This is a genomic window from Streptomyces sp. CNH189 (genome assembly GCF_000527195.1).
In genome coordinates this window covers 112,652-170,147 of the sequence record NZ_AZUS01000013.1, presented here as the reverse complement: position 1 = coordinate 170,147, position 57,496 = coordinate 112,652, and the positions used below count along the sequence as shown (strand labels likewise).

The window sequence follows — 57,496 nt, the reverse complement described above, 5'->3', positions numbered from 1 at the left end:
AGTTCATCGCCCGGCACACCAACCGGCGCACCGACCGCTGGGGCGGTTCCTACGAGAACCGCATGCGCTTCCCGGTCGAGATCGTCCGCCGGGTCCGCGAGGCGGTCGGCGACGACTTCATCCTCATCTACCGGCTCTCCATGCTGGACCTGGTGCCCGGCGGCTCCACCCTGGACGAGGTGATCACCCTCGCCCGGGCCGTCGAGTCGGCCGGCGCCACCATCATCAACACCGGCATCGGCTGGCACGAGGCCCGCATCCCCACCATCGCCACCTCCGTCCCGCGCGGCGCCTACACCTGGGTCACCAAGCGGCTGATGGGCGAGGTGAACGTCCCTCTGGTCACCACCAATCGCATCAACACCCCCGAACTCGCCGAGCGGCTGCTCGCCGAGGGCACCGCCGACATGGTGTCGATGGCCCGCCCGATGCTCGCCGACCCCGACTTCGTCGCCAAGGCCGCCGACGGCCGCGCCGACGCGATCAACACCTGCATCGGCTGCAACCAGGCCTGCCTCGACCACACCTTCAGCGGCCGGATCACCTCCTGCCTCGTCAACCCGCGCGCCTGCCACGAGACCGAGCTGGTGCTCTCCCCGACCCGCCGCCGCAAGCGCGTCGCCGTCGTCGGCGCCGGACCGGCCGGCCTCGCCTGCGCGGTCTCCGCCGCCGAACGCGGCCACGACGTCACCCTCTTCGACGCCGCCGGCGAAATAGGCGGGCAGCTCAACGTCGCCCGCAAGGTCCCCGGCAAGCAGGAGTTCGACGAGACCCTGCGCTACTTCCGCACCCGCCTCGGCGAGCTGGCCGTCGACGTGCGCCTGGACACGCGCGTCACCGCCGACGACGTCACCGGGTACGACGAGGTCGTCGTCGCCACCGGCGTCAGCCCCCGCCTCCCCGACATCCCCGGCGTCGACCACCCGAGCGTCCTCGGCTACCTCGACGTGCTGCGCGACGGCGCGCCCGTCGGCGACCGCGTCGCGATCCTCGGGGCGGGCGGCATCGGCTTCGACGTCGCCGAGTTCCTGACCGACGGCGGCGACAAGGCGCACGAGGACCCCGAGACGTACTTCCGCCAGTGGGGCGTCGACCTCGACTACCGCGCGCCCGGCGGCCTCGCCGCCCCCGAGCGGCCCGCCCCGCCCCGCACCGTCCATCTGCTCCAGCGCAAGACGTCCAAGGTCGGCGCCGGGCTCGGCAAGACCACCGGCTGGATCCACCGCACCGAACTGCGCCACCGCGGCGTCACCATGGTCCCCGGGGTGCGCTACGACCGGATCGACGACGCCGGACTGCACGTCACCGTCGGCGACGAGAGCACCGTCCTCGAGGTCGACACCATCGTGCTGTGCACCGGCCAGGAGCCGCGCCGGGACCTCTACGAGGAACTGGTCGCGGCGGGCAGCCCCGTCCACCTCATCGGCGGCGCCGACGTGGCCGCCGAGCTGGACGCCAAGCGGGCCATCAAGCAGGGCACCGAGCTGGCGGCGGCGCTCTAGGACCGATCACAGCCGTCCCTAGGATGAGCGCATGTCACTCCCGCACGCGATCCTCACCGCCCTGCTCGAGAAGCCGTCGTCGGGGCTGGAGCTGACCCGCCGCTTCGACCGGTCGATCGGCTACTTCTGGTCCGCGACGCATCAGCAGATCTACCGCGAGCTGGGGAAGCTGGAGGGCGAGGGCCTGATCAGGGCCCTGCCCTCCGAACAGCCCGCGCGCGGGCAGAAGAAGGCGTACGAGGTGCTGCCGGCGGGGCGGGAGGAACTGGCCCGCTGGACCGCCGTGTCCCAGGAACCCAAACCGCAGCGCGACGCCCTGCTGCTGCGGCTGAGGGCCGCGGCCGTGGTCGGGACGGAGGGACTTGAGGCGGACCTGCGCCGCCACCGGGAGCTGCACGCCGGGCAGTTGGAGACCTACCGGGAGATCGAGCGGCGGGATTTCCCTCCGGGCCGTGACGAGCCGGAGGACCGGCTGCGCCACCTGGTGCTGCGCGCCGGCATCGACCTGGAGACCTTCTGGACGCAGTGGCTCGATCACGCGCTGGCGGAGTTCGCCGAGCTTCCGGACATGCCGGAGCGGCAGGAATGACACCTGCGTGCGGGTGCGGGTGCGGGTGCGGGCGCGTGGGGCTGGGCGCGCGGTTGCCCGGCGTTCAGAGGTGGCGGACGCCACCCCTGCGACGTCGGCCTCGAGCCGGGAGGGCGCCGCAAGGTCACCGGGCTGCGGCGCGAGGAACTCGCCCTGCTGGCCGGTCTGAGCACCGACTACTACCAGCGGATGGAGCAGGGCAGGGACGTCCGGCCCTCCGACGACGTGCTGGACGCGCTCGCGACCGCGCTCGGCCTCGACCACGAGGAGCGCCGCCACCTGTTCACGCTCGCGCACGCCGTGCGGCGGCCCTCGCGCGCCCCGGTGGACCGTGGGCCGGAGGTGGTGCCGGACAGCACGCGGCGGCTGCTGCGGGTGATGAACACCCCGGCGGTCGTGCTCGGCAGGCACCTCGACCTGCTCGCCTGGAACGCGGCGGCCGAGGCGCTGCTCGGCGCTCCGGACGAGCTGCCGCCCGACCGCCTGAACATGCTTCTGCTGCTGTGCGACGACGAGTTGACCGGCGGGCGCGCCTGCCCCGACTGGGAGCGGCAGGCGCTGGACTACATCGGGATGATGCGCGCGGCGGTCGCGGCCGATCCGACGCATCCGCGCGCCACCGCGATTGTGGGTGAACTGAGCATTCGCAGCGCCGAGTTCCGGCGGCTCTGGGCCCGGCACGACGTCCGGGCCTCGGTGAGCGGCACCAAGACCTTCCGCAGCCCCGCGGTCGGTGACCTCACCCTGGAGTGGAACACCTATCCGCTGCCCGGCAGGCCCGGCCCGTTCCTGCTGGTGTTCACCGCGGAGCCGGACTCGGCCGACGCGGACCGGCTGCACCTGCTGGGATCGCTGCACGCGACCCGCGCCGCCCGCTCCGACCGGTCCTAGGGTCCCTCGGACGAGGCCCTGGGCGCAGGGACGACTCCCCGGACGGCGGCGCGTGGCTCCGCGACCCCGACGGTGTGCGGAGGCGGGGGAGGGGTCGACGCCGGCCGCCCGACCGGAGCGCGTCGGACGTGGTGGCGGCCGGCGCCGGGTCTACAGGTGGCGCGGGCGGCCGGCGCGCCGGCGCAGATACAGGACGGTGCCGACGATGCCCGTACCGACCAGCGCGCCGCCCGCCACCGCGGTGACCGTGCCGTAGTCCTTGGAGCCGCCGCCGAGGCCGCCCATCACACCGCGGGACGGTGAGGCCGTGGGGGAGGCCGACGGGCTGGGCGCGGGGGACACGACCACGGACTGGGTGCCCGCCGTGCTGCCGTTGGAGCACACGACGATCACCGTGTACGTGCCCGCGCTGACGTTGGACCAGGCCGCGGACTGCCCCGCGGACGTCCCCGACAGCGCCACCTGGCGGCCCTGCGAGAAGTTCGCCTGACCGCTGCTGAGCAGCGAGGCGGTGCCCCAGTGGCCGTTGATCTGGCTGCACGCGCCGGTGGTGACCGAGACCGTGTTCCCCGTGGTGCTCACGGAGATCCCGTCCGCGGCGGCCGGCCCGGCCGGCAGCAGGGCGAGCGCGGCGGCGGCTGCCACGGTCGGTCCGAGGCGGAGCAGAGACGTCGAGATGCTCATGTGGACTGCCTTCCGGCGGCACGGCCGGCGGTACATCCCTTGCGCCGCCGAGGTCGGGGAGCGCCCGTGCCACCACGACGCCAGCCAACGGGCAGCCCGGCCGGCGCGCACTCCGGCCGCATCCGGGCAGGTGACGGCGTCCTCCGGGCGGCGCAGCGCGGACGTTCCGCCGTGTCAGCCGACGGTGCCCGTCGTGACGGTCCGTTCGGCCGAGAAGGCGCCCCAGGTGCCGTCCGGCAGCATCGCCCTGATCCGCACCCGGTGGGTGACGCCCGCCCGGTCGCCCGCGTAGAAGCGGTACGTCGCCCGGTCGCGCGGTGCCTCACCGCCGTACACCAGCGAGGTGACGGCCCGTCCGTCCAGCCGCACCTCGTACTCGGTGACCGTCCCGTCGACGCGCGGCGGTACCCATGTGAGGACGATGTAGTGGGCCCCGCCGGAGCCGCGGACGGCGGCGCGGAAGCCGGTGGGCGCCGTGGCGGTCGCGTCGCCCGAGCCGTCGGCGGTGGTGAGGCGGACGGGAGCACCGGGCGGCGAGAGGTTGTCCGCCGCGTCCCGGGCGCGGACGGTGAACGCGTACCGGATGCCCGGCCGCAGCCCCGTCACCACGGCGGCCGTCTGGTTCCCGCCCACACTGTGGATCTTCGTGCCGCCCTGGTAGATGTCGTACGACACCACAGCGCGGTCGTCGGTCGCGGCGGTCCAGGACAGCTGGGCCGCCCGGCTGCCGGCCGCACGGCCCGTCAGTCCCGTCGCAGGGGTGGGCGGTGTGCGGTCGGTCCGGGCCGCCACCGGGGTGGTGGCCCGGACCTCGCGGCTGGGCGGGCCGAGCCGGCCGTCCGCGTCCCGGGCGCGGACCGTGAAGACGTAGGGGGTGGCGGGCCGGAGACGGGTGACGTCCACCATGTGTGTGGAACCGGTTACCTCCGCGACCTTGGTGGTGCCCCGATACACCTCGTAGCGGGTCACCGCGCTCGCGGCCTGGGCGACCCGGTTCCACATGACGTGGACGCTGGTGGCGCTGCCGGCCTGCGCGGTGACGCCCGTCGGCGCCCCCGGTGGCCGCTCGCCGCCCGTGTCGTCCGGGGCGCCCCAGCGGCAGGAGGCGGCTATCAGGACGACCGCGCAGAGCGCGAACAGGCGGCGCGATGACGCGGTTGGGGGAACGCCACGCACGACTCTGCCTCCAGGGGTGCGGTCGCGACCGGACCGGTCAATGGTCCGTACCAATATGGGCCTGCTGGCGCGCTCACTTCAAGAGGGCGGTGTGGGCCGGCCGCGTCCGGGTGTTTCGTATGCTGAAGGTGTGATGGGCCGAACCGCCCCCGTAGGCAGGGGTGTTGAGGCCCCGGGCGCGGACCGCTGTCGTCGCTGATCCCGCGCCGGTACGGGTGGCTGGACGGCCCGGGCCACATCGCGCCCGGGCCTCCGGCGCCCGCCGTGTCCGGCAGTGCGCGGGTGCTCCGTCCGGCCCCTTTCGGGGCAGTCACCCTCCTCGCAACGGGATGAAATGGGGCAAAGTGCCCTGGGTGTGCGTCCTTGTCCCCGACGAGAGGCTCTCCTGACCGTGTCCCGTGTCCAGACGCTCACCGTCGCCGTGGCGGGCGTGGCGCTGCTGGCTCCCTCGGCGTCCTCCGCCGCCGAGCCGGCACAGATCCGTCCCTCCCGCGCCGAAGCGCGACGCGTCGCCCCCGGCCCCGCGGCGGACCCGGCCCTGCCGACCGGCCGGCCGCACGTCGCCGTACCGCACCGGGGCCGCCCCGAGCCGGCCGGCCGGGACGCGAGCCGCGTGGGGCTGACCCAGGGGGCTGCGCACCCGGGCCCTGTGACCCCCGGCCCCGCGACGCCGGGCCCCGCGACGCCGGGCCCCGCGACGCCGGGCCCCGCGACGCCGGGCCCCGCGACTCCGGGCTCCGTGACGCCGGAGGGAGCTACGCCCGAGCCCGTGACTCCCGCACCCGCCCCGCCGGCACCCGCGACCCCGGACGGCGTGGTCCAGGGGCCTGTCACACCGGGCCCCGTGACCCCGGCGCCGGCCACGCCGGGTGTCGCCACCCAGAACCCCTCCGCCCCGGCCGCCCCGAGCCCCGCCAACCCCGAGCCCGTGACCCCCGGCCCCGTCACCGCCGCCGATCTGCTGGCCAAGGTGCGTGGTTGCAGCACCGTCTCCCAAGGCCGTTACCGCACGGACCGGGGGACCCCGGCGACCGTGCCGGTGTGCGGCACCCGCGAGGCGGTGTACTGGAAGGCCGACATGGACATCGACTGCGACGGCCGCCCGGGCCGCCGCTGCAACGCCCGCACCGACCCGAGTTTCTCCTCCTCCACCGCGTTCGCCCAGTCCGACGGCCGCGCGCTGAGCTCCGAGAAGCTGCCCTACGTCGTGGTCCCCGCACCCAGCGACCTGTGGGACTACCGCGACGACGGTGTACGCGGCGGCTCGGTGGCCGCCGTGGTCTACCGGGACAAGGTCAGCTACGCGGTCGTCGGGGACACCGGCCCCACCGACATCATCGGCGAGGCGTCCTACGCCGCGGCCAAGTCCCTCGGCATCGACCCCGACCCGCGTTCCGGCGGCACCCCCTCGGGGGTGACGTACATCGTGTTCAAGGACAGCCGGGTCACCCCGATCGAGGACCGCGAGGCCGCGGTCTCCCAAGGGGAGCGGCTCGCCCGGGAGTTCGTCGACGCCGCCGACTGACCCGCCGGGCGGGCGCCCTCACACCTTCCGGTAGTCGTACGCCTCCGAGGCCGCCGCAGCCACCGCGGCGAGGTCCGCGCCCGTGGAGGCGGTGACCACCGCGGCCACCGCGCCCTCCACGAACGGCGCGTCCACCAGCCGCGTGTTCTCGGGGAGTTCGTCGCCCTCGGCCAGCAGCGCCTTCACGGTGAGCACGGCACTGCCCAGGTCGGTCAGGACCGCGACGCCGGCACCCCGGTCCACGGACGCGGCCGCCGCGGCGATCAGGTCCGCGCTCGTACCGAGGTCACCGCTCTCGGTGCCGCCCGCCGGAGCGACCGGAACCGTCGCCCCGGCGCCCGCCAGGCCCTGCGCCAGCTCCGCCACCGAGGAGGCGACGGTCGCGCTGTGCGACACCAGGACGATGCCGACCCGCTGCTCGTCACTCACCGCCGCCCGCCTCCCCGTCCGGCCCGGCGTCGAGCAGCGCAGCGATCAGCAGCGCCGCCGACGTGGCACCGGGGTCCTGGTGCCCGATGCTGCGCTCGCCCAGATAACTCGCCCTGCCCTTGCGGGCCAGCAGCGGTGTCGTGGCCACGGCGCCCTCCCGCGCGGCGTCCCGCGCCGCGGCGAACGAGTCACCGAGCGCGTCCACCGCCGGCACCAGCGCGTCGATCATCGTCTTGTCACCCGGTGCGGCGCCACCCAGCTTCATCACGGCGTCCACCCCGGCCCGCAGCGCCTCGGCCAGCTGCCGCCGGTCCACCTCGGCGGCCTCGCCGAGCGTCTTCCCGGTACGACGCAGCAGCGTCCCGTACAGCGGACCGGACGCGCCGCCCACCGTCGACACCAGCAGACGCCCCGCCTGTGTCAGCACCGCGCCGGGCGTGGCGGGCGGTTCCTTGTCCAGCGCGTCGCGCACCGCCCGGAACCCGCGCTGAAGATTGCTGCCGTGATCGGCGTCCCCGATCGGCGAGTCGAGCGCGGTGAGCCGCTCCGCCTCGCGGTCCACGGATGCGGCGGTGGCCGTCATCCAACGTCGGAAGAAGTCGGCGTCCAGCACGGGACCTCCTTGCGTGTAGGTGACCCGGAGCCCTCACCCCGGAGTGGATCACATTCCCCAGCGCAGCCCGGGTGTACTCACCGGCGCGTCCCACAGGCGCAGCAGCTCCTCGTCCACCTGGCACAGGGTGACGGAGGCGCCCGCCATGTCGAGGGACGTGACGTAGTTGCCGACGAGGACCCGGGCGACCGGGACGCCGCGCTCGCCGAGCACCCGCTGCACCTCGGCGTTGAAGCCGTACAGCTCCAGCAGCGGTGTCGCACCCATGCCGTTGACCAGCACCAGGACCGGGTTGCGCGGGGTGAGGTCGTCCAGGATCGCGCCGACGGCGAACTCGGCGATCTCGCCGGACGTCATCATCGGACGCCGCTCCCGGCCCGGCTCGCCGTGGATGCCGATGCCCAGCTCCAGCTCGCCGGCCGGCAGGTCGAAGGTCGGTGAGCCCTTGGCCGGCGTGGTGACCGCGCTCAGTGCCACGCCGAAGCTGCGGGAGTTCTCGTTCACCTGCTTCGCGAGCGCCTCCACCCGCTCCAGCGGCTGCCCCTCCTCGGCCGCCGCGCCCGCGATCTTCTCCACGAACAGCGTCGCCCCGGTGCCCCGGCGGCCCGCCGTGAACAAGCTGTCGGTGACCGCCACGTCATCGTTGACCAGCACCTTCGCGACCTGGACGCCCTCGTCCTCGGCCAGTTCCGCCGCCATGTCGAAGTTCAGCACGTCGCCGGTGTAGTTCTTCACGATGAACAGCACCCCGGCCCCGCTGTCCACGGCCGCCGCCGCCCGCACCATCTGGTCGGGCACCGGGGAGGTGAACACCTCGCCGGGACAGGCCGCCGACAGCATGCCGGGTCCGACGAACCCGCCGTGCAGCGGCTCGTGCCCGGAGCCGCCGCCGGACACCAGGCCGACCTTCCCCGCCACCGGCGCGTCCTTGCGGGCCACCACACGGTTCTCCACGTCCACCGTCAGCTCGGGATGGGCAGCCGCCATACCGCGCAGCGCGTCCGCCACGACGGTCTCCGGAACGTTGATCAGCATCTTCATGGGTGCCTCCTGGGGAGCTTAGCAGGCGGCTTGTCGGCCTGCGTTCGTGCTGGTCAGAGTGATTATGGGTAGTTCTTGATCTTGGCGGTCCGTGGCGGTCGTGAGCAGGTTCTGGCGGTACTGATGCTGACTTAACGCTGACTTTGATGACGAGGCGTCAGCTTTCTGCGGCGGGTCGACTGCGTACCGGCAGGAGCCCTATAGGGGCAGTATCGACCTTGCGGCCGCGAAGGTCACGTGGAGAGGCCGGGAGTATCGGTCTGGCAGATGCGACCGACCAGTCACGCTGTTGTCCCGCCGGAATTCGTTCCCCACGCCGACGACGGCGATCCGCGCACGCGCGCCCATGCCTCCATGCTGCGCCTGCTCCGGACACGGTTCTCAAGGCCGAACGGCTCACTCGGAGGGATGGACCGCCCTGGTGCAGTGGGCGCCGCGCCGTCCGAGACGTGGCGGATGGATCCGTTGATCCTCCGCGAACACCTGGAGACCTTCGCACGATGAAGCACCGGCAGGCGGGGCTCGGGCGGATTGGGAAGCCACGCGGGCAGGTCCGTACCGTAGGAGCCGGTGCGGGTGATGGGACTTTCCCTGGTGCCCGGCGCAAACGGGTGGGTTCCCCCGCCTGGCTGAGCTTGAGCGAGCGCAGCGTCCTGCTGCAGTCCTGCACCTCTGCTGGCAGGTGCCGGTGTATCGCTGACGATGATCGACTATGCCTGGGCTGTGGTCCGTATAGGAGGACCTCGGCTTGACGGTCAAACGGGGTAAAGGGCACGGCGTCGCGTGTCAGCAGGCGCAAAACCCGCTGCGTTTGCGCTTTTGGGGTGAGGAATGACCAACGGGAGACGGTGTGGGGCCAGTGGCGCCCAATGGTCTGCGACCCGGCACGCGGCATCCGTGTAGCCGTGCTCGCTGATGTCCGTTGGGCTGTCCGACGGCTCGGCCTGACAGACACCACCTGCCGTCGGCTCTCCTTCTCATGAGGGTTCCCCTGCGCAGTTGGGAGAATGGTCGTCAGGCAGCGTGGTGGCCCCAACGGACGTGTCGGTCAGGGCCGCGAGGTACCGCTCGGCGTCGAGTGCGGCGGCACAGCCCGAGCCGGCCGCGGTGATGGCCTGGCGGTAGGTGTGGTCGACGACGTCGCCGGCGCCGAAGACGCCCGGGACGCTCGTGCGGGTCGAGGGTGGCTCGACCGTCAGGTAGCCCTCGGAGTCGAGGTTCAGCTGGCCCTTGAAGAGCTCGGTGCGCGGGTCGTGACCGATCGCGATGAACAGGCCGGTTGCGGTCAGCTCGCGTGTCTCTCCGGTCAGGGTGTCGCGCAGCGTTATGCCGGACAGCATGCCGTTCTCCTCGTGGAGCCCGGCGACTTCGCTGTCGAAGGCGAAGGAGATCTTGTCGTCGGAGAAGGCGCGGTTCTGCATGACCTGGGAGGCGCGCAGTGTGGAGCGACGATGTACGACGGTCACGGACCTGGCGAAGCGGGTGAGGAAGGTGGCCTCCTCCGTGGCGGTGTCGCCGCCGCCGACGACCACGATGTCGCGGTCGCGGAAGAAGAAGCCGTCGCAGGTGGCACACCAGGACACGCCCCGCCCGGACAGCTCGTCCTCCTTGGGCAGGCCGAGCTTGCGGTAGCCGGAGCCCGTGGCGACGATCACCGTCTTCGCGCGGTGAACGGTTCCGGCGGTGTCGGTGACGGTCTTGACGTCGCCGGTCAGGTCGACGGCGACGATGTTGTCGTCCACCATCTCGGCACCGAACTTCTCAGCCTGGGCCCGCATGTTCTCCATGAGTTCGGGGCCCTGGACGCCGCCCGGGAATCCGGGGAAGTTCTCGACCTCGGTCGTGGTCGTCAGCGAGCCACCGACGAAAATCGCGCCCCCGAAGACGAGAGGGCTGAGGCTGGCGCGTGCGGTGTAGAGCGCTGCGGTGTAGCCCGCAGGGCCCGAGCCGATGATGATGACGTCGCGGACGTCCGTGGTGGCATTCATGCCTGCGACTCCGGAGCGATCTCCTCGATCAGGCCCTCGACCAGTACCTTGATCTCGTCGCGGATCGGACGGACGGCCTCGACGCCCTGGCCGGCCGGGTCCTCCAACTGCCAGTCCAGGTACCGCTTGCCGGGAAAGACCGGGCACGTGTCGCCGCAGCCCATGGTGATGCAGACGTCCGACTCCCTGACCGCGTCCACGGTCAGCATCTTCGGCACCTCCGCGGAGATGTCGATGCCCACCTCGCGCATCGCCTCGACGGCGGCGGGGTTGACGTCGTCCCCCGGGGCGGAGCCGGCGGAACGGACCTCGACACGGTCCCCGGCCAGGCGGGTCAGCCATGCGGCGGCCATCTGGGACCTGCCGGCGTTGTGCACGCAGACGAACAGCACGGAGGGCTTGTCTGGCATCAGGGGGTCTCACTTGTCTCACGGCGACATCAGGCGCGAATGACTTCAGCGTCCGGTGGTGTCAGTCACCACTGATGTGAGAGTATCAGCGCATGATGACGTCAGTCGACACTGACCTGATCCGGGTTCTGGCGGACCCCCTCAGGCTGCAGATCGTGACCCTGCTCGCCCAAGAGACGCTGTGCACCACCCACCTCGTGGAGGAGACCGGCGCCCGGCAGACCAACCTCTCCAACCACCTGAGAGTGCTGCGCGAGGCCGGCGTGGTCGAGACGGAGCCCTGCGGCCGCTACATCTACTACAAGCTCCGCCCGGACGTCATCGCATCCCTCGCCGGTCAGTTCGCCGACCTGGCCGAGTCCGCCCGCAACGCCGCTGGCAACAAGAGGGCCTGCCCGTGACCCGCACCGAAGCCCTCGCGATCACCCAGAAGCCGTCGGTCGTCGCGAAGTTGTCCACGCTCGACCGGTTCCTCGCCGTGTGGATCCTCCTCGCCATGGCCGTCGGGCTCGGCCTGGGCCGAGCCGTTCCGGGCCTGAACGACACCCTCGCCAAGGTCGAGATCGGCGGCATCTCCCTCCCGATCGCCATCGGCCTCCTGATCATGATGTACCCGGTCCTGGCCAAGGTCCGCTACGACAAGCTCGACGCCGTCACGGGCGACCGCAGGCTCATGGCCTCGTCACTGGTGATCAACTGGATCGTCGGCCCGGCAGTGATGTTCGCCCTGGCGTGGATCTTCCTGCCGGACCTGCCCGAGTACCGCACCGGCCTGATCATCGTCGGCCTGGCCCGCTGCATCGCCATGGTCATCATCTGGAACGACCTCGCGTGCGGCGACCGCGAAGCGGCGGCGGTGCTCGTTGCGTTGAACTCGGTCTTCCAGGTGCTGGCGTTCGGCCTGCTGGGCTGGTTCTACCTTGACCTGCTGCCCGGCTGGCTCGGTCTGGGCGACGGTGAGCACCTGGACATCTCCATGTGGAAGATCGCCCTGAACGTCGTCGTCTTCCTCGGTGTCCCGCTGTTGGCCGGCTTCCTCACCCGCCGTTTCGGAGAGAAGAAGCTCGGTCGTGAGACGTATGAGTCCAGCTTCCTGCCGAAGATCGGCCCGTGGGCGCTGTACGGCCTGCTCTTTACGATCGTCGTCCTCTTCGCCCTGCAGGGCAGGACGATCACCTCGCAGCCGCTGGACGTGGCCCGCATCGCGCTGCCGCTGCTGGTGTACTTCGCCGTGATGTGGGCCGGCACCTTCCTCCTGGGCAAGGCGATCGGCCTCGCCTACGACCGCACGGCCACCCTCGCCTTCACGGCCGCCGGCAACAACTTCGAGCTGGCCATCGCGGTCGCCATCGCCACCTTCGGCGTGACCTCCGGCCAGGCACTCTCCGGCGTCGTGGGACCGCTCATCGAGGTCCCCGTCCTGATCGGCCTGGTCTACGTGTCCTTGGCCTGGCGCAACAGGTTCGCCCCGTCCGCCGTGACCACCGGGGGAAGGGACTTCTGATGCGCTGCCTCGTCTGCCGCGACAGGGGAACGACCAGCACGGCCATCGGCCTCCGCCGTAGCCGCAGGGGCGCCGTCCGCCGTGAGCACCCGCGCGTCGCGAACCGTCACACGTATGAGCGTCTTCTTCCCGGACGCCCCGACGAAGCCACAGCTCGCACCCTTCACGCGACAGGGCGGACGGCATGACGGAGCGCACCGACGTGGTGGTGATCGGTGGCGGCCAGGCAGGGCTCGCCGCCGGCTACCACCTGCGCCGCCAGGGCCTGGACTTCGTCGTCCTCGACGCCCAGGCCACCCCTGGCGGGGCCTGGCAGCACACCTGGAACTCGCTGCGCCTGTTCTCCCCGGCGGCCGTCTCCTCCCTCCCCGGCCGCCTCATGCCGACGCAGCCGGGGGAGGAGTACCCGGACGCCGGGCACGTGGTGGCGTACCTGAGCGACTACGAGAAGCGGTACGGCCTTCCCGTGCTGCGGCCGGTCCGGGTGCATGGCGTGCATGACGACGGAAGGCTCCTGAGGGTGGAGACCGACTCCGGCCCCTGGCAGGCACGCGCGGTGATCAGTGCGACCGGTACCTGGTGGCGCCCCTTCCTTCCCGCCGTCCCGGGCCGCGGGGACTTCGAAGGACGGCAACTGCACGCGGTTTCCTACCGCAAGCCACAGGACTTTGCGGGCCGCCGGGTGATCGTCGTCGGGGGCGGCAACTCGGGCGCGCAGATCGCCGCCGACCTCGCCCACGACACCGAGCTGACCTGGGTGACCCGGCGTCCGCCCCGCTTCCTTGCCGACGACATCGACGGCCGTGCCCTGTTCGACGCGGCCACCGCCCGCCGCCGCGCCCTCGACGAGGGCCGCACCGACACCGGAGGCGTCGCCTCACTGGGGGACATCGTCGCCGTACCGCCGGTGCGCGGGGCCAGGGACGCCGGGCGGCTCAAGGCGTCGCCCATCTTCGTACGCCTCGACCGCGACGGCGTCGTCTGGGCCGACGGTACGAAGGCGTTCACCGACGCGGTGATCTGGTGCACGGGCTTCCGGCCGGTCCTCTCGCACCTGTCGCCCCTCGGCCTGCGCGGCCCACGCGGCCACATCCCCACCCAGGGCACCCGCTCTGTGCAGGAGCCTCGGCTGCACCTCATCGGCTACGGAGACTGGACGGGCCCCGCCTCCGCCACGCTCATCGGCGTCGGACGACCGGCCCGCGACGCTGCCCGTGAGATCGCCGAGCTCCTTGCCGCCGGGGGGTGATCCGGGCGGGACGTCGGTCCCCTGTGCTGATTACCGGGCAGGTCATCGACACGGACAGTCCTGATGCGCGGCGGTCAGCCGCATGAAGTCCGGGGCGCCGGGTCCAGGATGGACCGAATCCGCTGCAGTCCCTCGTGGTTCACGGAGAACCAGGCCCAAGTGCCGCGCCGTTCGCGGTCCAGGAGCCCGGCTTCGGTCATGATCTTGAGGTGATGGCTGACAGTGGATTGCCGCAGCTCCAGGCTGTCGGCGAGGTCGCACACGCAGGCCTCGCCCTCAGGCGCCTGCTCCAGCAGCCGGAACAACTGCAACCGGGTGGGTTCGGCGATCGCCCTCAGCATCGCGGACAGCTGTTCGGCTTCGGAGCGCTCCAGAGGCTTGCAGCTCAGCCCCGGCCCGCACGAGCCACCTTCGAGGAAACCATCTTCCGACACTTGCAGATCTATGACAGCCACCCGTTGACCATATGCGCCGTGTGATCACTTTGACACGATCGAAAGTGGCCGCACCGTGCGTTCGACCTCCGCGCACCAGAGGTTGGGCGGCGGTTGGGGCCGGCATCGACGCAGTGGCGGACGGACTGAGCAGCCTGCAAGGGCATGTCGCGGACGGGAAGAAGCGGCCTCGAGGGTGACCTGCTCTTCTGGTCGGGGCTGTCAGATGGTGCCGTCGGTCGGTGTGGTGCGCCAGGCGATGAGTGCGGCAGCAGCGGAAGCCAGTGCGAGGACGGCGAACAGGTGGGGGTATCCGCCGAGGGGAACGGCCAGGGCGGTGCCGGCGAACGGGGCGAGTGCGGAGGCGGTCGTCGTGGGAGCGGCAAGGATGCCGGAGAGGCGGCCGTAGCGGTTGGCGCCCCACCGGTCGGTGATGGCGGTGGCCTGCAGCAGAGTCAGGTTGCCGCGGACGGTACCGGCGATGACGGCCAGGACTGCCAGCAGAAGGTAGGGGCCGGTGATGAATGCGAAGGCGGCGGTGGTCGCTCCTCCCAGGCCGATAAGGGCGGTGGCGCGCAAGGCGGGTGAGCTTCGGCGGGCCAAGGCGGCATACAGAGTACGACCGAGCGTCTGGCCCGCTCCGCCCAGCCCCAGAGCCCAGGCGGCCTGGGCAGGGGTATAGCCGCGGTTGAGCAGCAGGGGGACGAGGGTGATGACCACGGCGTACATCGCGAACGCCGAAAGCATCAGGGCGGTGGCCAGGAGCAGGAAGGGACGGCTGCGGGTGATGGCGCCCGTAGTGGCGGTGGCGCCGGCTGCGGCCGGGGGCGGGGCGGGAGGCCAGGGGCCGCGTAGGGCGAAGGCGTGCGCGGGTACGGTGACGGCGGCCAGGACGGCGGCGAGGATCAGATAGGTGTGCCGCCAGCTGAAGTGGCCGGCCAGTTGGGCGGTCAGGGGTGCGAAGACGGTGGAGGCGAGGCCGCCGGCGAGAGTGACGATGGTCAGGGCGCGTACGTGGTCGGGGGCCCACCAGCGCGTGAGTGCGGCGAAGGCAGGCTGGTAGAACGTGGAGGCCATGGCGAGACCGGCCAGTAGCCATCCGGCTGTGAACTGGGCCAGGTTGGGTGCGGTCGCGATGATGATCAGACTGGCTGTGCCGATGATGGAGCCGGTGGTCATGACCGTGCGCGGGCCGTGGGTGTCCAGGATGCGGCCGACGCGGATGCCGGCCAGGGCGGAGACGAGCAGAGCGGCGGAGAACGCGGCCGTGGTCATGGCCGCGCTCCAGCCGGTGGCGCTGGTTATCTGCGGGTTGAGGACGGGAAACGCGTAGTAGACGATGCCCCAGCTGGTGATTTGGGTCAGGCACAGGGCGGGCAGGGCTTTCCGCGGCCGCGTCGGTCTGTTGAACGCCGCGGTCGCGGAAGAGGCCGTGGAGAGGTCGCTCATGTGCCGTCAGCAGCAACCAGCCGCGTCGGACCACTGTTCGGGCCGGGTGGCGGCTGCAGGGCCGCAACAAGTGCTGCCGGCCTGCTTGGCGAGGGTGTCGGCGTCGGCCTTGACCGCGTACACCTCCCACGGCTCCTGGCCGGGGCCGCGCACCCAGACTTTGTCCTGCAGGGCGTAGCAGCAGGTGGTGTCCTTCTCCTCCGCGGTGGCCAGCCCCGCCTGGGCCAGCCGGGCGGCGGCCGTCTGGACGTCTTCGGTGGAGGCCACCTCGACGCCGAGGTGGTCCAGGCGTGTGTCCTCGCTGTCCGTTCCTTCGATGAGGACAAGCTTGAGTGAAGGCTCGGTGATCGCGAAGTTGGCATAGCCGTCACGAAGCTTGGCCGGTGCGGTGTCGAACAGCTTGCTGTAGAAGGCGATCGCGGCTTGCAGATCAGGTACTCGCAGGGCGAGCTGTACCCGGGACATGAGAGCTCCTTCTGCTGGTTGGTTGGTGCACGCGGCCGTGACGGCGTTGGGCAGGGGCGTTCAGGCGTTGCAACAACCGCCGGACGCGGTGACCGGGCTGGGGGAGAGGCGCAGCACCCACACCGTCTTCGTCGCCGTGCCGTCCTGGGACCGTGCCAACTCGGCCAGTGCGGCGAGGGCGGTGAACGCGGAGGCGCCCGAGCCGGTGACGGCGGTGCGCTTGCCCGCGTAACGGTCACGAACGGCCGGGTCCGTGAGGTCGGGGATGCGGTAGCTGATGCGGTCGGCTGCCGTCCGCTCGCCGAGGGCCGGCAGACCGCTGCCCCCGGCCGGAGAGGGCAGGTCCCAGGTGCCCGAGGCGTCGATCACACCGGCGGCGAGGATCCGTTCCTCGCGGCCGTCGGTGTGCTGGACGTGCACGATGAAGGGCTGGGTGTCGCGGTCGGCGTCCACGATGCGGTCGCGGCCGGCCTTCGAGACGCCGGTGACCCGGGCGCCGTAACGGACCCGGTCACCGAGAACGGCGGCGAGCGGCCGCAGGTAGTGCTCGATCCAGTCGCCGCCGCTCGGGTAGGTGTCGGCGTCGGGCTTGCTCCAGCCCGTCGGGGCGAGGAGCTTCTCGGCGGCCGGGTCGACGACTTCGCCCCAGGTGGAGAACAGGCGTACGTGCGCCCAGTCGTGCACGGCGGTGCCGGCGGTGTGGCCCGCTTCGAGAACGAGGGGGTTCAGGCCGCGGTCGGAGAGGTGGGCCGTGGCGGCCAGACCGATGGGGCCGGCACCGATGACGACCACGGGCGGAACAGAGGCGGTGGACATGATTGCGACGACTCCTCGGCTTCGACGTTTGTCGATACTGATCAGCATGCACCTGAGATCGATGTCCGTCAACATAGAAGTTCATCGAATCTGCGCCCGTTCGGGCGTAGGGGGTTCCGTTCACTGCTTGGCAAATGATTAGATGCCTGTCAACATAGAGGTATGTCTAATCTGGCTATGGGCTCCACCGACCTGCACGCCACCGCGTCATGGTGCTGCCAGCCGCTGGGCAAGGAAGAACTGTCCGCTGCGGACTCGGAGAAGATCGCCATGATCTTCAAGGCGCTGTCCGATCCCGTCCGGCTGCGGCTGTTCTCGAAGATCGCGGCTCAGCCGGCCGGTGAGGCCTGCGTCTGTGACATCCAGGACGTCGGAGTTTCCCAGCCCACGGTCAGCCACCACCTGCGCAAGCTGCGAGAAGCCGGGCTTCTTGAGTCCGAGCGCCGTGCCAGCTGGGTGTACTACCGCGTCGCGCCTGGAGTGTTGTCAGCCATGGCGGGCCTGCTGTCGCAGAGCACCTGAACAGTCGACGGCGGCCGTCCGCAGGCGGATGCTCCGGCCAGATACAGCGGCTCCCGGGCACGTGGACATGCCCACCGGTGACGGATCCCGGAAGGGACGCTGGGAGGGGAGACGCCATGTGTCAGAAAGAGGCCGACGCCTTCTGTGACGGCACGTGCTTGAAGCTGAGCGCAGCCGACATGCTCTGGTGGTCCAACGTGTTCAAAACCCTCGGGGACCCCGTTCGCCTGCAGCTGCTGATGCAGCTCGCGGAACGGGCCGGAGCCGAGGCCGCGGTGCATGAACTGGCGGACGTCGGGGTGTCCCCGGCGACCGTCAGCCACCACCTGAAACGGCTGCGCTGCATCGGTCTGATCGAGAGCAGACGTGAGGGCCGCCTCGTCTACTACAGACTGAGTGAGGGGGTGCGCGCTGCGCTGATGCAGATCCTGCATCAGCGCAGCCAAGTCGGCGCGTGACCAGCACTCCGGCTCCACCGATTTCGGACACCACGGTCCAGGGCCGGAGGCCGAGCGGGGGAGCCCGGTGGTGCGATGCTTTCCGAACGCCAGTGATCAGCCCACGGCGGCAGCCGCGGATGCCACCGCGGGCTGGTCCAGGTGAACCGTCGTATCGCACAGACGCTCCACCTGGGCCGGATCGTGGGAGACGAGCAGAACCGCTCGACGACCATGCAGGGCGGCGATGGACTGTTCGACCTTGTCCCTGCTGCGTTCGTCGAGTGCGCTGGTGGGCTCGTCGAGCAGCAGTGCTGCCGGCTCCAGAGCAAGGGCCCGGGCAAGGCAGAGCCGCTGGCGCTGCCCTGCGGACAGGTTCTGCGCGGGCGAATCGAGCCGGTCGGCAACCTCCTTCCACAACCCGGCCTCCTCCAGCGCCTGCTCCGCCCGCTCCCGCAGGACTTCCTGGGAGGCCTTCAGGACATGTCGGAGACCGAACAGGGCGTTGTCGAGGATGCTGCCGCCGAAGACGACCGGCGTCTGAGGCACGAGTACGATCTTGGCCCTCAGATCGGCCTCTCCCTTACCGGGCGTGATCGTCCGGTCGAGCACCCGCAGTTCCCCGTCACGACTCAGCCCGTTGGGCAGCAGCTCCACCAAGGCGCGCAAGACGGTGGACTTGCCCACCCCCGACGGTCCGCATAACCCGGTGGTGGACCCGTGTTCGAGGCTGAACGAGACGGGTCCGACCAGAGTTTTCTCGCGGCTGCGTACGCGGAGCTCGCGCACGCTGATTATGTTGTCCATCGCTCTCCCTCGAAGCGGTTGCGCAGCGCGACCGCCGCGCTGAGAAGTACTGCCGTGATCAAGACCAGCACCATCGCGCTTCCCCATGCCTGGGTGACGGCTTGGGGGTCACCCGAGTCCTGGGAAAGAGTGAAGATGTGGGTCGGCAAGGCCTGCACCGGCGCTTCGACGATGCCGCTCGGCACGGCGGGCGCGCCGAAGAAGACAGTCGCCGTGAACAGCAGCGGAGCGGTTTCGCCCGCAGCTCGGGCCAGGCCGAGGAGCAGGCCGGTGATCGTCGCCGGCCAGGTGTATGGAACGACGACGGAGCGGACGAACTGAGCGCGCGTCAGCCCCAGGGACAGGGCGCTCTCGGTGAGTTCCGGAGGGATGCTCCTGACGCGGGCGGAGGTGGTCAGAGCGATCACCGGCACCACGACGGGAACGAGCACGATCGCGCCTGCCAGCCAGGACCGGCCCCATCCCATCGTGGTGGACAGGATCACGAAACCAGCCAGACCCAGCAGGATGGTCGGAGCCCCTCCGAGAACGACAGTGAGCGTCTGCAGCACGCGTGCCGTGCGCTCAGAGGCGTGAATCCCGATCAGGACGCCCGCGCCGAAGCCCAGAGGCAGAGCCAGGATGGCCGTGGTGGCGATGAGCAGCAGGGTGCCGACGATCTGGTCACGCACCCCTCCTCCGGCCGCGCCCGTCGCCGACGTGAACCAGAAGGACGGATTGAATGCCGAGCTTCCCCGCGTCACCAGCAGAGCGAGCATGCCGACGAGGAGGATGCTGGGCAGCAGCAGGGCACCCATCCGCAACGCCATCACCAGCCGGTCCCGCTGCAGCCGCATCCGCGGCGTCCCCCGGTGCCGGAAGGGAGAGACACGCTCGGCCGCCGAGCCGCGGGCGCGACCTCGTGTGCCCCAAACAGTGGCGGCAGCCACCAGCGCCAGGAGGATGAGGCCGAGTCCGCACAGAGCGGCGAAGTAGGGACCGGATGTTCCGGCCAACACAGGTTCCGGGCCGGCCAGCTTCGTCGTCAGCGTCTGACCGGGATGGACCAGCGAGTCGAAGACCCCTCCGAAACTGGTGGGCAGCCTGCCGTCCGCCCGGCCCACGACCAAGAACACGGCGATGGCTTCGCCCAGTGCCCGGGCCAGACCGAGCAGAACAGCCGCTCGCATGGCCGGCCGTGCCAGCGGCAGTACCGCAGAACGGATCACTTCCCGCCGGGTGAGCCCGAGTGAGTAGGCGGCCTCGCGGACGCGGTCGGGCACTGCGGCGAGTGCGTCGACACTGACGGCCACGATAGTCGGAGTGATCATGACCGCGAGAACGATGCCGGCGGCCGCGAGACTGTCCCCGCCGGGCACGTCGGCGAACTGCGCGATGACGGGACGGACGACCATGATGCCGATGAGGCCGTAGACGATGGACGGTACGGCGGCGAGCAGTTCCACGCACATACGCAGTGGCCGGGCCAAACGGGGAGGCAGGTACTCCGACAGTGCCACGGCTGCTGCCCAGCTGATGGGCACGGCGATGACGAGGGCGAGAACCGACACCACCGCCGTGCCGTAGATCATTGCCAGGCCGCCGTACACGGAGTTGGCTGGGCTCCACGAGGCTTCGGACAGCAGCTCCAGCCAGTCCACGTGCCCGCTGGCGACGCCTGCGGTGAGATACCCGACGACAGTCAGGAGCAGAGCCGCCACGGCGAACGCCCCGGCATACACCCAGCCCCAGATCCACTTCGAGGGGCGTGGGCGGCTGCCGGTGCCGGGTGCGACGGGCGGCCGAGTCAGGGTCTTGGTGGCCATCGGCTACTTCCCGATGTGCTTGAGCGTCAGATAGCCGTGCTTGGTCATCAGCTTCTGGCCCTTGGCGGACAGGATGTAGTCGATGAACTTTTTGGCGGATCCCTCCGGTGCGCCGTCGGTGATCAAGTACAGAGGCCGGGCCATGGGGTACCTGCCGGACGCGATGTTCTCCGGGGAAGGCTCGATGCCGTCGAGTGTCACTGCGGCCAGCCCCTTGCGCCCTTCGATGAAGCTGGTGGACAGCGGTGCCACGGCGCCCGGGGTGGATTCCAGCTTGTTGCGGGTTTCGAGGTTGCCGCCGACGATGGCGTAATTGCCCGACTCCGGCGGCGGCGGGGCCTTCTCGTCCCCGTAGATGTACTTGTCCAGGACCTCTCGGGTTCCGCGTCCCGGCTCCTTGTCGTAGACGAAGACCGCCAGGTCCGGGCCGCCGACTTCCGACCAGTTGTTGATCTTTCCCTCGAACAGGTCACGAACCTGGTCGACGGTGAGGTTCTTCACCCCGGCGTCGGCGACTTCTTTGGTGACGATGACACCTACGGCGTCCGCACCGATCTGTGTGGTGACGAAATCGGTGTCCGGGTTCGCGGCCTTGTCCTCTTCGGCCAAGGGCTTCGAGCTCAATGCGATGTTGATCTGGCCCGCTGCAAGCTGAGATATGCCGCCGGCTGAACCTCCCTGAGTGGCCACGGTGATGTCGAGCCCGTCAACCTTGAGGGCCTCGGCCGCGTCGGCGGCCACCGGCGCTACGGTGGTCGACCCGCTGACCCGCAGGGCGCCGTCCTTTCCTGCTCCGCCGTCGGCGCAGCCTGCCAGGGACGTCACGGCCAGAGCCGAGATGACGAGGCATGCGCGGCGGCGATTCTTGCTGAACATTGTTGAAGCCCTTCCGACGTGCGTGACCGAATTTGGTGAAGCGAGGTGGAACGCGGCGTGCTGCGATGCCCCCTGGGCGGTCACCGGTGTAACGGAAGGGGAAGGGACGGCCGGGGAAGAGACACATCCCGGTCGGTCGTGCCTGCGGTCCTGAGAAGCGGATTGGCCAGGCAGGCTGAGGCAACGGCGACAGCCGGTGCCGAGGGAAGTGAAGATATGGACATGTCAGGTCCTTCGGGGTTGGCGGTGCCCTGAAAGAGACACGGGACGACACCCTCGTGGAAGGGCTGCCCGTGCAGGCTGCGGTAAATCTGGCGAGCGGTGCCGGCGGTTCACACCCGTCGGCACACGAACGCAGATGACCGGACGATGTGGCCCGGCATGCGGCGGTCTTTACGAGGCCGCGGTGAGCCAGACAGTGCCGGCCGCGTCCAGGTGGACGTACATGCCGTCGGCTGCGTGGCTGGTGTGCATGGAGCCGCTGAGGAAGTGCCAGGTGCAGTCGGCGCTTTCGGGCAGCAGGGCGTTGAGGTTGACCCGAGCCTTTGCCGGGGACGAGTTGTGCAGGCCCAGCACCACGCGCGAGCGGTCGGCGGGCTCGTGCAGCACCCCCTCGATGCTGCCGGCATCCAGCCTGCGGACGAGAGCGTCCTCGGTGAACGCGGCCGCGATGTGAGGCTCGTCCAGACAGTCGGACAGAGCGGGAGCTTGATGCCACAGTGCCTGGTCGGGTGCGAGGGAACTCACAGCAGGGGCCTTCCTGTCATTGCGGATCCGGGTTTGTACCCCAGCAGGTGCAGGACGGTGGGGGCCACATCGGCCAACGTGGCCCTCTTTGGCAGTACGGGTGCCGCTGTGTCGCTCCTGTTGGAGACGACCACCAGCGGGACCGGGTTGGTGGTGTGTCCGCCGTAGGGCCGCACGGTGCCGTCCGGTGCCTGCTTGGTCATGCGTTCGGCATTGCCGTGGTCGCCGACGGCGAGGACCCATCGGTGACTGTCCCGGGCCGCTCGCAGGATCTGCTCCACCGCGGCGTCGGTGGCCTCGCAGGCGGTGACGGTGGCGGCGAGGTTGCCGGTGTGTCCGACCACGTCGATGTTGGCCAGGTTGGCGATGACCAGAGCGACATCCGTACGGGCGGAGGCTTCGACCACGGCCGCGGTGACACGGTCAAGGTTCATCCGGGGACGCGCGACGTAGTCGGCCTTTGCGTCGCCGGTGATGCGCACGTGTTCCTCTTTGCCGTGTACCGTCGCGTCACGGCTGTTGATGTAGTACGTGACGTGCTCGAACTTCTCGGCCTCGGCGATGCGGACACTGCGCAGCCCCGCCGCGGCGAGCTCGTCGGCGAGACCGCCGGAGGCGTCCGCGCGCTCCACGAGAGCGGGTATGGCGGTGCTGGTGTCGTACTGGGCCAGGCTGACCATGTCCACCGAGCGGCCGGTGGCCGTCAGGTGCTCGCCGAGACGGTCGGCGAACTGCTGGATGCGGTCGCTGCGGAAGTTGAACCACACAACCGTGTCCCCGTCGGCGATCCTGGCGTCTCCCGCAGGCGTGAGCACGGTCGCGGGAACCCACTCGTCGCCCCGTTCACTCGAGCCGACCGCTGTGCGGGCACTGTCGGTGGGCGAGCCGTGCCCGTCGGCGACCAGGGCGACCGCCTGCTCGGTCAGATCGAGGTTGCCGGCCTTGTCCATCGCGTAGCCGCGGCCGATGACCGTGGCGATCCGTCCCGCCCCGGCCTGGGCGGTCAACTCGGCCACCCGCGCCAGGTAGGTCTCGCCGGTGTGGTCGGCGACGTCCCGACCGTCGGTGATCGCATGGATGAACACGCGCTGCACCTGCTGTGCGGCTGCGGCGGCCAGCAGCTCGCTCAAGTGCTCGACGTGTGCGTGAATCTGGCCGTCCGAGCACAGACCGATCAGGTGCAGCGCGCCCGCTGTCGCGGCAGTCTTCTCCAGCAGGGCGCCCAGCCGCGGATGCGCGCGCAGGACACCACTGTCGATGGCCTGCTGGACCAGGAGGCTGTCGTAGGGAAGGGGCCGTCCGGCTCCGATGACCATGTGGCCAATCTCGGAGTTACCGACCGTGCCGGGGAGCAGGCCGACCGCATCGCCGGAGGCCTCGGCCAGGGTGTTCGGGTGGTGGGCGACCAGGTCGTCCAGGACAGGAGTCCGGGCCAGCGTCAGGGCGTTGTCGTCGGCCGCGTCGGCGTGGCCCCAGCCGTCGAGGACCAGGAGGATGCCCGGGCCGGCGAGCACCGGTTCGGGTGTGCTCACTTGGTGCTCTCCAGCGTGGGGTGCAGGGTGTCGAGGGTTTGCCAGAAGGTGGGGAAGGACTTGGCGACGCAGCCGGGGTCCTTGATGACCACGCCGTCGGTGCGCAGGCCGCCGATGGCGAAGGTCATGGCGATGCGGTGGTCGTCGTAGGTGTCGATGACCGCGCCGTGCGGGGTGCCGCCGGTGATGTACATCGCGTCCGCGTGTTCCTCGACGCTGATGCCCATCTTGCGCAGCTCGGTGGTGACGGCGGCGATGCGGTCGCATTCCTTGACGCGCAGGGACGCGATGTTGGTGATGCGGGTGGTGCCCTCGGCGTAGGCGGCTGCGATCGCCAGGGAGGGCACGACGTCAGGCATGGCCTCCATGTCGATGTCGATGCCGCGCAGCGGTCCGCCGGTCAGGGTGATCGAGTCGTCGGTGACCTCGGTGCGGCAGCCCATCCGTTCCAGGGCCTGGACGAGGTGGACGTCTCCCTGGTGGGAGCCGGCGCCGATGCCCGGGATGACGACCCGTGACTGCAGGATGGCGGCGGCGGCCAGGAAGTAGGACATGCCGGAGGCGTCCGGCTCGACGGTCACCTGTCCGCCGCGGGCCTGCTGCCCGGCTGGGACGGTGAAGCGGCGGTATTCGTCCCGGTCGACGCTGACGCCCATCTCCTTGAGCGCGGCGAGCGTCATCTCCACGTACGGCTTGGAGATCAGCTCGTCGCTGATGGTGATCTCGGTGTCGGTCTGGGCGCGCAGCGCGTTGATGATGAGGCTGGAGGTGAACTGGCTGGACACGGCACCGCTGATGGACGTGGCGCCGCCCTTGAAGGAGCCGCCAATCACACGGATGGGCGGGCTGCCGTTGCCGCGTACGGCGGTGGCGTCCACGCCGAGTGCGGGCAGGGCCTTGAGCAGGTCTCCCATGGGGCGTTCCTGCATGCGGGCGTTGCCGGTGATGACCGTGGTGCCTTCGGCGTGCCCGGCCATGGAGATCAGGAACCGCAGTGGGGTGCCCGCACCGCCGACGAAGATCTCCTCGCTCGGGGCGTGCATCGCCTTGCCCGTGGGGGTGACGCGTATGCGGGCAGTGGCGTGGTCGACGTCGCAGGTGACGTGGCCGAACGATTCGATGGCGCGGGCGAGGTAGACCGTGTCGTCCGACAGCAGCGCGTTGTCGATGACGGTTTCCTGCCCGGACAGGGAGGCGATGGCCAGGTAGCGGTTGGTGTAGCTCTTGGAGCCCAGGACGCGGACGGTCTCGTCGAAACCGTCCAGTGTCCGGACGGTGAGGGACTCGGCCTTGAGGCGCGGGTCGGGCGTGGGGGACATGTGGTGCCTCCAGCGAAGGGCGACGGGTGGTGGATGCTTGCGGCAGGTGCGTGGTTCAGGCTTTGACGACCCGGCAGGCGAAGCACTTGAAGGCCTGCTGGCCGGAGAGGTTGTCGTAGAAGCGGTCGTCGGGGAGGGTGTTGGCCGCCTCGTAGCGTGGGTCGTCGAAGAGGTCGCCCAGTTTCTGGGCAGGGCCGAACGTGTTGGGGACGAACACGGTGTCCGTTCTGATCCCCTCCCACAGCAAAGCCGTGCCCGTCACCGATCCGCGGGGGCTTTCGACGCGGACGTCGTCGCGGTCGGCGATGCCCAGGCGGCGAGCGGTGTCGGGATGGATCTGGATGAAGCGGATGCCATTGAGCTGCTTGCCCGTCGGTGTCCAGTGGGTGACTTCGGCGAAGTGGACGACGCTGGGCCGGCCGGTCATGCCCATCAGCGGGAAGTCGCGGTGCACCGCGTCGCTGCCGGGCACCCCCAGTCGTACCGGATGGGTGACGGCTTGAGGGTTGATGGGGTTGGGGACGAACTTCCTGCTGTAGGCGAGGGTCGGGTTCTTCCCGGTGACCTCGGGGTGCGTGTAGAAGATCGGCAGGGCGCTGTGGCCGGTGACGGCCAGCTTCTTCTCCAGCTCCGAGGTGGTGATCTCCACCTTGCCGCTGGAGGTGAGGAAGCGTTTGCCCCGGTGGGCGGGGTTCAGCGACTCGGCGGCCTGGTACCAGCTGGGGTGGTCCAGGTAGAGGGTGCTCACGCCGGGGTGGTCGGTGGTGGGGCACGGCCAGCGCAGCGGCTCGGTCCGCTTGCGCATCCGCGTGCGGGTCATGCCGCCCATGCCGGGGGTGTGGGTGACGAAGTCGTCCCACAGGTTCTTGTAGTCCATCCACCGCTCGGGGAACGCCTCACGCCATTCGGTGCCGGGTCGGCGGGTGTCCAGCTCCGCCAGGGCGTGTGCCAGGCCGATCCAGATCTCCCAGTCCGGCCGGGACTCGGCGACCCGGTCGACGACCTGGTCCTGCCAGCGGATGGCCCGGTCGTCGCGGCGCATGTAGACGCCTTCCATCTCCAGCCCGCTGCAGACCGGCAGGATGATGTCGGCGTAGTACGCGGCCTCTTCCATGAAAAGGCCGGTGTAGACGTAGAAGTCGAGCTGCTCGAAGGCCTTCTTGACCTTGGTCGTGTTCGCGGAGGACACCAGCGGGTTGCCCTGGGTCATCACCGCGCGCAGCCGGTAGGGGTTGTTCGTCAGGATGGACTCGGCGAAGTAGTCCGGACCGACCGGCAGGGCTTCGCGCCGCTCGGGCACCTCGGCCTTCAGCGGCGGCAGGTGGAGGTCGCCGGGCCAGGTGTTGTGCATGAAGTTGCAGCCGCCGCCCGGCTGCCCGATGTTGCCGGTGACCGCGGACAGGAAGGTGGCGACCCGGTAGGTGTCGAACGCGCCGAGCTGGTGGGAGATCCCGGCGTTGCAGAAGATCGCCGCCGGCTTCGCCGTCGCGTACTCCACGGCCATCTCGGTGATGACGTCTGCCTTGAGACCAGTGACCTTCGCCGCCCATGCGGGGGTGTACTGGTGCTTGGCCAGATGGGCACGCAGCTCGTCGAAGCCGACCACCCAGCGCTTGACGAAGGCCTTGTCGTACAGCCCCTCCTCCACGATGTGGTGGAGCATGGCCAGGAGCAGCGCGAGGTCGGTGTGCGGCTTGGGCGCCACCCACCGGTCGGCGACGGCTCCGGTGGGAGTCAGACGCGGGTCGACGACGGTCAGGGTGGCCTTGGTCTTCTCCCGGCCGCGCAGCAGGTAGTCGAAGGTCACCGGGTGGGTCTCGGCCTGGTTGGTGCCCAGGAACAGGTAGTGGCGGGCTGAGCCGAGGTCGTCCTTGCCCGTCGACCCGTCGGTGCCGTACCCGTTGGTGAAGTTGCCCAGACCGAAGGTCGTCGCCAGGGCGTTGCCGCCGGCGTCGTTGCAGACCGGGCCGACGTCGGTGTTGTTGGGGCTGCCCAGCATCGTGAACAGGCGGGCCACGAGCGATCCGGTGCCACGGGGCAGGCGGCCGGTGGTGCGGTTGGCGATGGTGTGCGCCTGTCCGGCATCGCGCAGTGCCAGGAACTTCGTCGCGATGGTGCGCAGGGCCTCTTCCCAGCTCACGGCCTCGAACTTGGAGTGGGGCGAGCCCTTGGCGCCGGAGACGCGACGCAGCGGGCGGGTCAGACGCTCGGCGTTGTAGACGAGCTGAGGCATCAGCTCGGCCTTGACGCACAGCTGTCCCTGCTGGACGGGGTCGCGGTCCTCGCCGCGCACGGCCAGTACCCGGCCCGCTTTGAGATCGACGTTGAGTCGGCAGTTGGAGTTGCAGAACTGGCAGGCTGTGGCGACGGTCTTGTCAGGGGTCAGGGCAGCGGACCGGTCGGTGAAGTCCGTGCCTGTCCGACCGCCGGGTCCGGGTGTCCCGCTCGTTGCGCCGGGTTCCGCGGCGGCGTGTGCGGAGACCAGCGGAAGCAGGACCGGCGTTCCGAGGCCGGCGCCGCCGATGACGCTGCCGCGGACGAAGCCGCGTCGGGACAGGCCGTGCTGATCGTGCTTCATGGAGACGTGGGGATCCTTCCGCCTGGTGTGGGGAACGAGGCGGGCATGGCGGTGCCCGGGCCGTGCGGGTCGCCGCACGGCCTTGTGACAAGCAGATGCGTTGTGGTGGTCAGTGCGTGGGTGTCGGCAGAGCGCCGGCGGCGGCCTTGGTGCGTACGGCGGCCAGGAACGCCTTGAGGATCTTGTGTTCGGCTCCCGGCGCGGACGACAGTTCGGGCTGGAAGAGACTGCCCATGAAGAACGGATGGCCGGTGATCTCCAGTGCGCGCGGTGCGCCGTCGCTGTCCCAGGCGCTGAGCTGCAGCGAGCCCTGATTGGCGGCGTTCATGAAGGTGTCGGTCAGCCCGTAGTCGCAGTGGAAGATCTCCTCGACCTCGGTCGTGCCGTAGATGGTGGCGAGCCGGGAGTCCTCCTTGACCTTCAAAGGAGCCTTCTCTCCGCGGAAGGAGCACTTCAGCGGTGTCACGAGAGGCATCAGCTTCTCGGGGTCCTCATCGACGCCGTCTGCCTCCGGCAGGTGCAGCACGTTCTGGGCGTGCTCGATCAGGGCGCTGAAGAAGCCGCCGCAGGTGCCCAGGAACGGCAGCTGGTTCTCCCTGGCGTGACGTACGGCGATGTGCACGCCCTTCTGGTTGAAGTACGGCGCTCCCGGCACCACCCATATGCCGTCGAAGCCGTCCAGGCGAGAGGCGTCGTGTATCTCGGTGGTCGGTATCCACTCGGTGGTCAGGTCCCACTGCTCACGCATCGCGTCGATCTTCGGGTGGGACGGCTCGTCGTGATTGCCGCGGTCTCCCACCAGGGCAAGGCGTGGCTGAGCGAAGACTGACATCGTTTTCCCCTTCAACTGTTTCAGGAAGGTGTGGAACTGTCATCGCCAGTGACGGTCCCAGCCTTGTGGGCGCGGCAGAGCGCGTGCCGAGCGCTCCGCCTGCGCGGAAGTGGTGCTGCCTGAGGTGATGTCAGGACCGTGCCGCCACGCACGGATCCCGGGACAGAGAAAGTGAGGGGTGCTATCGCCGCTTCGGCGGAGGTGTGGCTGCGAGTCGCTGCCTACCGGATGTACGCATGTCTTCCAGCCCCCCGATGCACCCCGTGCGGGAGCCCTTCTGCAGGACCCCCGTGCTGCTTCTCGCTCAATCTATCGATGGCGGTCTAAGTATTCGAGGGTTTCTTCAGCGGACTGGAAATGATCGCGCCATCTCTGCACCGAGGTACCCGGCCACCTCGGGAGGGCGTGAGCAACGCATCCGACCTCAGCCTCACCAGCCACGTTGCCGCGAGCGGCGCCCCATCCGGCAAGGCTGCCCACGGGGTTCCGCTTGGCGGGTCATCGGGTTGCCGTGTGCGCCTTTGCGCACGCCAGCGCAGCAACTGGGCTGGACGGGGGGCGAGTTGTGAGGGTATCGGGGAGATGGCCGGAACCAGCGCACAAAGTCGGCCGTTATCAACAGTGATGACTGTTGATAACGGCCAATGCTGTTTAGTTTGGCCTGGCTGTGGTCGGCCTGCCCTTTCATTCCCCCGCAGGCAGGCCGACCCCGGCCGCCCTACGGGGCGCCGACCTGTTGCGTTCGAGGAGAAGCAAGTGAACCCCTCTGCCGGCCATCCCCGCCGATGGCAGATCCTGAACATCCTGTGCCTGAGCCTGGTGCTGATCGGCCTGGACACCCTCATCCTGAACCTGGCTCTGCCCAGCATCCAGAAGGACCTGGATGCCACCAGCAGCCAACTGCAGTGGATGGTCGACTCCTACGCCCTGGCCTTCGGCGGACTGCTGCTCATGGCCGGCGGCCTGTCGGACCGGTTCGGCCGCAAGAGGCTGCTCTCCGTCGGACTGGGCGCCTTCGCGCTGACCAGCCTCGGCGCCGCGTTCGCCTCCAACGCCGAAATGCTGATCACCTTCCGCGCCCTCATGGGTATCTCGGCCGCGCTGATGATGCCCGCCACCCTCGCCATCATCAAGGACGTCTTCCCCCGTGAGGAACAGGGCAAGGCGATCGGCATCTGGTCGGGCGCGGCCGCCGTCGGCGTGCCGCTCGGCCCGCTCGTCAGCGGCCTGCTGCTGGAGCACTTCTGGTGGGGCTCGATGTTCCTCATCAACGTGCCCCTGGCGGCCATCGCCCTGATCGGCGGAGCCAAGCTGATCCCCGAATCGAAGGCGGAAGGCCACCCCGGACTGGATCTCGTCGGCGCCCTTCTGTCGGTGGCCGGACTGGTCGCCATCGTCTACGGCCTGGTCGAGGCTCCGCACAACGGCTGGGGTGACGTCATCACCCTCGGCTCCCTCTTCCTCGGCGTAGTCCTGATGGTCGCCTTCGTCGTGTGGGAGCGGAAGACGGCCCATCCGATGCTCGACGTCGGCCTGTTCCTCAACGCCCGCTACGGCGGCGGTGCCCTGGCCATCGCCTGCACCTCCTTCGGTCTTTACAGCGGCCTGTACCTGCTCACCCAGTACCTGCAGTCGGTGCTCGAACTGGACCCGCTGGGCGCGGGCCTGCGCATGCTCGCCATCGGCACGATGATGGTGGGCGCCCCCTTGTCGGCGAAGCTGGTGGAACGCACGGGGCTGAAGGCCACCGTGGTGCTCGGTCTGCTGCTGTGCGCAGCGGGACTGGGCATCCTGGCCGGGCTCACCGTCGACGACGAGACACAGGCGCTCATCGGACTGGCCGTGTTCGGCCTCGGCATGGGCATCGCCCTGCCGGCCGCCGTCGACGCCATCCTGGTCGTCTCCGCCGCTCGCCAGGCGGGAGCCGGCTCCGCGGTGGCGGACGTGGGCATGCAGGTCGGCGGCGCGCTCGGTATCGCCATCAGCGGCAGCGTGATCGCCACGCTGTACCGCGACGACCTGCCCCAGGCCGCTCAGCTGCCCGGCGAGGCCGGGCAAGCGGTACACGAGTCCCTGGCAGGCGCGTCCGCGGTCGCCCAGCAGCTCGGTGGCGCCGCCGGCCAGCGTGTCCTGGAGGCCGCGCAGCAGTCGTTCGTCGGTGGATTCGCCACCACGCTGCTGATCGCCGTCGGCGTTGCCGCAGTCGGTGCCGTGGCGGCCGCGTTCATCCTGCCCCGCTCCCGTGTCACCGGAGACGACGGCACAGGACAGTCCGAAGTCGCCGCTCACAGCGACAGTGCCGACGCTCCTGCCACCACCTGAAGACCCGGGAGCGGACAGTGCATAGGATCGACTCCGCAACCCGGTCCGGCCCGCAGGACAGGACCAGGGTGCCCGGGCCGGACGGCCGGCCCGCGGGTGAGAGGGAGGTGGCGATGGCCCGGCCATCGAAGCTCAGGGTGGCGGTCAGCGATCCTGCCCAGTGGCTGAGTGAACGCGAACGGGCACAGATGCTGGCACCCAAGCTGCGGGCCCTGGCGGACGAGACCCGGCTGACACTGATCCTGCTGATCGCCCAGCGTCCCCGCACCGTCAAGGAACTGCAGCAGGCCACTGGCCTGAGCCAGACCCTGGTCAGCCATCACCTGGCCCCGCTGCGGGAGCAGAACCTCGTCGAGGCGATCCCCAAGGGCCGCAGCAATCAGTACGTGATGTGCTGCCAGACCTTGGCCGAGCCGCTGCGCATGTTCGCCAGTCTGGCCGCCATGGACCCCGAGACGGTGGCGGCCTGCCTCCAAACGGAGGCCGACCAGCCCTCTGCTGCCCAAGGGGCCTGACCGCTCACCCCGAAGGGGCTGGTGTTCCATGCTGAAGCGTGGAACACCAGCCCCTTCGGCATGAGGCGCGTTACTGCCGCAGGTTGCTCTGGAAGCGGTCCCGGATGTCCGGAGTGCTGAGTGCGTTGGTCGCACGCGGCGGGATCGCGCCCGTGCGGGGCAGCGTCTTGATGCAGATCAGGTGCGGGCCGGAAGCGGCCTGGGCCCGCACCATCGCGGCCCGCACCGCGTCTTCACGGTCACAGACGACCGCGCCGGCGTAGCCGGCGGCCATCGCCATGTCGGGGAACGAGGTGGTCGCCGACGTCGTCGCCTGCCCGCCCGTCGACTCGTGTACCCGGTTGTCGAGCACCACGTGGATCAGGTTGGCGGGTGCCTCACTGCCGATCATGGACAACGCGCCCAGATGCATCAGCAGCGCGCCGTCCCCGTCCAGGACCACCACGGTCCGCTCCGGATGCGTCAGCGCGACCCCGAGGCCGATCGAGGAGGCATGACCCATGGACCCCTGCATGTAGAAGGTTCCGGGTGCATCCGCCACGGCGAACGTGTCACGACCGGTGAAACCGGTGGTGGCGACGACAGCCGCCTGCGGTGCGGCCGCGGTGACGAGCCGGATGGCCTCCGCGGCCGGCAAGCCGTCGGTGTGAGGGTCGTTGGCCGCGGTGGCCTTGCCGATGGCGCCGCGCTCGACCAGCACGAACGGCGCCCGCTGCGCGGCCAGGTCCTTCTCCGCCCTCTCCAGGACCGTGGAGAACTCCTCCACTCCGTCCTGCGCGTACAAGGTGTGGTGCGGGGTGTCGACGCTGTCGAGGAGCCCGGGCGTCGCCGGCCCCATCACCGCGTGCTGGGGCTCGTCCGTGGCCGGGTCGGGCCAGCCGCGCAGACTGGTGAAGGTCAGGATCGGCAACTGGTAGGTCATCACCAGCGAGGTGAGCGGGTTGATGAGGTTGCCCAGCCCGGAGTTCTGCAGCATGACGTAGGCGCGCTGCCCACCCAGAGCGGCGCCGGCGGCCACCGCGAGTGCACTGCCCTCGTTCGGGGCGGGCACGTACCGGCCCGGCCGGGTGCTCAGGTGCGCGATCGGGCCGCCGAAGTGGGAGCAGGGAACGCCGCTGGCGAGGGTGAAGCCGCGGTCGGCCAGCAGGTCACAGAAGTCTTGTGCGGAGATCATGGACGGGGCAGCTCCGTTTCAGGGGTGGTGGACCGTACGGTGGCCGTCTCATGGGCTGCGGCCGGGGCGCTGCGGGCGCGGCGCCGCATCTTGATGCCCTCGACGATGATGGGGATGCCGGAGACGAGGACGATGCCGATGACGATGGCTTCGATGTTGTTGCGGACGAAGGCGATCTGGCCCAGGTAATAGCCGACCAGCGTCAGGCTGACCGACCACAGGACCGCGCCGATCACGTTGAACAGGAAGAACGTGCGGTACGCCATGCGTCCGACGCCGGCGGTGATGGGGATGAAGGTGCGGAAGACGGGGATGAAGCGGGCCATCACCAGGGCCTTAGGGCCGTGCTTGAGCATGAACTGCTGAGCCCGTTCGGCGTTTTCCTGCTTGAAGAACCGGGAGTTGGGACGGCGGAAGAGGGCGCCGCCCACTTTCCGGCCGAAGGCGTAGCCGAACTGGTCACCCAGGACGGCGGCCACGGCGATGGCGAGCATGACCACCCACAGGGGCTGGTGGAGGAACTGGTCGTTGGCCACGAGCAGCCCCGCTGTGAACAGCAGTGAGTCGCCGGGCAGGAAGAAGCAGACGATGAGGCCGGATTCGGCGAAGACGGTGGCCATGATGCCCAGCAGTCCGAAGCCGGATATGAGCGCTTCGGCGTCGAGCAGGGGTGATGCGGCGAGGTTTTGCACGGGTGTCCCCCTGGGTGATGGTGCGAGTGAGCGGACATGCCGTCTGCCGGCCCCGTTGCGGGGCCGGCAGACGGGCGCGGGTGATCAGACGGCGGCCCAGCTGGGCCGCTCGTCGATGCGTACGACGGCGCAGGTGATGGACACCCCGCCGCCGTGGGCGACGATCAGGACGTGGTCGCCGGGGCCGACCTGTCCGGTCTCCACCAGGTGTGTCAGACCCACGATCTGGTCGTTGACCGTCATGTGGCCGAGGTTGCGGCCGAAGTCGAGCAGGCCCTGCTCGGGGGAGAGTCCCATCGGGTCGAGGATGACCTTCAGGTAGCTCTCCTGGCCGGTGAAGACGTGGCAGACGCGGGTGACGTCGCCCGGTTCCAGGCCGGCCTCGGCCAGGGTGCGGAGCGCTATCTCCGTGCGCAGTTCGCCCTGGCGGCGTACGACCTCGGCGACGGTCTCCTCCAGTCCGCCGGCGGCGGCCAGACGCTCCTTGAAGTCCATGCCGCGGCCGACCGTCAGCGACGGCGGGAAGAGCGGCTCGGTCCCGCGGTACTGCTCCTCCACCTCGGCGGTGGAGCCGGTGTTGATGGACAGCAGGCTCGCGAAGCCCTCGGACTTCGACAGCAGGACCGCGCTGCCTCCGTCTCCGAGGACACCGTTCTGGATGCCGAAGGCCCACCGGTTGAAGTTGGGGGTGCCGACATTGTCGGCGCCGGTGAGCAGAGCGGCGTTGCGTTCGGGCACGGCCTTGAGGTAGCAGGCGGCCAGCTCCAGAGAGCCGATCAGGCCGCTGCAGGCCTGCCAGACACGGAAGGAGGGCACGTCGCGGTCGGTCAGGTGCCGCAGGATGTAATGCTGCGGCGACCAGCCCTCGGGCCCCTGCTCGTGGCCGCAGGCGTGGACGTGGACGTCGATGTCGTGCGGGTGCAGCCCGGAGCGGTCCATGGCCTGCCGGGCAGCGGCGATCGCCATGTCCGGAGCGGGCATGTCGCCGGCGACCGCGGCGCCGGTCCAGCCGTAGAACTCGTACTCGTCGGCGTCGTACAGGCCCAGCGCGACGGCTTTGCGGGCATCGACGATCTCGGGGATGTACGTGCCCAGTCCGGCGATGCGAATGTCGGTGGTCTTCATGAAGTCGGTCCTCGTCACTCGCTCGGTCGGGCCGAGGCGTCTGCGGAGTTCAGTTCGGCGGCCAGGGCCTGTGCGACGGTGGTGATGGTGCCGTCCTTGAGGAGCTGGACCATGGGCAGCTTGACCTGGTAGCGGCGTTCGATGCGGTTGCGCAGTTCGACGGCCATGAGGGAGTCCATGCCGAGCCGGTTGAGCGGCCGGTTGGTGTTGACCCGTTCCGGGCGCAGTCCCATCACCACGGCGACCTCCTGCTTGAGGAAGTCCAGCAGCTCACCGCCGGGCGCCGCCTGCACAGGGGCGGAAGTCTGCGGCGCGCCAGCAGAGGGGAGGGACGGTACGGCGGCAGGAACGGCTGCTTCGGAGGCCGGTGCGACCGATGCGGCGACCACTTCCGCGGGCGTGTCGCCCGTCGACGGCGGCACGGTGTCCGCCGGGCCGTCTGCGGAGTTCAGTTCGGCGGCCAGGGCCTGTGCGACGGTGGTGANGGTGCCGTCCTTGAGGAGCTGGACCATGGGCAGCTTGACCTGGTAGCGGCGNTCGATGCGGTTGCGCAGTTCGACGGCCATGAGGGAGTCCATGCCGAGCCGGTTGAGCGGCCGGTTGGTGTTGACCCGTTCCGGGCGCAGTCCCATCACCACGGCGACCTCCTGCTTGAGGAAGTCCAGCAGCTCACCGCCGGGCGCCGCCTGCGCGGAAACCGGGGCCTGCGGCGCGGGCCGGGTTGCGGCCACAGGTTCGGGGACGGTGGCAGGGGCGGCCGGCGCCGGAACCGGCGCGGGCGTGGCCGGGCGCGGCACGGCGGGCTCGGTGATCTGAGACGGAGCGACAGGTTCGACGCCCCGCTCCTTATGGGCCGGTGCATGCTGCCTGGTCCGGCCGCCGCCGATCAGGTGCTGCAGCAGCGGAGCTGTCGCGGCACCCGGGTAGGCGCGGGCCCAGGCGGGCCAGTCGGCCGGCAGCACCGCGGTGTGCACCCGGCCTTCGGTCAGGATCCTGCCCAGCAGCGTCAGTCCGTCGGCCGGGCTGAAGGAGCTCATGCCCTGCGGCAGCAGCGTGCGCTCTTCCTGCTGCTCCTTGCGGGCCACCATGCCGACGCTGTCCCAGAATCCCCAGTTGACGACGGTGGCAGGCAGTCCCTGGGCATGACGATGGTGTGCCAGCGCGTCAAGGAAGGCGTTGCCGGCCGCGTACCCGCCCAGCATGGGGGAGCTGAGCAGGGCGGAGCCGGAGGAGAACAGAACGAACGCCTCCACCGATTCCTCGCGCAGCAGCCGGTGCAGGTTCCACGCACCGGAGACCTTGGCCGCCAGCACTCGGTCCATCTCGGCGCCGCTCATGTCGCTCAGCGGGGTGTAATCGATGACCCCGGCCGCGTGGAAGACACCGCGAACCGGCGGCCGGCCCGCGCGGCGCCGGGACTCGAGCATGGCCCGCATGGCCTGGGTGTCGGCCACATCCACGGCCTGATACGTCACGTGCACGCCGCGCTCGCGCAGCTGCCTGAGCACGGCAACGGCGGCGGCCTGCGGGTGGTCCTCGTCCAGCGCCGCGTCATCTGCCAGCAGCGCGCTGCGGCCGGTGAGCAGCAGGTGCTGGGCTCCCTGGTCGGCCAGCCACAGTGCCAGCCGGCCACCGATGCCGCCCGCACCGCCGGTGATCAGGTAGGTGCCGTCGGCGTGCACCATCACAGCCCGGCCGCGCGGGCCGGTCGCTGCGGTGGGCGGCTGCCCGAACGACAATACGATCTTGCCGGTGTGGCGGGCCTGGGCCATCAGGCGGAAGGCTTCCGCGGCCTTCTCTGCCGGGTACACCGTGTGCGGCAGCGCCTCCAAAGCGCCCTTGTCGACCAGGGCGGCGGCGGCCCGCAGCACCCTTCCGGCACGTGCGGGAGCGTGCTGGATCATGTGCACGACGTCGATGGCGTGGAAGGACAGGTTGCGGGAGAAGGCGCCCAGCGGCAGCGAGTTGTTGTCGAGAATGTCGCGCTTGCTGAGCTCCAGGTAGTGCCCGTACGGGGCCATCAGCGACAGATTCGCTTCGATGGCTTCACCGGCCAGGGTGTTGCAGATGACGTCGAAGCCCTCCTCGCCGACGGCCGGTTTGAAGGTCTCGGCGAAGGCGAGGCTGCGGGAGTCGGCCACCCGCTCGACACCGAGCTCGGTCAGCAGCTCACGCTTGGCGTCACTGCCGGCGGTGGCGAAGACACGGGCTCCCTTCCAGCGAGCGACGTTCAGCGCGGCCCGGCCGGTGCCGCCGGTGGCTGTGTGGATGAGGATCTTCTGGCCGCTCTCCAGGCGGGCCATGTCGTTCAGCGCGTGGTAGGCGGTGAGGTAGGCGGCGGGCAGAGTCGCGGCCTCGGCCGCGGTCAGCCTGGCCGGCTTGGGCGCGGTGAGGCAGGCGCGGGTGACGACTTCGGAGGCCAGCGAGCCTTCGGCGAAGGCAATGACCTCATCGCCCACCGCGACGTCGGCGACGCCGCCGCCGATCTCACTGACCGTGCCGGCGCACTCCCAGCCCATGACCGGAGGCTTGTCGTCCTGCCCGGGGTACATGCCCAGGCTCAGCAGCACATCACGGTAGTTGACGCCGGCGTGGCTGACCTGGATACGGACCTCGTCAGCGGCGAGGGCACGCGAGGGGGTCTCGGTCAGCTGCAGGTCGTCGATGACGCCGGGCGAGGGCAGCGACAGGGCCTGCGGCACGCGGGTGGCGGCCGACGGGCGCAGACGGGCTGCCAGGCGCCTTCCGTCGCGCAGCGCCATCTGGTCCTCTGTGTCTGCGTGCTGCAGCAGCTCCGCCAAGGCGGAGACACTGGCCGCGGACCGGTCGAGGTCGACCATGCGCGGGGACAGCGCGGGGGTCTCGGCCGCCAGCGTGCGGCCCAGTCCCCACGACACGGCCTGAAGGGGGTGGCGTACCCGTTCCGCCTTACCGGTGGCCTGGGCGAGCTGGGTGACCAGCCACAGCGGCGGCTGGTCGAGCGGTTCCTTCTCCAGGGCCCGTGCCAGGTACAGGACGCTGTGCGCGGCCAGCAGCTGGGCGCGACGGATCTCGGTGGGCGTGGCGTCCAGGCCCACCTGGGCGTCCAGTGCCCACAGGTGGATGATGCCGCGGCAGGCGCCGTAGCGGGCGACATCGCCCAGGACCTCTCGGAAGTGTTCTTCCTGCGTGGGGTCGATGCGGTAGCGGTCGCCGCCTCCGGCAAGGCGGCCCGCGCCGGCGGTGACGGCCACCACGCGCTGCCCGCGGCCGGTCAGCTCCCGCACCAGGGCTCGCCCGGTCGAGCCGCTGTCGGTCAGCACCAGCCAGAAACCGTCCGGATCGGTGGTGGGTGTGACGGGAGCGGGCAGGGGGGCTTCGTCCCAGGTGAGAGTGTGCAGCCAGGTGTCGAGGTCGCTGCCTGCGGCGGAGGCCGGCGTGTCGGTCGTACGGGGTGGCGTCACGGCGTCCTCGGTGAGGGGGTTGAGCAGGGCGGGGGCGTGGCCGGCCAGGTACTGCAGGCGCAGGCCGCGCATCTGGGCGATCAGGCGGCCGTCGTCGGCGCGGATGTCGATGTCGGCGACGAAGGAGTCCTCGCGCGGGGACGGAAGCAGCCTGGCGTGGCTGAACAGCGAGGCGGGCGGCTGCTGGTAGAAGCGGACCTCGTCGATGCCGCCGAGGACGAAGACGCCTTCCTCGCCGGGAACGGTCAGCGGGCGGGCCGCGGCCATGGCGTGGCCGCCGGCGTCCAGGAGCGCCGGATGGAAGTGGTGGAGGGCAAGGCCGTCCACGAGTGCGGCCGGGCAGGTCAGCTGGGCGAGGACTTCGCAGTCCGTGCGCCACAGCTCGGTGATGCCTTGGAAGGTGCCGTTCCACTGGTTTCCGCGGGCTGCGTTCCACGGGTAGAAGTCGCTGGCATCCTGGTGCTGCGGCAGGCGGGCGCGGATCGACTGGAGCGGCTCGTCAGGTTGGGGAGTGCCGCCGGGCAGGGCACGGGTGGTGGCTTCGGTGTGCAGGATCCAGTCACTGGTGTCGGTGTCCTGGCTCTGGATACGGCAGTGCAGTGAGCCGTCCGTGCGTGGGGTGAGGGTGACCTGGACCTCGGGTGCGGGCCCGTCCTCGTCCAGGAAGAGGGCGCGGTGGTAGCGCACGTCGCTCACCGACAGCGCCGCGGAGCCCAGTTCGGTGCGGGCGGCGGCGGCGATCAGTTCCAGATGGGCGGTGCCTGGCAAGATGACCGTGTCCTGGATGCAGTGGTCACGCAGGTAGGGGTTGTCGGCCAGATGCAGAGGGCCCTGCCAGATGCGGGTGCTGCCCTCGCCGCGGACCGGCCGGCCCAGCAGCGGATGCGCGGGCCTGCGGGGCGGTTCGGGTTCGGCGGTCGCCGCAGCGGCGGGCGCTGCCGGGGTGAGGACAGGGCTGATCCAGTGGCGGGTGCGCTGCCACGGGTAGGACGGCAGGGGCACGTAGCGGCCTCCTGCGGTCAGTGTGCCGAGGTGGAGGCCGGCGCCGGCCGTGTGCAGGGCCGCGGCCGAGGTGAGCAGGGCGCTGCGCTCGTCGGAGTGGCGGCGCAGGCTGGCGACCGCGGTGGTGTCCGCGCCGGTGGCCATGCGGCTGGTCTCGCGGATACCGGACACGAGCAGCGGGTGAGGGCTGACTTCGACGAAGACGGTGTCGCCGAGGTCGAGCTGGGCGCGGACCGCGCCGACGAAGTCGACCGGCTGGCGGATGTTGCGCACCCAGTAGTCGGCGTCCATGCCAGAGCCGTCGATCACTTCGTTGAGCAGGGTGGAGTGGAGCGGGATGCGGCCCGCGCGCGGGGTGAGGTGGGACAGCTCGGTGAGCAGGTCCTCGCGCAGGGCGTCCATCTGTGGGCAGTGCGAGGCGAAGTCGACGTTGACCCGGCGGTTGTCGACGCCGCGGGCGTCGAGGGCGGCCAGCACCTGGTCCAGGGCGTCGCCGTCGCCGGACAGCAGGGTGGAGGTGGGGCTGTTGATGGCAGCCACCGCCACCGTGTCCTCGTGACCGGCCAGTGCGGCTGCGGCCTCGTCGGCGGGCAGGGCGACCCAGGCCATGGTGCCGCGTCCGGAGAGGCGTTTGGCCAGCCGGCTGCGGCGGCAGATGACCGCTGCGGCATCGGAGAGCGACAGCGCGCCGGAGATGTAGGCGGCGGCGGACTCCCCCATGCTGTGCCCTATGACCACGTCCGGCTCGATGCCCCAGGACCGCCACAGTTCGGCCAGGGCGATCTCCATGGCCCACAAGGTCGGCTGGATGACGTCGAGCTGCTTGAGCCGCTCCTCGTCCGCAGAGCGCAGCAGTTCGATGACCGACCAGCCGGTCTCGGTCTTGATGGCGTCGTCGCAGGCCTGCATGGTCTGGCGGAAGATTGGTTCGGTCTCGAGGAGTTCGCGGCCCATGCCCGGCCACTGCGAGCCCTGGCCGGGGAAGACGAACGCGATCCTCGGCGCCGCTTCGGGGTCGGTGTAGTCGCTGAAGGACAGGCCGGGTTCGTTCTCTCCGTCGGCGAAGCCCCGCAGGGCGGCAGCGGCCTCGGCGTGGCTGTCGACGGGCAGCGCGAGCCGGGCGTCGTGGGTGGTGCGGCGCAGCGCCGACGAGTGGGCGATGTCGCGCAGGGAGTGCTGGGCGCCGGGGCCGTCGAGGTGGCCGGCCATGGCGCGGGCGGTGTCGGTGAGGGCTTCGGGAGTGAGGGCGGACAGCACCAGCAGCTCGCTGCGCGCGGCCGGCGTCTGTGTGTCCGGGGTGGGAGCGGCCGGGGCGGGAGCGGCTTCGAGGACGAGGTGGGCGTTGGTGCCGGAGAAGCCGAAGCTGGACACCCCTGCGATGGCGGGCCGGTCCTGCGCGGGCATCGGTGTGGTCCGGGTGGGAACGGTCAGCGGCAGGTTGTCCCAGTCGACGGCCGGGTTGGGGATGTTCAGGTGCAGGTTCGCAGGGACCGTCTTGTTCTCCAGGCACAGCACGGCCTTGATGAGTCCGGCGATGCCGGCAGCTGCTTCGGCGTGACCGATGTTGGTCTTGACCGAGCCGACCAGGCAGCGCCGGTCGGGCGGGCGGGGCCCGACGATGTCGGCCAGGGCCTGCAGTTCGACCGGGTCACCGACGCTGGTGCCGGTGCCGTGGGCCTCGATGTAGTCGATGTCGGCCGGGTCCACGCCCGCGTTGGCGTAGGCGCGGCGCAGTACGTCGCGCTGTCCCTCGACGGCGGGGGTGACCAGGTAGCCGCTGCTCTGGCCGTCGTTGCCGACGGCGGAGCCGCGGATGACGGCCCGGATGCGGTCACCGTCGGCCAGGGCGGCCGACAGCGGTTTGAGGATCACCACGCCGATGCCGTCGCTGCGTACGAAGCCGTCACCGGAGGCATCGGCGAATTTGCAGCGGCCGTCGGAAGCGAGCATGCCGGCGCCGGAGTAGACGACGCCTTCCTCCGGCAGCAGGACGAGGTTGACGCCGCCGGCGATCGCCAGGGGGCATTCGCCGAGCCGGATCGCCTGTACGGCGTTGTGGACGGCCACGAGCGCGGAGGAGCAGGCGGTGTCGACGGTGAAGCTGGGGCCGCGCAGGTCGAAGGCGTAGGACAGGCGGCCGGAGGTGATGGCACGGGCGGCGGCACCGGTCATGGCGTACAGGTCGAGCTGATCGCGGTCGTCGTACTGCATGTGCCAGTAGTCGCCGCCCAGTTGGCCTATGAAGACGCCCGTGTCGGTGCCGGCGATGCGGGGAAGGGGCTGGCCCGCGTCCTCGAGAGCTTCGTAGGCGACTTCCAGCAGCAGCCGCTGCTGGGGGTCCATGCGGTCGGCCTCGCGGGGGGAGATGCCGAAGAATTCCGCGTCGAAGGCGTCGATGTCGCGGAGCAGGCCGCCCCACCGGCTCACCGTGCGGCCGGGTGTGCGGGGCGTGGGGTCGTAGACGGCGTCTATGTCGTAGCGCTCGGGCGGGATGTCCGTGATGGCGTCGCGGCCCTGGAGCAGCATGTCCCAGAGCTGTTCAGGGCTGGTGGCGTCGGCGAACCGTCCGGCCATGCCGATGATGGCGATCGGTTCACTGGCGGTCTCAGCCGCGCGGGTGGAGTCGTGAGGCATGGATGTCCTTCCGGGCATGGCGAAGCCGTTCACTGGTGAAGCAGCACGGAAGGAGCTGCGGCATGGGCGCGGCGGACCGGCGGCAGGGCCGGACCGGTGGCGGGCGCACACACCGGGGACAGACACGGGAGTGGGGCGGGAAAGAGCCGGCTCCGCTGGCTGAACGGTCCTGTGCGGGGCGAGCGCACTGATCGTTCACGGGCCGGGTGCGGCTATCGGCACAGCCGCTGTTCCCCGATGTCGCTGTGGCACTGGGCGGGTGATCCCTGTGCCGCTACCCCCGTTGTTTCGACATGTATCGAGATTGACCCGACGTGCGGCGTCCGCGCAACGCGGCGCAGAGTGACGCTCGTCACAACCCGCGAAGGTGTGGCCTCTGGTTGACATTCATCGAAGTAGGGGCAAGGCTGGAACCTTGATTCGTTGTTTATCTATATAGGCGGTCGTGATGCGCTCGCTCCCGCGTCGCCTCCAAGCCGCCGCGACAGGAGCCGATCCTGATGAGTGATTCCGTCGGCCCCACCGGTGCTGAGCAGGCCAGCCCCTGCTGTGCCGCGATCGCAGAATTACGGTGGCGGGCAGAACAGCGCGCCGCGCAGCGCACAGAGGCGGACGGCGGCGAGGGCCTCGGTACGACGTCCTCGCCCGATGCCACGCGAGATGCCTGACTGCCGCCCCGCCCTTCGTGAAAGGACACCGCACCGTGGTTGACCTCAGCCCCGACCGCCTTCCTGTCGCCGTGATCGGAGCCGGCCCCGTCGGCCTGGCTGCCGCAGCGCACCTGGCCGAACGCAGCGTCGCCTTCGTCGTCGTGGAAGCCGGCGACGCCGCGGCAACGGCCGTTCGAGCCTGGTCCCACATCCAGCTCTTCAGCCCCTGGGAGTTCAACACCGACCCCGCCGCCCGCCGCCTGCTCGCGGCCGCCGGATGGGACGAGCCCGACGCCTCCGCTCTGCCCACCGGCGCAGACCTTGTCAAGCAGTACCTCCAGCCGCTGGCCGAACTGCCCGCGCTGGCCCCCCACATCCGCTACGGCGCCGAGGTCACCGCCATCAGCCGTCTGGGCATCGACCGCCTGCGTACCGCCGGCCGGGAATCGGCCCCCTTCGTCCTGCGCCTGGCCGACGGCGAGGAACTGCTCGCCCGCGCCGTCATCGACGCCTCCGGCACCTGGCGCCAGCCCAACCACGTCGGAGCCAACGGCTTGCCCGCCCACGGGGAGCAGGAGGCCGCCGCCTGGATCAACCACGGCCTGCCCGACGTCTTCGGCGCCGACCGCGACCAGCACGCCGGCCGCCACACCGTCGTCGTCGGCGCCGGCCACTCGGCGGCCAACACCCTGCTCGCCCTGGCCGAACTGGCCGACACCGCGCCGGGCACCACCATCACCTGGGCCATCCGCGGCGCCGACCCGGCCGCATCCTTCGGCGGCGGCAGCGACGACGAACTGCCCGCCCGCGGCGCCATCGGCTCCGGCCTGAAGATGCTCGTGGACACCGGCCGCGTCACCCTCGCCGCCAACTTCCGCACCCACGCCGTCCGCCCCCTGGGTGACGACCCCGCCCACGACCAGGTCGAACTCATCTCCCGAGGTCCGGACGGCACCGAGCAGGTCCTCACCGCCGACCGGATCGTCGCGGCCACCGGCTTCCGGCCCGACTACCGCATCGCCGACGAGCTCCGCCTGGAACTCGACCCGATCATGTCCGCGCCCCGCGCCCTCGCCCCGCTCATCGACCCCAACCAGCACTCCTGCGGCACCGTCACCCCGCACGGCTACCGCGAACTCGCTCATCCCGAACCGGGCTACTACGCCGTCGGTATGAAGAGCTACGGCCGCGCCCCGACCTTCCTCGTGCTCACCGGCTACGAGCAGGTCCGCTCGATTGCCGCCGCCCTCGCCGGCGACATGGAAGCCGCCCAGTCGGTCGAACTGCAACTGCCCGAGACCGGGGTCTGCTCGGTGACCGCCGGCGGAGAGGCACTCGCCTTGCGTCTGGGCCTGACCGAGGACCAGCACGAGCAGCTCCTCCACGTCACGGCCACGTACCTGGGCACCTCAGCCACCGCCTCGGACGCCGTGCTGTCCGCGGCCACGGAACTCGGCATCGACCACACTGCCGCGCTGCAGCTCGCCGCCTACGCCGCGGAGATGTTCGACCAGCCCGGCGCATCCGGCTGCTGAGCACCGACGACGCGGTTGCCCTCCCGGACCGGGAGGGCAACCGCGTCGTCTGCGGTCCGGTGTCAGGAGGTGCGGTGCACCTTGTGCTGCGCCGCCTGCGCCCTGGGCCGCACCACCAGGAGGTCGATGTTCACGTGCGGCGGCCGGGTCACCGCCCACGTCACCACGTCGGCGACATCCTCGGCGACCAGCGGATCGGGGACGCCCGCGTACACGGCGTCCGCCCTGCTCAGGTCCCCGCGATAGCGGTTGAGGGAGAACTCCTCGGTGTGCACCATCCCCGGCGCGATCTCGATCACCCGCAGCGGCTCCCCGCACACCTCCAGACGCAGCGTCTCGGCCAGTACATGGGCGCCGTGCTTGGCGGCGCTGTAGCCGCCGCCACCCTCGTAGCAGGTGAACGAGGCCGTCGAGGAGAGGGCGACCACCACCCCGTCACCGGAGGCCCTCAGGCTCGGCAGCAGCGCCTGGGTCATGTGCAGTGCGCCGACGACGTTCACCTCGTACATCGACCGCCAGTCGCCGGGATCGGCATTCTCGATGTGCTCCGTCCCGTAAGCGCCGCCCGCGTTGTTGACCAGCACATCACATGCCGGCAACTGCTCGGCGAAGGCGAGGACCGCATCTCGATCGGTTACGTCCAGTGGGACGACCCGGGCCGCTCCGCCATCATTCCTGATCTCCTTCGCGACGGACTCCAGGCGGTCGGCCCGGCGTGCGGTCAGGACGACCTCGAAACCGTCGCGAGCCAGTGCTCGTGCGGTCGCCGCACCGATCCCACTGCTGGCTCCTGTGACGACGGCCGTCCTCACAGGCCCCTTCGTATCGGCGGTGCGCACGTCTGTCATGCTTCCCCCAGCTAATGATTAGATACACATCTAATCAAGCGATCTTGGCAGGAGGTGGAACCAGTGTCAACATAGATGCATGTCGAAGCTAGCGCAGTTGGCGGCTGCCGCCTCCGCCCCGCCCTGCTGTCCGTCCCTCACCGACCGTGAGCTGACCGATGAGGAAGCGGAAGTCACCGCCGCCATGTTCAAGGCGTTGGGGGACCCGGTGAGGCTGCGCCTGTTCTCCAAAGTCGCTTCCCACCCCGACCGGGAAGCCTGTGTGTGCGACATCGCCGATGTCGGAGTCTCCCAGCCCACGGTCAGCCACCACTTGAAGAAGCTCCGTGAAGCGGGCCTGCTGCTGTCCGAGCGGCGCGGCACCTGGGTCTATTACCGGGTCGCTCCCGCAGTCCTTTCCGCACTGTCCGGATTCCTCACCGCTCGCGACTGAGGTGCGTCCCGACGCTGTACAGTCCGGCCTCGTGTGCGGCTGAGTCCCGCTGCACCGCATGGCTCCGAGGCGTGCCCCGCTGCTTGCTGCCGAGCCGCGCCCGTATGGCGCGAGCTCGAGACGCGGTGCTGTGGCGCGAGCTCGAGACGCGGTGGTGTGGCCGACTGCCCGGCAGCCTGCCCGCGGCGTGCTTGACGTCCCCTGATTTTCCTTCTTTGGCTCGCGGCCGGCCAAGCGGCGCTCTGCGCATGCCCTCGTTCATGGCGGCGCTTTGACGTGCCTCGAACGCTCTGCGGGCGTCGCCGCCCCGCCCTCTGAGGGATTCGACCTCCTTGAGTTCCGAGAAGTGGTTGACACCTGCCGTAGATCGACGTCAAGCTGAGCCTTGATTCGGCAACGGTCGATATAGCGAAGTCGTGCCGGCTTCTTGTGGCGTTTCCATGGCCGTCGCGTCACCTGGCGCACCGATGCGCACGGGACCTCCGCCCCACCGATCACTCGGCACGCCGCCACTCTGGCAGCGTTTCCCTACCTCTGTCGGTTCGCCTGTTCACAGCGCCCCTGCGTGAGAGGACTCGCACATGACCAGCACCATCCTCACCACTGCTCAAGCCCACCCCAACCACATCCTGCGGAGTGACGGCAGCCGCCCCGCGGAGCCCAACATCTTCCTGGCAGGCGGGAAGGACATCCCTGAGGACCTGCGGATGCACCGGGTCGAGCACTTCACGGACCGGGTCAAGTTCCATGTCGAGAACCGCTACGAGCATTTCGAGGCAACCACCGAAGTACGACACGTCGAGGGTCGTTCCCTGCGCGTCTACGGCTGGATCTACCGGACTTACATAGCCGAGTAGGCGGTTCGCCGCATCACCAGCCTTGCGGACCCGCGATGACGAGTCCCGCCCTTGGCCGGCCTCGCCAGCTTCCTTTGCTTACCTCACGCCCCGTGGTCTGCCCATCGAACCGGTCTACGGGCCGGAGGCTCTCGAGGGCTGGGACCCGGCCGGGAAGCTGGGCGAGCCGCGGGCGTATCCCTTCACCCGGGGCGTGTACCCGTCGATGTACACGGGCCGGCCCTGGACGATGCGTCAGTACGCCGGTTTCGGTACGGCGACGGAGTCCAACGCCCGGTACAAGCAGGTGATCGCCAACGGCACGATGGGGCTGTCGGTCGCCTTCGACCTGCCCACCCAGATGGGCCACGACTCCGACGCCCCGATCGCGCACGGCGAGATCGGCAAGGTGGGGGCGGTCCTGGCGCCTTTTGTTGCTGCGAGCCACAACCGGTCCGCGGCGTCGGCCGGACGCGAGACGGGCTCGAGGGCCAACAGCGGCCCGAGACGTCGGATCATCCGGCACACGGTGGACGAGGACACTCCGAACAGCGGTCCCGGTTGCCGCATGGTCAGGTTCGTCCGGTAGTAGACCGCAACCGGCAGCACCCGCTCGGCCGGCGGCAGGATCCACGGCCGGCCCTGCATCGTTGCCGTTGCCGCTCCCGCACTGCCTTGAGCAACCGCGAAAACCGCGTCACGTGCAGCCCCGTGAACGTCTCCACCCACACCTGTTCAGCACCCAACGCCCCAGCCATACCGAGGAAATGTCCAGTTCGCAGCCTTGTGCAACACGCTTTAGTGCACGGGAAAGGATCACCATCTACTGCTCGCCCGTGCCGACATACCAGGGAGGCGAGCAGCTCCCACGCGACCTGCCGGTACTGGACCGTGGCGAAGACCGCGGTCGACGTGAGGGCGTGGGCGGCCAGGAATATCGGGCAGCAGCGGAGGCAGGTTGACCGTCCACGAGACGGCGACCGTGCGTGCTGCCCTGTCCGACCGGCACGTTTCAAGTTTCCGTCCCCCTACCCGGGCGGCGGCACCGTGGCCGGCAGGCGCAGAGCGAAGACGCTGCCGGTGCCGGGCTCACTGGTCACGCCGACCGTGCCGCCGTGGGCCTCGACGAGGTGGCGGACGATGGGCAGGCCCAGCCCGCTGCCGCCGGTGCGACGGCTGCGGGACTTCTCCGCCCGCCAGAAGCGCCGGAAGACGTGGGGCAGGTCCTCGGCGGCGATGCCGCAGCCCGTGTCGGCGACCTCGACGACCACCGTGTCGCCGTCGGGCCGCGCCGCCAGCGTGACGGTGCCGCCGGACGGGGTGTGACGGACCGCGTTGGAGACGACGTTGCCCAGGGCCTGCCGCATCCGGACCGGGTCGGCGTCCAGCCAGGGAGTCCCGGGCGCGACGGCGGTGCTCAGACCCACCCCCGCCGCCTCGGCGGCCACCCGGTGCGCCGCCGCGACCTGGTCCAGCAGCTCGGCGGTGCCGACCGGCTCGCGGTGCAGCCGCAGCTCCCCGGCGTCCGCGTCCGCGAGGTCCCGCAGGTCGTCGATGACGCGCTGCAGCGCCAGGGCCTCGTCGTGCAGCGCCCCCAGCAGCTCGCGGTCCGGCTCCACCACGCCGTCCCGGGTGACCTCCAGCCAGCCCCGGATGTTGGTGAGCGGGCTGCGCAGCTCGTGGGCGATGTCGCTGACCATCGCCTTGCGCTGGGCCTCCAGGCGCTCCCGGCGCGCGGTGAGGTCGTTGAACGCCTCGGCCAGCAGGCCGGTCTCGTCGCGGGTGGTGACGGGCACCCGCACGTGCCGGTCCAGCGGCTGCCGTACCGCCTCCGTCAGGGCACGCAGCGGCCGGACGAAGTGGGCGGCGGCAGCCGCGGTCACGGCGACGGTCACCGCGAGCACCAGCGCCGCCACCCCGACGACCTTGGCCTTGTTGGCCGGGGACATGTCGAAGCGGACCTCGTCGCTGCCTCCCCCGCCCAGGAACAGCGCGGCCGGAGGGGCGACGTACGGATCGAGCTGGGCGCGCAGCGCGGCGTCCGCGCACCGCCGGTACGTGCGGCCGTCCGCCGGGTCGGCGGGCGGTTTCACGCCGTCCCGGATCAGCCCCTTGCCGCCCGCGGCGAGGCCGACGCCGATGAGGTGGTGGCTGCCCGGGGACATCCCGTGACGCCTCAGGCAGGCGTCCGTCCGGGCGACGAGGTCGTCCTGGGCCACGCGTTCGCTCGCGGTCGGGGTGTTCAGCTTGCCGTCCGCGCACTCCAGCGGCACCTGTCCGCCGTCGACGGTCCCGGAGTCGTCGGTGAGCACGGGCCGCCCGCTCGGCGTGCGGACGACGGCCGTCTGCGTGCCGTGACGGGCCAGGCACGCCCGCCGGGCCTCGGCGAACCGGTCCAGGCGGGCGCGGTCCGCGGCCGACAACCGGTACGGGCCGACCACCCGCGGGTCGATCCCGGTACGCTGCGCCCCCGGCTCGGTGTGGGTGTCGGTGCGCAGCGGGTCGACGGTCGCCGCCGGGTTCGGCGGCCGGGGCGTGCCCGGCCGCGCGGAGTCGGCGACGACGGCCCGGTCCGGGGTGGCGAGCGCGATCCGGCGGCCGGTCTCCCGGGCCAGCGCCCGCACCACGGGCTCGACGCCCGTCCAGTCGGAATGGGTGGCGGCGTACCCGCTGAGCCGGCTCAGGATGTCCGTGTCGACCGCCAGCTCATGACCCTGCTCCTCCCGCAGCGCGCGCGTGGTGGTCTCGACGACGAGCCAGGCCGTGGCCGCCACGGAGCAGAGGGCGATGAGCACCGAGGCGACCAGCAGCCGCACCAGGAGGCGCTTGCGCACCGGCACGCCGCTCATCCGCGCGCCGTGCTCAGCTTGTAGCCGACACCGAACACGGTGAGGAGCCGCCGGGGACCGCGCGGGTCGTCCTCGATCTTCCGCCGCAGGTTCATGACGTGCACGTCGACTGCGCGCTCCGTGGAGGCCCGGTCGATGCCCCGCGTGCACGCGAGGAGCTGGCGCCGGGAGAACACCCGGTCCGGCTCGGCCGCCATCGCCAGGAGGATCGCGAACTCGGCCGGGGTGCAGTCCACCGGCTCCCCGTCGAGGCGGACCTCGTGCCGGGCCGGGTCCACGGAGATCCCGCCGGCGCGCACGACGCGTTCGCCCGGCGCGCCGTGCCCGCTGCGCCGCAGCACCGTCCGGATCCGGGCGAGCAGCTCGCGCGGACTGTACGGCTTCGTCATGTAGTCGTCCGCGCCCAGATCGAGACCGCGCAGCATGTCGTCCTCCGCGGTACGGGCGGTGAGCATCAGCACCGGTGTGTCACCGTCGCCGCGGAGGGTCCGGCACACGCCGAACCCGTCCAGCACGGGCAGCATCAGGTCCAGGACGACGAGGTCGAGCCGCAGCCGCCGGGCCGCGTCCAGCGCGGCCGCGCCGTCGTGGACCACGGTCACGGTGTGGCCCTCCGACAGCAGCGAGCGGCGTATGAGCTCGGCCTGCATCGCGTCGTCCTCGGCGACCAGCACATGGGCACGCATGCCGGGCATCCTAGGTCGGCGGCCCGCCGTCACCGGGCGAGGGAGGCGGCGTCACCCATCACGACGACGGGACGCCGGTCCGGGTCGAGCGCCCGCAGCAGCGCCCGCATGTGCTCGCGAGCGATCGAGACACAGCCCTGGGTGGGGCCGTCGTGGTCGACGTGCAGCCATATCCCGCCCCCGTGTTCCGCGCCGAGCGGGCGGGTCCAGTCCAAGGGGGAGGTGCCGGGCCGGCGGTTGTAGTCGATCGCGACGACGTAGTCGAAGGACCCCGCGAGGGACTCGCCGCGGAAGCCGGTGCCCGACAGCGAGAACCCGCCGGAACGGTCGTACGGCATCCGCGTCCCCGGATCGGGCAGCAGCCCTCCCGCGTCCGACAGGGTGAACACGCCGACGGGCGACCGGAGATCACCGAGCCGGTGGTCGTCGGTCCACCCCTTCAGCGCGTTGTGCGCGGGCCACCGGGACACGGCCTCCCAGCCGTCCGCGCCGCGCTCGTGGAGGACGACGGCGGACTCGGAGGAGTTCCGGCCGCGCCCCGTCACCACGACGGCCTGCCCGGTGTCCTCGGGCACCTGCGCCCGGGTGCGCGGCCCCAGCCCGGGCAGCTCCTTCGGTTCCGGTACGGCCTGGTTGCCGACGACGACCGGTGCCGAGGCCTGCGGGGCGGCCGCGGCGGCGTGCGACGGAGCCGGCGCACCGGCGGCCGCACAGCCGGTGAGCAGCAGGGAGACCGTCACCAGGGGCACTCCCCGGGAAGAGTGCTTGATCATGCGGCCGACTGTGCCGGACAGTTGTGAGAAAGCCGTCAGCTTCGCCGGCCTGTTGTCACCGTGCGGCCGTGCGGGTGGGGGTCACAGGCTCCAGCCGAGGACCGGTGTGGGGTCCGGGTCTTCCGGGCTCGCGGTCTCGACGTCCTGTTCGGCGATGTCCAGCAGGTGGCGGCCGAGGTCGCGCAGGGCGCGGCCCGCGGCCAGTTCGTCGCCGATCTCCGGCACGTCCGTGTCCGCCGGGTTGCGGTGGGCCGTGCCGTGACCCGTGAGGACCGTGGTCCCGGTGTCGAGCGTGGCCCGTGCCTTCGTCACGCCCTCCTCCTCGAACAGGTAGAGGCGGGTCTTCCATTCCAGGGTGCGCGCCATGGTTTGCCTCCTCGGCCGGGGACGGGCCCGGGTGTGCCGGTCGCCTCACCCTCCACCGTCGCACTCCGGCCGCCGTGGGGCAGCGGGCCTGAGGTCCCGGCGACGCCCCTCGGACCCCCGGGTGCCCGGTCCGACGGGCCCGCGCGGTCACCGGCCCGGGACCGGTTCCCCTGTCTCCCCGTGCGCGGCGGCCGTACCGGTGGGCAGCCGGGTGTCGTCGACGCGGTAGGACAGCTGGTCGACGACGGCGACGACCCCGTCGATACGGCTCGCCGCGTCCACCGCGAGCTCGATGTCGCTGCGCCGTTCCACCTGGCCGGTGAGCGTCACCACGCCGTCCTCGACGCCGACGGCGAGTGCCCGTGGCGTCAGCCACAGGGCCGTCCCGAGAACGTACCGGCGTACGGCGCGGTCGATGTCGCCGTCGGTGCGCAGGACGGCCCGGAAAAGGTCGCGCCGGGTGACGATGCCGACGAGCCGCTCCTCGTTGTCCACCACGGGCAGCCGTTCGACACCGTGTGTGGTCATCAGGCAGGAGGCCTCCGTGACGGTGGCGCGGGCCCTCACGGTGACGGCGGGTACCGACATCGCACCGCCCGCCGTACGGGCCGGCCCGCCGGCGAGCGCGCGGAGCAGGCGCCGGCCGGTCCCGCGCGGCCGGACCCGCCAGGAGTCGGTGAGGGCCTCGCGGACCCGGCGGCGCGTGAGGTCCGACGCGCAGATCACGCCGACGACCCGGTCCTCGTCGTCGGTCACCGGAAGGCCGCCGACGCGGTCGTCCGCAAGCCTGCGGACCACGTCCTTGAGCGGGGTGCCGTACGCGGCGGTGACCACGTCCGTGGTCATGACGGCGCCGACCTCGGTGGCCTTCATCGCTGAACCTCCTCACTGCGCGGGCTGTCGCCGGCCGGGACGCGTCCTCGCCGGGAACGGACACTTTCAGCCTCCGGTGCCGGTCCGTCGGATGCCAGGGCCCCTGCGGTCAGGGACCAGGGCCGTTCGGCCCGGATGTCCGTCAATTCGAGGTTCGCGGTGGGCGGCCGAAGGGTGCCCCGATGTGTTCGAGAGTTCGCGCGCCGGGGGCCTTGGGCACCCGTGACGACGGCCGCCCGCCCCGACTCCCGAAAATACCCCCGGGGGTACCCCGTGTTACCGTGTACGCATACCCCGGGGGGTACTGCATCAAGGGATTGGGAGAGACGCGTGTTCTTCGTCGGCATCGACCGGCCGGCCGCGGCGGCCGTCGGCGGACCCGCCGACCGGGTGCGCCAAGGCGAGGCGCCCGCCTCCTTCCCTCGCGCCACGTTCGCCGACCTGGCGCGGCGGCGGCCGGCCGAGGGCGTCGTCGTCCTCGACGTACGGCGCGCCTCGGAGCGGGCACGCGGCTTCGTCGACGGCTCCGTCCACATCCCGGTCCACGCCCTGCCCGGCCGGCTGCACGACGTACCCGACGGCCAGGTGTGGGTCCACTGCGGCAGCGGCATGCGCGCCGCCGTCGCCGCCTCCCTGCTGGACGCGGCGGGCCGCGACGTCGTGGGAACGGTGGAAGGCCGCCTGCCGTGGGGGCGGGCGGCCTTCGGTCCATGCGGGAGGGGCAAAGGGTCACGCCAGTGAGAGGAACAGCTTCTCCAGGCGGGCCCGCATCTGCTCGCCGTCCTCGCCGTTCGCGCGGCCGGACTCGATGTCCGCCACACACTTCTGCAGGCCCGTGGCGATGATCGCGAAACCGGCCCGGTCCAGGGCACGGGAGGCCGCCGCGAGCTGCGTGATCACGTCCTCGCAGTCGCGTCCCTCCTCGATCATCCGGATCACTCCGGAGATCTGCCCCTGCGCCCGCCGCAGCCTGTTCAGCACGGACTTCAGCTCCGCGCCCGCGAGATCCATGTCCACGACCACTCCCTGGTGAAATACCCCGTGGGGTACTCTACGTCCGCTTCGGGTACCCCGTCGACCGTCGACCACGAAGGATCACACACCCGCCATGAGCACCCCCGTCACCCTCCCCACCGACCAGGCCGGCGCCCGGCTGCACGAGTTCACCGTGATCGACGTACGTACGCCCGCCGAGTACGCGACCGGTCACCTGCCCGGCGCCGTGAACGTCCCCCTCGACCGGATCCGGCGTGCGCTGCCGGAGATCCGGCAGGCCGCGCGGCGCGGCGACCTCCTCCTCGTGTGCGCCTCCGGGGCGCGTTCGGAGAAGGCGTGCGCCCTGCTCGCCGAGGAGGGACTCGACGCCGCCACGCTCGCGGGCGGCACCGGTGCCTGGGCGTCCGAGGGCCGCGACCTGGAGCGCCCCGCGAACGCCGGTTCCCGGGCGGTATGGGGCATGGAGCGCCAGGTGCGCTTCACCGCCGGAACCCTGGTGCTCCTCGGCCTCGTGCTCGGCCTGTTCGTGCATCCCGCCTTCCAGCTGCTCTCGGCGGCCATCGCGGGCGGGCTGGTCTTCTCCGCCCTCACCGACACCTGCGGCATGGCCGTAATCCTCGGCAAGCTGCCCCACAACCGGCCGCGCGGCGCGAACCTGGACTCCGCGCTGGCCGCCCTGCGCGGCGAGTGAGACCGGCGCGGGCCGCTGCCGGCGTCCGCGCCGTCACCGTCCCCCCAGCTCCCCTCGGCGCCGACCCGCGGTTCCGTCCGCCCGGACGTCCGTCCAGACGTCCGTACGGCCCCGCGACCCCGGGACGTTCGGGTCCCGACGCGAGCCCTGCTCCGCCCCTACTCGCCCCGCACCACGGCCACCGGTGACGGCGCGTGGTGCAGCAGGGCCTGGCTGACGGAACCCAGCAGCAGGCCGGTGAACCCGCCCCGGCCCCGCGCGCCGACCACCGTCAGCCGGGCGGTACGGCCGGCCTCGATGAGCGCCTCGCGGGTCGGACCGTGCACCACCCGCTGCTCCACGACCACACCGGGGTAACGCTCCCGGTGCCCTGCCAAGGCCTCCGCCAGCAGGCGCCGCTCCTCCTCGGCGAGGGCGCCCGGGCGGCCGGCGTACGGCTCGGCGGGGTCCTGCGGTGCGGGCAGGGACGCGTTCCACGCGGTCCAGGCGTGCACGGCGACCAGGGTCGTGTCCCGCAGGTCCGCCTCCCGGAAGGCGAAGTCGACCGCCGCGGAATTCGCGCCGGACCCGTCGACGCCCACCACGACCGGACCGTCGGGACGCGCCTCGCCCCGCACCACCAGCACCGGACACCGGCCGTGCGCGGCCAGGTGCACCGCCGTGGACCCCACCATCAGGCCGACGAACCCGCCCATGCCGCGGGACCCGACCACGACCAGCTCGGCGGCGCGGGACTGGGCCTCCAGCACGGTGAGCGGTTCACCCGTCACCACGGAACCGGAGACGTCCACCCCGGGCACGGCCGCCCCGGCCCGCTCGACGGCGTCCGCCAGCAGCCGCTCGACCATGCTCCGGAGCCCTCCGTCGGAAGGCCCGAGGGGGGAGGGGCCCAGCGGGACGTGCATCGCGGGCCACATGAAGGCGTGCACCACCTTCAGTGAGGCGCCCCGCAGCCGCGCCTCCCGTGCCGCCGTCTCCACCGCGGTCAGGGCCGACGCCGACCCGTCCACTCCGACGACCACCACACCGGCCATGGTGCCTCCACGTGCTCTCGTGCCGTCTCCCCGGCCTCACCCGCACATTGTTCCGGGCCGTTCGCCGGACCGCCGCGCGGAAGGTTTCCGCCCGTCCGCCGAACCCGCACGGGGACATCCGGGAGCCCGCCGCCTGCCGCCTCCCCCAGCGGGGAGTTCCCGGCCGTCCCGCCGGACGCCCGCGCCGTCGTTCCTCTGGTTGCACCGGGTCGACATGGGTAAATTTGGCGCCGAGTCATGATTTGCCCGCCGGACCGAGGGTGTGCCGCGCATCGCGGGACTTCCGGGCGAGGACCACATGTTCCAGCTGAGCGCGCCGATCGTCGCCACGTTCGTCCTGTACGTGCTCGCCCTGATCGGAACGGGGATCCGGGCCTACACCCGCACGCACACCTTCGACGACTTCGCGCTGGGCGGGCGCCGCTTCGGCCCGTACGTCGCCGCCCTGTCCGCCGGAGCCAGCGACATGTCCGGCTGGCTGTTCCTGGCGCTCCCCGGCGCCGTCTACGCCGCCGGGATCGGCTCCGTATGGATCGCCTTCGGGCTGGCCGTCGGCACGTACCTGAACTGGCTGTTCGTCGCGCCACGCCTGCGCACCTACACCGAACGGGCCGGGAACGCGGTGACCTTGTCCGGCTACCTGGAGGAGCGGTTCGAGGACCGCACCCGCATGCTCCGCCTGGTCTCGTCCGCGGTCACCCTGGTGTTCTTCACCGTCTACGTCGGCAGCGGCCTGGTGGCCGGCGGGCTGCTGTTCCAGACCGTCTTCGACCTGCGTTTCACGGTCGGCGTCACCCTCACCGGCCTGCTCATCGTCATCTACTCGTGCCTCGGCGGTTTCCTCGCGGTGAGCCTCACACACGTGCTGCAGGCCTCGCTGATGCTGCTCGGCCTGATCGTGCTGCCCGCCGTGGCGATCGCGCGCCTCGGCGGCTTCGGCGCGCTCGGGGACGCCCTCGACGGCAGACAGCCCGCACTGCGCGAACTCGGCTCCCGGGTCGACTTCGGCGGCGGAGTCTGGACGGGCGGGGGTCCGCTCGGGGCCGTGGCGATCGTGTCCCTGCTCGCCTGGGGGCTCGGCTACTTCGGCCAGCCGCACATCCTGGCCCGTTTCATGAGCATCCGCAGCACCCAGGACGTACCGGCCGCCCGGCGCATCGGCACCGCCTGGGTCGTCCTCGTCCTCACCGGCGCCACCCTGGTGGGCCTGGCCGGGATCGGGGAGCTGTCCCCGACGCTGTCCGCCCCCGACACCGTGTACATCGCCCTCAGCCGGGCGCTGCTCGATCCCTGGATCGCCGGGGTGGTCCTGGCAGCCGTCCTGGCCGCCGTCGTGTCCACCGCCGACAGCCAGCTGATGGTGTCGTCCGTGGCGCTCACCGAGGACTTCTACCGGGCGTTCCTCAACCGGCACGCCTCCGACAGAGCACTGGTGTGGGTGGGACGTGGCACCGTCGTACTGGTCATCGTGGTGGCGTACGTCATGGCGCTGCACGGCGGCGGACTGCTGAGCATCGTCGCCTACGCCTGGGCCGGGTTCGGCGCCGCGTTCGGCCCCGTGGTGCTGCTGTCGCTCTACTGGCCCCGGATGACCTCGGCCGGGGCCATGGCGGGCATCGTCGCCGGCGCCGGCACGGTCCTGCTGTGGGACCAGGTCAACCCGCTGCTCGGTCCGCTGGAATCGGGCGTCTACGAGATGGTCCCCGGCGTCCTCGTGGCCACCGTCGCGGCCCTGGTGTTCGGCCGGTACGTCGGCCGGCCGCCCAAGCGCGCCTTCTGGCGGATGCCCGGCGGCGGCACCAGCCAAGTGGTGCTCACCCCCTTCCTCACCCAAGCCCCGGTGGGCCTGGCCATGCTGGACACCGACCTGCGGTACGTGTGGGTGAACGAGCCGCTCGACCGGCTGATCCCCCTGGAGCAGCGCCTGGGGCGGCGGCTGAGCGAGCTGCGGCCGACCTCCGAGTTCCGGGGCTTCGAGGAGCAGATGCGCCGGGTGCTGGAGACGGGCGAGCCCGTCATGGACTGGGAGTTCCGCAGTGCCGAGGAGGACCCCGCGGAGGCCCGCGCGGTCTCCGTGTCGTTCTTCGGGGTGACCGACCGCCGTGACCGCCCGGTGGGCGTCCTGTACATGGTCGTCGACGTCACCGAACGGTGGCACGCCCAGAACCGCCTCGCGCTGCTGAACGACGCCGGAGCCCGCATCGGCAGCACCCTCGACGTCCCGCGCACCGCGCAGGAACTGGCCGACGAGGCCGTGCCGTCCCTGGCCGACTTCGTCGCCGTGGATCTGCTGGACTCCGTGATGCGCGGCGAGGAACCGGCGCCCGGACCGGTCGGCCTGGCGCCGGTCATCCGCCGCGCGGGACAGGCGTCGGCACGCGAGGACGGCTGCGGCGGCAGCCTGGCCCTCGGGGAGGCGGTCCGGCGGGCCCCCTCCTCGCCGGTGACCCGCTGCCTGCTGGAGAGCAGGACCCTGGTGGAACGCGACCTGGACCGCACCGCCAGCCCCTGGGTGACCGAGGACCCGTCGCTCGGCGCGTCGATCCTCACGTACGACTACCGGTCCCTGATGGTGGTGCCGGTCCGGGCCCGGGGCGTCACCCTGGGCGTGGCGACCTTCGCCCGCACCGAGCGGTTCGGCCCCTTCCGGGACGACGACGTGCGGCTCGCCGAGGAGTTCGTCTCCCGCGCCGCCGTGGCCGTCGACAACGCCCGCCGCTACACCCGCGAGCGCACCGCCGCCCGCGCCATGCAGCAGGCCCTGCTGCCCCAGGCGCTCAGCGGGGGGTCCGCGGTGGACGTGGCGTCCTGGTACCAGCCGGCCGACGTCCCGAACGGCGTCGGCGGCGACTGGTTCGACGTCATCCCCCTCTCCGGCGCCCGGGTCGCCCTCGTCGTCGGCGACGTCGTCGGGCACGGCATGGAGGCCGCCGCGACCATGGGACGCCTGCGGACGGCGGTACGCACCCTCGCCAACCTCGACCTGCCCCCGGACGAACTGCTCGCCCGCCTCGACGACCTGGTCATCGGGCTGATGGGCGCCCACGACGACCAGGAGCCGGCCGCCGCGGGCTCCGCCTTCCTCGGCGCGACCTGCCTGTACGCCGTGTACGACCCGGTCGGCGGGCGGTGCGCGATGGCCCGCGCGGGGCACCTCCCGCCCGTCCTCGTCACCCCGGACGGCACGACCGAGGTGCTGGACCTGCCCGCCGGGCCCCCGCTGGGCCTCGGCTACCTGCCGTTCGAGGCCTGCGAACGGGATCTCGCCGAGGGCAGCCTGCTGGCGTTCTACACCGACGGCCTGGTGGAGACACCGGACCGGGACATCGACGACGGGATCGCCCGGCTGGGCGACGCCCTCGCCGTACCCCGCTCCTCCCTGCGGGAGATCGGCCGGGCCGTGGTCGAGACCCTGCTCACCGGCCCGCCGCCGGACGACGCGGCGCTGCTCCTGGCCCGCACCCGGTGCCTGCCGGCGGACCGGGTCGCCTCCTGGGACCTGCCGAGCGACCCGGCCGCCGTGGGCACCGCCCGCACCGCCGCCGTCCGGCAGCTGTCCGCGTGGGGGCTGGACGAGCTGGCGTTCACCACGGAACTCATCGTCAGCGAACTCGTCACCAACGCCATCCGCCACGCTGCCGGGCCGGTCGCCCTGCGTCTGATCCGGGATCGTGGGCTCATCTGCGAGGTCACCGACGGCAGCGGGACCTCACCGCGCCCCCGGCACGCCCGCACCACCGACGAGGGCGGACGCGGCCTGATGATCGTGGCCCAACTGGCCCACCGCTGGGGCACCCGC

Annotated in this window: 45 protein-coding genes and 5 pseudogenes (2 of these 50 cut by a window edge); 18 read left to right on the top strand and 32 right to left on the bottom strand. The window is 71.0% G+C overall.

Translation table 11 applies throughout. The annotated features are described in order from the left end of the window. The 3 genes in view from B100_RS0119185 to B100_RS0119175 are tightly spaced (at most 31 nt apart) and all read left to right on the top strand, a layout consistent with a single transcriptional unit that may run on beyond the window. Positions 1–1,502, top strand: partial view of an NADPH-dependent 2,4-dienoyl-CoA reductase gene (locus B100_RS0119185; protein ID WP_024886056.1) — the 3' portion only. The gene continues 514 nt to the left of window position 1, outside the view; only the last 1,502 of its 2,016 coding nucleotides appear in the window; its start codon lies off the left edge, out of view; it ends in the stop codon at positions 1,500–1,502. A gap of 31 nt (positions 1,503–1,533) precedes the next feature. Beyond that, a complete protein-coding gene (locus tag B100_RS0119180) occupies positions 1,534–2,091 on the top strand; it encodes a PadR family transcriptional regulator (RefSeq protein WP_024886055.1) in 558 nt (185 codons plus the stop codon). A 3-nt stretch (positions 2,092–2,094) separates the two neighbouring features. Continuing rightward, positions 2,095–2,982: a helix-turn-helix domain-containing protein gene (locus B100_RS0119175; RefSeq protein WP_051490015.1), complete on the top strand. Its 888-nt coding sequence runs from the start codon at positions 2,095–2,097 to the stop codon at positions 2,980–2,982. Positions 2,983–3,132: 150 nt separating this feature from the next. Here the strand turns inward: B100_RS0119175 and B100_RS0119170 are convergent, their stop codons facing one another. Together B100_RS0119170 and B100_RS0119165 are read right to left on the bottom strand one after the other, a co-directional pair. Then, a complete protein-coding gene (locus tag B100_RS0119170; protein ID WP_024886053.1) occupies positions 3,133–3,666 on the bottom strand; it encodes a hypothetical protein in 534 nt (177 codons plus the stop codon). A gap of 174 nt (positions 3,667–3,840) precedes the next feature. Next, the gene (locus B100_RS0119165) at positions 3,841–4,842 is read right to left on the bottom strand and encodes a fibronectin type III domain-containing protein (protein ID WP_024886052.1); all 1,002 of its coding nucleotides are present in this window, start codon (positions 4,840–4,842) and stop codon (positions 3,841–3,843) included. A gap of 844 nt (positions 4,843–5,686) precedes the next feature. On the opposite strand from B100_RS0119165, the gene B100_RS37645 reads away from it, so the two are divergent. Then, positions 5,687–6,367, top strand: a complete 681-nt coding sequence (locus B100_RS37645) for a glycoside hydrolase family 75 protein (RefSeq protein ID WP_486585660.1) — start codon at positions 5,687–5,689, stop codon at positions 6,365–6,367. Positions 6,368–6,385: 18 nt separating this feature from the next. On the opposite strand, the gene dhaM is transcribed toward B100_RS37645, so the two are convergent. From dhaM to B100_RS0119135, 5 genes are all read right to left on the bottom strand, one after another. Next, complete coding sequence (gene dhaM, locus B100_RS0119155) at positions 6,386–6,796, bottom strand: dihydroxyacetone kinase phosphoryl donor subunit DhaM (RefSeq protein WP_024886050.1); 411 nt, start codon at positions 6,794–6,796, stop codon at positions 6,386–6,388. Further along, on the bottom strand, positions 6,789–7,409 hold the full coding sequence (dhaL, locus tag B100_RS0119150) for a dihydroxyacetone kinase subunit DhaL (RefSeq protein ID WP_024886049.1): 621 nt from the start codon (positions 7,407–7,409) through the stop codon (positions 6,789–6,791). Before dhaL ends, dhaM begins: the two co-directional genes overlap by 8 nt. A 48-nt stretch (positions 7,410–7,457) precedes the next feature. Next, the gene (gene dhaK, locus B100_RS0119145; RefSeq protein ID WP_024886048.1) at positions 7,458–8,450 is read right to left on the bottom strand and encodes a dihydroxyacetone kinase subunit DhaK; all 993 of its coding nucleotides are present in this window, start codon (positions 8,448–8,450) and stop codon (positions 7,458–7,460) included. A 977-nt stretch (positions 8,451–9,427) separates the two neighbouring features. Continuing rightward, positions 9,428–10,438: a thioredoxin-disulfide reductase gene (gene trxB, locus B100_RS0119140; protein ID WP_024886047.1), complete on the bottom strand. Its 1,011-nt coding sequence runs from the start codon at positions 10,436–10,438 to the stop codon at positions 9,428–9,430. After that, complete coding sequence (locus B100_RS0119135; protein WP_024886046.1) at positions 10,435–10,848, bottom strand: arsenate reductase ArsC; 414 nt, start codon at positions 10,846–10,848, stop codon at positions 10,435–10,437. The genes trxB and B100_RS0119135 overlap by 4 nt, the downstream gene beginning before the upstream one ends. 92 nt (positions 10,849–10,940) lie before the next feature. Between B100_RS0119135 and B100_RS0119130 the strand changes: the two genes are divergently transcribed. The 3 genes from B100_RS0119130 (at position 10,941) to B100_RS0119120 (ending at position 13,601) form a co-directional block, all read left to right on the top strand. Continuing rightward, on the top strand, positions 10,941–11,249 hold the full coding sequence (locus tag B100_RS0119130; protein WP_024886045.1) for a metalloregulator ArsR/SmtB family transcription factor: 309 nt from the start codon (positions 10,941–10,943) through the stop codon (positions 11,247–11,249). Continuing rightward, the gene (gene arsB, locus B100_RS0119125; RefSeq protein ID WP_024886044.1) at positions 11,246–12,352 is read left to right on the top strand and encodes an ACR3 family arsenite efflux transporter; all 1,107 of its coding nucleotides are present in this window, start codon (positions 11,246–11,248) and stop codon (positions 12,350–12,352) included. The genes B100_RS0119130 and arsB overlap by 4 nt, the downstream gene beginning before the upstream one ends. Positions 12,353–12,536: 184 nt before the next feature. Then, the gene (locus B100_RS0119120) at positions 12,537–13,601 is read left to right on the top strand and encodes an ArsO family NAD(P)H-dependent flavin-containing monooxygenase (RefSeq protein WP_024886043.1); all 1,065 of its coding nucleotides are present in this window, start codon (positions 12,537–12,539) and stop codon (positions 13,599–13,601) included. Between the two features lie 74 nt (positions 13,602–13,675). Here B100_RS0119120 and B100_RS0119115 read toward each other — a convergent pair whose 3' ends face one another. From B100_RS0119115 to B100_RS0119100, 4 genes and pseudogenes are all read right to left on the bottom strand, one after another. Beyond that, positions 13,676–14,056, bottom strand: coding sequence for an ArsR/SmtB family transcription factor (locus tag B100_RS0119115; protein ID WP_383354106.1), 381 nt, complete (start codon positions 14,054–14,056; stop codon positions 13,676–13,678). 201 nt (positions 14,057–14,257) lie between these two features. Beyond that, positions 14,258–15,346 (bottom strand): annotated as a pseudogene (locus B100_RS0119110) (MFS transporter); the annotation flags it as partial. Positions 15,347–15,490: 144 nt separating this feature from the next. Continuing rightward, on the bottom strand, positions 15,491–15,949 hold the full coding sequence (locus tag B100_RS0119105) for an ArsI/CadI family heavy metal resistance metalloenzyme (protein WP_024886040.1): 459 nt from the start codon (positions 15,947–15,949) through the stop codon (positions 15,491–15,493). A gap of 75 nt (positions 15,950–16,024) precedes the next feature. Next, positions 16,025–16,765, bottom strand: a pseudogene (locus B100_RS0119100) (NAD(P)-binding domain-containing protein); the annotation flags it as partial. Positions 16,766–16,927: 162 nt separating this feature from the next. Between B100_RS0119100 and B100_RS0119095 the strand changes: the two are divergent. Further along, on the top strand, positions 16,928–17,287 hold the full coding sequence (locus B100_RS0119095; protein WP_024886038.1) for a metalloregulator ArsR/SmtB family transcription factor: 360 nt from the start codon (positions 16,928–16,930) through the stop codon (positions 17,285–17,287). Between the two features lie 116 nt (positions 17,288–17,403). Beyond that, positions 17,404–17,745: a metalloregulator ArsR/SmtB family transcription factor gene (locus tag B100_RS0119090; protein ID WP_024886037.1), complete on the top strand. Its 342-nt coding sequence runs from the start codon at positions 17,404–17,406 to the stop codon at positions 17,743–17,745. A 96-nt stretch (positions 17,746–17,841) separates the two neighbouring features. Here B100_RS0119090 and B100_RS0119085 read toward each other — a convergent pair whose 3' ends face one another. From B100_RS0119085 to B100_RS0119050, 8 genes are all read right to left on the bottom strand, one after another. Further along, entirely contained in the window at positions 17,842–18,531 is a 690-nt protein-coding gene (locus tag B100_RS0119085; protein ID WP_024886036.1) for an ATP-binding cassette domain-containing protein, read from the bottom strand. Further along, on the bottom strand, positions 18,519–20,336 hold the full coding sequence (pstC, locus tag B100_RS0119080; RefSeq protein WP_024886035.1) for a phosphate ABC transporter permease subunit PstC: 1,818 nt from the start codon (positions 20,334–20,336) through the stop codon (positions 18,519–18,521). Before pstC ends, B100_RS0119085 begins: the two co-directional genes overlap by 13 nt. A 3-nt stretch (positions 20,337–20,339) precedes the next feature. Next, positions 20,340–21,212: a phosphate ABC transporter substrate-binding protein gene (locus tag B100_RS0119075; RefSeq protein WP_024886034.1), complete on the bottom strand. Its 873-nt coding sequence runs from the start codon at positions 21,210–21,212 to the stop codon at positions 20,340–20,342. A 393-nt stretch (positions 21,213–21,605) separates the two neighbouring features. After that, on the bottom strand, positions 21,606–21,959 hold the full coding sequence (locus B100_RS0119070; protein WP_024886033.1) for a hypothetical protein: 354 nt from the start codon (positions 21,957–21,959) through the stop codon (positions 21,606–21,608). After that, positions 21,956–23,491, bottom strand: coding sequence for a 2,3-bisphosphoglycerate-independent phosphoglycerate mutase (gene gpmI / locus B100_RS0119065; protein WP_024886032.1), 1,536 nt, complete (start codon positions 23,489–23,491; stop codon positions 21,956–21,958). The genes B100_RS0119070 and gpmI overlap by 4 nt, the downstream gene beginning before the upstream one ends. Continuing rightward, positions 23,488–24,810 carry a 3-phosphoshikimate 1-carboxyvinyltransferase gene (aroA, locus tag B100_RS0119060; protein WP_024886031.1) on the bottom strand — a complete coding sequence of 441 codons (1,323 nt, stop codon included), beginning with the start codon at positions 24,808–24,810 and terminating at the stop codon, positions 23,488–23,490. Before aroA ends, gpmI begins: the two co-directional genes overlap by 4 nt. A gap of 55 nt (positions 24,811–24,865) precedes the next feature. Next, positions 24,866–27,388, bottom strand: coding sequence for a molybdopterin-containing oxidoreductase family protein (locus B100_RS0119055; RefSeq protein WP_024886030.1), 2,523 nt, complete (start codon positions 27,386–27,388; stop codon positions 24,866–24,868). A gap of 109 nt (positions 27,389–27,497) precedes the next feature. Beyond that, a complete protein-coding gene (locus B100_RS0119050; RefSeq protein WP_037723074.1) occupies positions 27,498–28,220 on the bottom strand; it encodes a CTP synthase in 723 nt (240 codons plus the stop codon). Positions 28,221–28,976: 756 nt separating this feature from the next. Here B100_RS0119050 and B100_RS0119045 point away from each other — a divergent pair. Continuing rightward, complete coding sequence (locus B100_RS0119045; protein ID WP_024886028.1) at positions 28,977–30,542, top strand: MFS transporter; 1,566 nt, start codon at positions 28,977–28,979, stop codon at positions 30,540–30,542. A gap of 113 nt (positions 30,543–30,655) precedes the next feature. Beyond that, positions 30,656–31,057 carry a metalloregulator ArsR/SmtB family transcription factor gene (locus B100_RS0119040; protein ID WP_024886027.1) on the top strand — a complete coding sequence of 134 codons (402 nt, stop codon included), beginning with the start codon at positions 30,656–30,658 and terminating at the stop codon, positions 31,055–31,057. Positions 31,058–31,127: 70 nt separating this feature from the next. Here B100_RS0119040 and aepY read toward each other — a convergent pair whose 3' ends face one another. From aepY to B100_RS0119020, 4 genes are all read right to left on the bottom strand, one after another. Then, the gene (gene aepY, locus B100_RS0119035; protein WP_024886026.1) at positions 31,128–32,231 is read right to left on the bottom strand and encodes a phosphonopyruvate decarboxylase; all 1,104 of its coding nucleotides are present in this window, start codon (positions 32,229–32,231) and stop codon (positions 31,128–31,130) included. Beyond that, a complete protein-coding gene (locus tag B100_RS0119030) occupies positions 32,228–32,923 on the bottom strand; it encodes a VTT domain-containing protein (protein ID WP_024886025.1) in 696 nt (231 codons plus the stop codon). The genes aepY and B100_RS0119030 overlap by 4 nt, the downstream gene beginning before the upstream one ends. A gap of 84 nt (positions 32,924–33,007) precedes the next feature. Then, complete coding sequence (locus tag B100_RS0119025) at positions 33,008–34,048, bottom strand: ketoacyl-ACP synthase III family protein (RefSeq protein WP_024886024.1); 1,041 nt, start codon at positions 34,046–34,048, stop codon at positions 33,008–33,010. Between the two features lie 14 nt (positions 34,049–34,062). Next, complete coding sequence (locus B100_RS0119020; protein ID WP_024886023.1) at positions 34,063–41,127, bottom strand: type I polyketide synthase; 7,065 nt, start codon at positions 41,125–41,127, stop codon at positions 34,063–34,065. A 703-nt stretch (positions 41,128–41,830) separates the two neighbouring features. On the opposite strand from B100_RS0119020, the gene B100_RS0119015 reads away from it, so the two are divergent. Beyond that, entirely contained in the window at positions 41,831–43,312 is a 1,482-nt protein-coding gene (locus tag B100_RS0119015) for an NAD(P)-binding domain-containing protein (protein ID WP_024886022.1), read from the top strand. Positions 43,313–43,374: 62 nt separating this feature from the next. Here B100_RS0119015 and B100_RS0119010 read toward each other — a convergent pair whose 3' ends face one another. Continuing rightward, positions 43,375–44,160, bottom strand: a complete 786-nt coding sequence (locus B100_RS0119010) for an SDR family NAD(P)-dependent oxidoreductase (RefSeq protein ID WP_051490014.1) — start codon at positions 44,158–44,160, stop codon at positions 43,375–43,377. Between the two features lie 79 nt (positions 44,161–44,239). Here B100_RS0119010 and B100_RS0119005 point away from each other — a divergent pair, with 79 nt between their 5' ends. From B100_RS0119005 to B100_RS35655, 3 genes and pseudogenes are all read left to right on the top strand, one after another. Then, the gene (locus tag B100_RS0119005; RefSeq protein WP_024886020.1) at positions 44,240–44,593 is read left to right on the top strand and encodes a metalloregulator ArsR/SmtB family transcription factor; all 354 of its coding nucleotides are present in this window, start codon (positions 44,240–44,242) and stop codon (positions 44,591–44,593) included. 581 nt (positions 44,594–45,174) lie between these two features. Further along, positions 45,175–45,450 carry a DUF5988 family protein gene (locus B100_RS0119000; RefSeq protein WP_024886019.1) on the top strand — a complete coding sequence of 92 codons (276 nt, stop codon included), beginning with the start codon at positions 45,175–45,177 and terminating at the stop codon, positions 45,448–45,450. Between the two features lie 97 nt (positions 45,451–45,547). Next, positions 45,548–45,853, top strand: a pseudogene (locus B100_RS35655) (methylmalonyl-CoA mutase family protein); the annotation flags it as partial. 17 nt (positions 45,854–45,870) lie between these two features. On the opposite strand, the pseudogene B100_RS35650 reads toward B100_RS35655, so the two are convergent. The 6 genes and pseudogenes from B100_RS35650 to B100_RS0118970 all read right to left on the bottom strand — a co-directional run. Beyond that, positions 45,871–46,187 (bottom strand): annotated as a pseudogene (locus tag B100_RS35650) (helix-turn-helix domain-containing protein); the annotation flags it as partial. 270 nt (positions 46,188–46,457) lie between these two features. Continuing rightward, positions 46,458–48,278, bottom strand: a complete 1,821-nt coding sequence (locus B100_RS0118990) for a sensor histidine kinase (RefSeq protein WP_024886017.1) — start codon at positions 48,276–48,278, stop codon at positions 46,458–46,460. Then, positions 48,275–48,964, bottom strand: a complete 690-nt coding sequence (locus tag B100_RS0118985) for a response regulator transcription factor (RefSeq protein WP_024886016.1) — start codon at positions 48,962–48,964, stop codon at positions 48,275–48,277. The genes B100_RS0118990 and B100_RS0118985 overlap by 4 nt, the downstream gene beginning before the upstream one ends. Positions 48,965–48,993: 29 nt before the next feature. Continuing rightward, the gene (locus B100_RS0118980; RefSeq protein WP_024886015.1) at positions 48,994–49,737 is read right to left on the bottom strand and encodes a hypothetical protein; all 744 of its coding nucleotides are present in this window, start codon (positions 49,735–49,737) and stop codon (positions 48,994–48,996) included. 81 nt (positions 49,738–49,818) lie between these two features. Next, positions 49,819–50,103 (bottom strand): DUF1876 domain-containing protein, encoded by a 285-nt coding sequence (locus B100_RS0118975; RefSeq protein ID WP_024886014.1) that lies wholly within the window; start codon positions 50,101–50,103, stop codon positions 49,819–49,821. 147 nt (positions 50,104–50,250) lie between these two features. Further along, the gene (locus tag B100_RS0118970) at positions 50,251–50,976 is read right to left on the bottom strand and encodes a CBS domain-containing protein (protein WP_024886013.1); all 726 of its coding nucleotides are present in this window, start codon (positions 50,974–50,976) and stop codon (positions 50,251–50,253) included. Positions 50,977–51,234: 258 nt separating this feature from the next. Here B100_RS0118970 and B100_RS0118965 point away from each other — a divergent pair. Continuing rightward, positions 51,235–51,717, top strand: a pseudogene (locus B100_RS0118965) (rhodanese-like domain-containing protein); the annotation flags it as partial. On the opposite strand, the gene B100_RS0118960 reads toward B100_RS0118965, so the two are convergent. Then, positions 51,706–51,993, bottom strand: a complete 288-nt coding sequence (locus B100_RS0118960; RefSeq protein WP_024886011.1) for a metal-sensitive transcriptional regulator — start codon at positions 51,991–51,993, stop codon at positions 51,706–51,708. The pseudogene B100_RS0118965 and the gene B100_RS0118960 sit on opposite strands and share 12 nt — an antisense overlap. A 91-nt stretch (positions 51,994–52,084) precedes the next feature. Here B100_RS0118960 and B100_RS0118955 point away from each other — a divergent pair, with 91 nt between their 5' ends. Further along, a complete protein-coding gene (locus tag B100_RS0118955) occupies positions 52,085–52,663 on the top strand; it encodes a rhodanese-like domain-containing protein (RefSeq protein ID WP_024886010.1) in 579 nt (192 codons plus the stop codon). A gap of 158 nt (positions 52,664–52,821) precedes the next feature. On the opposite strand, the gene B100_RS0118950 is transcribed toward B100_RS0118955, so the two are convergent. Next, positions 52,822–53,697 carry a universal stress protein gene (locus B100_RS0118950; RefSeq protein WP_024886009.1) on the bottom strand — a complete coding sequence of 292 codons (876 nt, stop codon included), beginning with the start codon at positions 53,695–53,697 and terminating at the stop codon, positions 52,822–52,824. A gap of 298 nt (positions 53,698–53,995) precedes the next feature. Here B100_RS0118950 and putP point away from each other — a divergent pair, with 298 nt between their 5' ends. Continuing rightward, a protein-coding gene (putP, locus tag B100_RS0118945) for a sodium/proline symporter PutP (protein WP_024886008.1) crosses the window boundary here: on the top strand, positions 53,996–57,496 show its 5' portion. Its footprint extends 57 nt past the window's final position; only the first 3,501 of its 3,558 coding nucleotides appear in the window; the start codon lies at positions 53,996–53,998; its stop codon lies beyond the right edge, outside the window.

What these genes read in the sequence shown, in the direction of transcription:
- B100_RS0119180 (WP_024886055.1), top strand. Translation starts at nt 1,534, where the DNA reads ATGTCACTCCCGCACGCGATCCTCACCGCCCTGCTCGAGAAGCCGTCG.
- B100_RS0119170 (WP_024886053.1), bottom strand. Translation starts at nt 3,666, where the DNA reads ATGAGCATCTCGACGTCTCTGCTCCGCCTCGGACCGACCGTGGCAGCC.
- dhaK (WP_024886048.1), bottom strand. Translation starts at nt 8,450, where the DNA reads ATGAAGATGCTGATCAACGTTCCGGAGACCGTCGTGGCGGACGCGCTG.
- trxB (WP_024886047.1), bottom strand. Translation starts at nt 10,438, where the DNA reads ATGAATGCCACCACGGACGTCCGCGACGTCATCATCATCGGCTCGGGC.
- B100_RS0119135 (WP_024886046.1), bottom strand. Translation starts at nt 10,848, where the DNA reads ATGCCAGACAAGCCCTCCGTGCTGTTCGTCTGCGTGCACAACGCCGGC.
- B100_RS0119130 (WP_024886045.1), top strand. Translation starts at nt 10,941, where the DNA reads ATGATGACGTCAGTCGACACTGACCTGATCCGGGTTCTGGCGGACCCC.
- B100_RS0119120 (WP_024886043.1), top strand. Translation starts at nt 12,537, where the DNA reads ATGACGGAGCGCACCGACGTGGTGGTGATCGGTGGCGGCCAGGCAGGG.
- B100_RS0119105 (WP_024886040.1), bottom strand. Translation starts at nt 15,949, where the DNA reads ATGTCCCGGGTACAGCTCGCCCTGCGAGTACCTGATCTGCAAGCCGCG.
- B100_RS0119095 (WP_024886038.1), top strand. Translation starts at nt 16,928, where the DNA reads ATGTCTAATCTGGCTATGGGCTCCACCGACCTGCACGCCACCGCGTCA.
- B100_RS0119090 (WP_024886037.1), top strand. Translation starts at nt 17,404, where the DNA reads ATGTGTCAGAAAGAGGCCGACGCCTTCTGTGACGGCACGTGCTTGAAG.
- B100_RS0119085 (WP_024886036.1), bottom strand. Translation starts at nt 18,531, where the DNA reads ATGGACAACATAATCAGCGTGCGCGAGCTCCGCGTACGCAGCCGCGAG.
- pstC (WP_024886035.1), bottom strand. Translation starts at nt 20,336, where the DNA reads ATGGCCACCAAGACCCTGACTCGGCCGCCCGTCGCACCCGGCACCGGC.
- B100_RS0119075 (WP_024886034.1), bottom strand. Translation starts at nt 21,212, where the DNA reads ATGTTCAGCAAGAATCGCCGCCGCGCATGCCTCGTCATCTCGGCTCTG.
- aroA (WP_024886031.1), bottom strand. Translation starts at nt 24,810, where the DNA reads ATGTCCCCCACGCCCGACCCGCGCCTCAAGGCCGAGTCCCTCACCGTC.
- B100_RS0119055 (WP_024886030.1), bottom strand. Translation starts at nt 27,388, where the DNA reads ATGAAGCACGATCAGCACGGCCTGTCCCGACGCGGCTTCGTCCGCGGC.
- B100_RS0119050 (WP_037723074.1), bottom strand. Translation starts at nt 28,220, where the DNA reads ATGTCAGTCTTCGCTCAGCCACGCCTTGCCCTGGTGGGAGACCGCGGC.
- B100_RS0119040 (WP_024886027.1), top strand. Translation starts at nt 30,656, where the DNA reads ATGGCCCGGCCATCGAAGCTCAGGGTGGCGGTCAGCGATCCTGCCCAG.
- aepY (WP_024886026.1), bottom strand. Translation starts at nt 32,231, where the DNA reads ATGATCTCCGCACAAGACTTCTGTGACCTGCTGGCCGACCGCGGCTTC.
- B100_RS0119025 (WP_024886024.1), bottom strand. Translation starts at nt 34,048, where the DNA reads ATGAAGACCACCGACATTCGCATCGCCGGACTGGGCACGTACATCCCC.
- B100_RS0119010 (WP_051490014.1), bottom strand. Translation starts at nt 44,160, where the DNA reads ATGACAGACGTGCGCACCGCCGATACGAAGGGGCCTGTGAGGACGGCC.
- B100_RS0119005 (WP_024886020.1), top strand. Translation starts at nt 44,240, where the DNA reads ATGTCGAAGCTAGCGCAGTTGGCGGCTGCCGCCTCCGCCCCGCCCTGC.
- B100_RS0119000 (WP_024886019.1), top strand. Translation starts at nt 45,175, where the DNA reads ATGACCAGCACCATCCTCACCACTGCTCAAGCCCACCCCAACCACATC.
- B100_RS0118990 (WP_024886017.1), bottom strand. Translation starts at nt 48,278, where the DNA reads ATGAGCGGCGTGCCGGTGCGCAAGCGCCTCCTGGTGCGGCTGCTGGTC.
- B100_RS0118985 (WP_024886016.1), bottom strand. Translation starts at nt 48,964, where the DNA reads ATGCGTGCCCATGTGCTGGTCGCCGAGGACGACGCGATGCAGGCCGAG.
- B100_RS0118980 (WP_024886015.1), bottom strand. Translation starts at nt 49,737, where the DNA reads ATGATCAAGCACTCTTCCCGGGGAGTGCCCCTGGTGACGGTCTCCCTG.
- B100_RS0118975 (WP_024886014.1), bottom strand. Translation starts at nt 50,103, where the DNA reads ATGGCGCGCACCCTGGAATGGAAGACCCGCCTCTACCTGTTCGAGGAG.
- B100_RS0118970 (WP_024886013.1), bottom strand. Translation starts at nt 50,976, where the DNA reads ATGAAGGCCACCGAGGTCGGCGCCGTCATGACCACGGACGTGGTCACC.
- B100_RS0118955 (WP_024886010.1), top strand. Translation starts at nt 52,085, where the DNA reads ATGAGCACCCCCGTCACCCTCCCCACCGACCAGGCCGGCGCCCGGCTG.
- B100_RS0118950 (WP_024886009.1), bottom strand. Translation starts at nt 53,697, where the DNA reads ATGGCCGGTGTGGTGGTCGTCGGAGTGGACGGGTCGGCGTCGGCCCTG.